This is a genomic window from Kitasatospora sp. NPDC024654, from assembly GCF_055559155.1.
On record NZ_JBVHLF010000050.1, the window covers coordinates 1 to 41,998 of the forward strand.

Annotated in this window: 39 protein-coding genes; 22 read left to right on the plus strand and 17 right to left on the minus strand. The window is 73.7% G+C overall.

Annotated elements, in window-relative coordinates; all coding sequences use genetic code 11:
- Window positions 1-387: 387 nt before the first annotated feature.
- A complete protein-coding gene (locus tag ACZ38L_RS25730; RefSeq protein WP_465697547.1) occupies window positions 388-1,407 on the minus strand; it encodes a PP2C family protein-serine/threonine phosphatase in 1,020 nt (339 codons plus the stop codon).
- Window positions 1,408-1,659: 252 nt separating this feature from the next.
- Between ACZ38L_RS25730 and ACZ38L_RS25735 the strand changes: the two genes are divergently transcribed.
- The 9 genes from ACZ38L_RS25735 to ACZ38L_RS25775 all read left to right on the plus strand — a co-directional run bounded on the left by ACZ38L_RS25735 (window position 1,660) and on the right by ACZ38L_RS25775 (window position 11,887).
- A complete protein-coding gene (locus tag ACZ38L_RS25735) occupies window positions 1,660-2,976 on the plus strand; it encodes an MFS transporter (RefSeq protein ID WP_465697549.1) in 1,317 nt (438 codons plus the stop codon).
- A 31-nt stretch (window positions 2,977-3,007) separates the two neighbouring features.
- Complete coding sequence (locus tag ACZ38L_RS25740; protein WP_465697551.1) at window positions 3,008-3,643, plus strand: TetR/AcrR family transcriptional regulator; 636 nt, start codon at window positions 3,008-3,010, stop codon at window positions 3,641-3,643.
- 38 nt (window positions 3,644-3,681) lie between these two features.
- The gene (locus ACZ38L_RS25745) at window positions 3,682-5,130 is read left to right on the plus strand and encodes a pyridoxal phosphate-dependent decarboxylase family protein (RefSeq protein WP_465697553.1); all 1,449 of its coding nucleotides are present in this window, start codon (window positions 3,682-3,684) and stop codon (window positions 5,128-5,130) included.
- 92 nt (window positions 5,131-5,222) lie between these two features.
- Window positions 5,223-6,599, plus strand: coding sequence for a GNAT family N-acetyltransferase (locus tag ACZ38L_RS25750; protein WP_465697555.1), 1,377 nt, complete (start codon window positions 5,223-5,225; stop codon window positions 6,597-6,599).
- A gap of 255 nt (window positions 6,600-6,854) precedes the next feature.
- Entirely contained in the window at window positions 6,855-8,123 is a 1,269-nt protein-coding gene (locus tag ACZ38L_RS25755) for a MurT ligase domain-containing protein (protein WP_396558583.1), read from the plus strand.
- A gap of 65 nt (window positions 8,124-8,188) precedes the next feature.
- Window positions 8,189-8,917: a type 1 glutamine amidotransferase gene (locus tag ACZ38L_RS25760; protein WP_465697558.1), complete on the plus strand. Its 729-nt coding sequence runs from the start codon at window positions 8,189-8,191 to the stop codon at window positions 8,915-8,917.
- A 372-nt stretch (window positions 8,918-9,289) separates the two neighbouring features.
- Window positions 9,290-10,315 carry a 6-phosphofructokinase gene (locus ACZ38L_RS25765; protein ID WP_465697560.1) on the plus strand — a complete coding sequence of 342 codons (1,026 nt, stop codon included), beginning with the start codon at window positions 9,290-9,292 and terminating at the stop codon, window positions 10,313-10,315.
- Window positions 10,316-10,550: 235 nt separating this feature from the next.
- Window positions 10,551-11,513, plus strand: a complete 963-nt coding sequence (locus ACZ38L_RS25770) for a cytochrome c oxidase assembly protein (RefSeq protein WP_465697640.1) — start codon at window positions 10,551-10,553, stop codon at window positions 11,511-11,513.
- Window positions 11,514-11,626: 113 nt separating this feature from the next.
- On the plus strand, window positions 11,627-11,887 hold the full coding sequence (locus ACZ38L_RS25775; RefSeq protein WP_465697562.1) for a hypothetical protein: 261 nt from the start codon (window positions 11,627-11,629) through the stop codon (window positions 11,885-11,887).
- 9 nt (window positions 11,888-11,896) lie between these two features.
- On the opposite strand, the gene ACZ38L_RS25780 is transcribed toward ACZ38L_RS25775, so the two are convergent.
- From ACZ38L_RS25780 to ACZ38L_RS25810, 7 genes are all read right to left on the minus strand, one after another.
- Window positions 11,897-12,661, minus strand: a complete 765-nt coding sequence (locus tag ACZ38L_RS25780; RefSeq protein WP_465697564.1) for an urease accessory protein UreD — start codon at window positions 12,659-12,661, stop codon at window positions 11,897-11,899.
- Window positions 12,662-12,675: 14 nt separating this feature from the next.
- Window positions 12,676-13,386: an urease accessory protein UreG gene (gene ureG, locus ACZ38L_RS25785; RefSeq protein ID WP_465697566.1), complete on the minus strand. Its 711-nt coding sequence runs from the start codon at window positions 13,384-13,386 to the stop codon at window positions 12,676-12,678.
- On the minus strand, window positions 13,376-14,044 hold the full coding sequence (locus tag ACZ38L_RS25790; RefSeq protein WP_465697568.1) for an urease accessory protein UreF: 669 nt from the start codon (window positions 14,042-14,044) through the stop codon (window positions 13,376-13,378). The genes ureG and ACZ38L_RS25790 overlap by 11 nt, the downstream gene beginning before the upstream one ends.
- Window positions 14,041-15,768 (minus strand): urease subunit alpha, encoded by a 1,728-nt coding sequence (locus ACZ38L_RS25795; protein WP_465697570.1) that lies wholly within the window; start codon window positions 15,766-15,768, stop codon window positions 14,041-14,043. The genes ACZ38L_RS25790 and ACZ38L_RS25795 overlap by 4 nt, the downstream gene beginning before the upstream one ends.
- On the minus strand, window positions 15,761-16,072 hold the full coding sequence (locus tag ACZ38L_RS25800) for an urease subunit beta (protein WP_465697642.1): 312 nt from the start codon (window positions 16,070-16,072) through the stop codon (window positions 15,761-15,763). Before ACZ38L_RS25800 ends, ACZ38L_RS25795 begins: the two co-directional genes overlap by 8 nt.
- A gap of 11 nt (window positions 16,073-16,083) precedes the next feature.
- Complete coding sequence (locus tag ACZ38L_RS25805) at window positions 16,084-16,386, minus strand: urease subunit gamma (RefSeq protein ID WP_465697572.1); 303 nt, start codon at window positions 16,384-16,386, stop codon at window positions 16,084-16,086.
- A gap of 96 nt (window positions 16,387-16,482) precedes the next feature.
- A complete protein-coding gene (locus ACZ38L_RS25810) occupies window positions 16,483-17,709 on the minus strand; it encodes a serine hydrolase domain-containing protein (protein WP_465697574.1) in 1,227 nt (408 codons plus the stop codon).
- A 238-nt stretch (window positions 17,710-17,947) separates the two neighbouring features.
- Between ACZ38L_RS25810 and ACZ38L_RS25815 the strand changes: the two genes are divergently transcribed.
- Window positions 17,948-18,595, plus strand: a complete 648-nt coding sequence (locus ACZ38L_RS25815) for a phosphoribosyltransferase (RefSeq protein WP_465697576.1) — start codon at window positions 17,948-17,950, stop codon at window positions 18,593-18,595.
- A 174-nt stretch (window positions 18,596-18,769) separates the two neighbouring features.
- Window positions 18,770-20,227, plus strand: a complete 1,458-nt coding sequence (locus ACZ38L_RS25820) for a catalase (protein ID WP_465697578.1) — start codon at window positions 18,770-18,772, stop codon at window positions 20,225-20,227.
- Between the two features lie 75 nt (window positions 20,228-20,302).
- Here the strand turns inward: ACZ38L_RS25820 and ACZ38L_RS25825 are convergent, their stop codons facing one another.
- Entirely contained in the window at window positions 20,303-21,040 is a 738-nt protein-coding gene (locus tag ACZ38L_RS25825) for a GNAT family N-acetyltransferase (protein ID WP_465697580.1), read from the minus strand.
- Window positions 21,041-21,220: 180 nt separating this feature from the next.
- On the opposite strand from ACZ38L_RS25825, the gene ACZ38L_RS25830 reads away from it, so the two are divergent.
- Both ACZ38L_RS25830 and ACZ38L_RS25835 read left to right on the plus strand, forming a co-directional pair.
- On the plus strand, window positions 21,221-23,077 hold the full coding sequence (locus tag ACZ38L_RS25830) for a SpoIIE family protein phosphatase (RefSeq protein ID WP_465697582.1): 1,857 nt from the start codon (window positions 21,221-21,223) through the stop codon (window positions 23,075-23,077).
- Window positions 23,078-23,263: 186 nt separating this feature from the next.
- Entirely contained in the window at window positions 23,264-24,166 is a 903-nt protein-coding gene (locus ACZ38L_RS25835; RefSeq protein WP_465697584.1) for a CAP domain-containing protein, read from the plus strand.
- A 10-nt stretch (window positions 24,167-24,176) separates the two neighbouring features.
- Here ACZ38L_RS25835 and ACZ38L_RS25840 read toward each other — a convergent pair whose 3' ends face one another.
- From ACZ38L_RS25840 to ACZ38L_RS25850, 3 genes are all read right to left on the minus strand, one after another.
- The gene (locus ACZ38L_RS25840) at window positions 24,177-24,593 is read right to left on the minus strand and encodes a DUF302 domain-containing protein (RefSeq protein ID WP_465697586.1); all 417 of its coding nucleotides are present in this window, start codon (window positions 24,591-24,593) and stop codon (window positions 24,177-24,179) included.
- 100 nt (window positions 24,594-24,693) lie between these two features.
- Window positions 24,694-26,268: a peptidoglycan-binding protein gene (locus ACZ38L_RS25845; RefSeq protein ID WP_465697588.1), complete on the minus strand. Its 1,575-nt coding sequence runs from the start codon at window positions 26,266-26,268 to the stop codon at window positions 24,694-24,696.
- 171 nt (window positions 26,269-26,439) lie between these two features.
- Window positions 26,440-26,727 carry a hypothetical protein gene (locus tag ACZ38L_RS25850; protein WP_465697590.1) on the minus strand — a complete coding sequence of 96 codons (288 nt, stop codon included), beginning with the start codon at window positions 26,725-26,727 and terminating at the stop codon, window positions 26,440-26,442.
- Between the two features lie 109 nt (window positions 26,728-26,836).
- Between ACZ38L_RS25850 and ACZ38L_RS25855 the strand changes: the two genes are divergently transcribed.
- The 3 genes from ACZ38L_RS25855 to ACZ38L_RS25865 all read left to right on the plus strand — a co-directional run bounded on the left by ACZ38L_RS25855 (window position 26,837) and on the right by ACZ38L_RS25865 (window position 29,606).
- Complete coding sequence (locus ACZ38L_RS25855; protein WP_465697592.1) at window positions 26,837-27,286, plus strand: MarR family winged helix-turn-helix transcriptional regulator; 450 nt, start codon at window positions 26,837-26,839, stop codon at window positions 27,284-27,286.
- 113 nt (window positions 27,287-27,399) lie between these two features.
- Window positions 27,400-29,046, plus strand: a complete 1,647-nt coding sequence (locus ACZ38L_RS25860) for an MFS transporter (RefSeq protein WP_465697644.1) — start codon at window positions 27,400-27,402, stop codon at window positions 29,044-29,046.
- 2 nt (window positions 29,047-29,048) lie between these two features.
- Window positions 29,049-29,606, plus strand: coding sequence for a cysteine hydrolase family protein (locus ACZ38L_RS25865; protein ID WP_465697594.1), 558 nt, complete (start codon window positions 29,049-29,051; stop codon window positions 29,604-29,606).
- Window positions 29,607-29,674: 68 nt separating this feature from the next.
- Here ACZ38L_RS25865 and ACZ38L_RS25870 read toward each other — a convergent pair whose 3' ends face one another.
- The 5 genes from ACZ38L_RS25870 to rpsR all read right to left on the minus strand — a co-directional run bounded on the left by ACZ38L_RS25870 (window position 29,675) and on the right by rpsR (window position 35,060).
- The gene (locus ACZ38L_RS25870) at window positions 29,675-32,311 is read right to left on the minus strand and encodes an ABC transporter permease (RefSeq protein ID WP_465697596.1); all 2,637 of its coding nucleotides are present in this window, start codon (window positions 32,309-32,311) and stop codon (window positions 29,675-29,677) included.
- A gap of 4 nt (window positions 32,312-32,315) precedes the next feature.
- Window positions 32,316-33,092 carry an ABC transporter ATP-binding protein gene (locus ACZ38L_RS25875; RefSeq protein WP_465697598.1) on the minus strand — a complete coding sequence of 259 codons (777 nt, stop codon included), beginning with the start codon at window positions 33,090-33,092 and terminating at the stop codon, window positions 32,316-32,318.
- A 262-nt stretch (window positions 33,093-33,354) separates the two neighbouring features.
- Window positions 33,355-33,519, minus strand: coding sequence for a 50S ribosomal protein L32 (rpmF, locus tag ACZ38L_RS25880; RefSeq protein WP_465697600.1), 165 nt, complete (start codon window positions 33,517-33,519; stop codon window positions 33,355-33,357).
- A 27-nt stretch (window positions 33,520-33,546) separates the two neighbouring features.
- Window positions 33,547-34,770: a GTP-binding protein gene (locus ACZ38L_RS25885; RefSeq protein WP_465697646.1), complete on the minus strand. Its 1,224-nt coding sequence runs from the start codon at window positions 34,768-34,770 to the stop codon at window positions 33,547-33,549.
- A complete protein-coding gene (gene rpsR / locus ACZ38L_RS25890; RefSeq protein ID WP_465697602.1) occupies window positions 34,770-35,060 on the minus strand; it encodes a 30S ribosomal protein S18 in 291 nt (96 codons plus the stop codon). The genes ACZ38L_RS25885 and rpsR overlap by 1 nt, the downstream gene beginning before the upstream one ends.
- Window positions 35,061-35,156: 96 nt before the next feature.
- Between rpsR and ACZ38L_RS25895 the strand changes: the two genes are divergently transcribed.
- The 6 genes from ACZ38L_RS25895 to ACZ38L_RS25920 all read left to right on the plus strand — a co-directional run bounded on the left by ACZ38L_RS25895 (window position 35,157) and on the right by ACZ38L_RS25920 (window position 41,841).
- Complete coding sequence (locus ACZ38L_RS25895; protein WP_465697604.1) at window positions 35,157-36,080, plus strand: NAD(P)-dependent oxidoreductase; 924 nt, start codon at window positions 35,157-35,159, stop codon at window positions 36,078-36,080.
- 40 nt (window positions 36,081-36,120) lie between these two features.
- Complete coding sequence (locus tag ACZ38L_RS25900) at window positions 36,121-37,245, plus strand: low temperature requirement protein A (RefSeq protein ID WP_465697606.1); 1,125 nt, start codon at window positions 36,121-36,123, stop codon at window positions 37,243-37,245.
- Window positions 37,246-37,874: 629 nt separating this feature from the next.
- Window positions 37,875-38,870: a pirin family protein gene (locus ACZ38L_RS25905; protein ID WP_465697610.1), complete on the plus strand. Its 996-nt coding sequence runs from the start codon at window positions 37,875-37,877 to the stop codon at window positions 38,868-38,870.
- A 203-nt stretch (window positions 38,871-39,073) separates the two neighbouring features.
- Window positions 39,074-40,381 (plus strand): S53 family peptidase, encoded by a 1,308-nt coding sequence (locus tag ACZ38L_RS25910; protein WP_465697612.1) that lies wholly within the window; start codon window positions 39,074-39,076, stop codon window positions 40,379-40,381.
- 211 nt (window positions 40,382-40,592) lie between these two features.
- Entirely contained in the window at window positions 40,593-41,384 is a 792-nt protein-coding gene (locus ACZ38L_RS25915) for a putative protein N(5)-glutamine methyltransferase (RefSeq protein ID WP_465697614.1), read from the plus strand.
- 40 nt (window positions 41,385-41,424) lie between these two features.
- Complete coding sequence (locus ACZ38L_RS25920) at window positions 41,425-41,841, plus strand: hypothetical protein (RefSeq protein WP_465697616.1); 417 nt, start codon at window positions 41,425-41,427, stop codon at window positions 41,839-41,841.
- Window positions 41,842-41,998 lie beyond the last annotated feature (157 nt).

Below are 41,998 nucleotides of genomic sequence, written 5' to 3' on the forward strand. Positions count from 1 at the left end.
TCCCGCTGCCGCATCTGGCGACCTGGCCATTGTTAGCGGGCCTCGGGGTGGGCTCCAAGGGGCGCTGAAACGATGGCCGGTCGTAGGTCGCGGGGCGCGGGGGTGGCGAGTGGGCACGCCGGTACCCGGGACAAAACGGGCGAAACCTCCATTTCGGGAAACTCGCCCGAATGCCGATACATGGCCACTGGCCTGCGCAAACACCCAAGGTGGCGGCGCCGGGCGCGAGAGGCGCCGCCCGCGCGGTGCGAGGAGCTGACGGGGTGCCGGGAGAAGTCCACTATCGCCGGTAGTGGACTTGGAACGGCTGTGGGCACCGTCACTGGACATCCCACCCCCGATGTCCGTTTTCTGTTCATTTACGGGTGTTTGCGTGCGGTATTGAGGTCACCGTTCCCGGCGAACCGCGAGCAGGGCCGCGTCGTCCGTCAGCCCGCAGCCGACGTACGCCCGGACGTCCACCAGCAGCTCGTCCAGCAGGGCCTCCGGCTCGGCGTGTGGCAGGACGGCCAGGCGCTGGGCGAGCGGGTAGAACCGGTCGGCCGCGTTCCGGGCCTCGGCCACGCCGTCCGTGTAGAGCAGCAGCAGGTCACCGCGCTCGAAGGCCAGCGACCGGGCGCGGTAGCCCCCGCCGACCAGGCCCAGCAGCGCCAGCGGCGGCGCGTCGACGGGCGGCCGCACCTCGCTGACCTCCCCCGCATGGCAGAGCAGCGGTGGCGGATGCCCGCAGTTGACCACCACCGCCGGACCCGGGGTGTCCGGGATCCCGACCAGCACCGCCGTCACGAACTCCTCGCTCGCCGGACGGCGGGCCAGCGCGGAGTCCAGCCGCCGGGCGACTTCCGTCAGATCCGGTTCGGCCCGCGCGGCCTCCCGGAACACCCCGAGCACGTCGGCGGCGGTCTCCACCGCACCCAGCCCCTTGCCGCACACGTCACCCACGAACAGCCGCACCCCGAACGGGGTCCGCATCACCTCGTAGAGATCCCCGCCGATCCGCGCCTCGGCCTCGGCCGCCACGTAGCGCACCGCGACCACCAGCGGCCCCATGCGTCGCGGCACCAGGCGCAGCAGCGCCCGCTGCGCCGCCTCGGCGACCGTGCGGACCCTGACCAGCTCCCGCTCCTGGGCCGCCACCGCCTCGACGTTGGCACAGGTGAAGAAGGTGACCACGACCACCGTGACCGCCGCGGTCGCCATGACGACCGCGGGCACGCCGACGTCGTACAGCGCCAGCCCGGCGACGACGGCGGTGGCCAGCGCCCCGGCCAGCAACGGGCGGGTGGGCCGGCGGGTCCCCGTGCCCGCCAGCACCGGAAGAGCGGCGAGGACCGGGGCGAACGTGATGCCGGGCCCGGTGCCGAAATCCGCCGCCACGGCCAGCGCGACCAGCACGAAGCCGCCCACCGTGAACCTGCGCGACCACCGGGGCAGAAGCGGGTGTGGACGCCACACTTCCCGACTGAAGACGCCAGCCACCGCGCCGCCCTTCCCACTCGCCCCCACCGAGCTGTTCCCCTTCACAGTCAATCCTCGGCCACCCGCCCGCGACAGCGCTCCCCGGCCGCACCCTTTCTTCGACCCGCTTGACTGATTAGACCTGTCTGTCTAGACTTTCGAGGTAGACAGACAGGTCTAATCAAAGGCTTGGGGAAGTTCATGACTGAGCACGGCGGCGCCATCCAGGGCGCGGCGGGGGCCGGCATCATCCCGATACCCGACGCGGCCCCGACCCACCGCCCGGCGGAACCCGCCGCGACACGACCGCGGCGCGGTCGGCGGCTGACCGGGCGCCCGGCGGTGTACCTGCTGGCGTCACTGATCGTGGGACTGCTGGCGGCGTCCAGCGCTCCGACGCCGCTGTACGCGACCTACCAGGCGCACTGGGGCTTCACCCCGATCACCACCACGGTGGTGTTCGGCGTCTACGCGGTCGCGGTGCTCGCGGCACTGCTGACCCTGGGCAAGCTCTCGGACCACGTCGGGCGCCGGCCGGTGCTGCTGGTCGCCCTCGCGGTGCAGGCCGTCTCGATGGTGGTCTTCGCCACCGCCGGCGGCGTCGGCGCCCTGCTGGCCGCCCGGGTGATGCAGGGCCTGGCCACCGGCGCGGCGCTCGGCGCGATCGGCGCGGCGATGCTGGACGAGGACCGCGAGCTCGGCACCTTCGCGAACGCGCTCGCCCCCGGGATGGGCACCGCGAGCGGCGCCCTGCTCTCGGCACTGACGGTGCGCTACCTGCCCGCCCCCACCCACCTGATCTACCTCGCCCTGCTGGGCGTCTTCGCGGTGCAGGCGGTCGGCGTCGCCCTGCTGCGCGAGACGGTGACCCGGACCCCCGGAGCGCTGTCGACCCTGCTGCCGGAGATCCGGCTGCCGCGTGCGCTGCGCGGCCCGGTGCTGGCCGCCACGCCGGTGCTGTTCGCCGTCTGGGCGCTGGCCGGGCTCTACGGCGCCCTCGGCCCGGCCCTGGTGCACGTCCTGACCGGGTCCGGCAACGTGGTGACGGGCGGGCTGAGCCTGTTCACCCTCGCCGCGGCCGCGGTGGTGTCGGTCGCCGTCCTGCGCGCCGCGCCGGCCCGGTCGGTGATGCTGACCGGCATCCTCGCGCTGATCGTCGGCGTGACCGTCACACTGATCGCCCTGGCCACCAAGTCCCCGGCCGCCTTCTTCGCCGGCACCGCGATCAGCGGGGTCGGCTTCGGCAGCGGCTTCCAGGGCGGCATCCGGACCGTGGTGCCGCGGGCGGCCGCGCACGAGCGCTCCGGCCTGCTGTCGCTGCTCTACGTGGTCTCCTACCTGGGCATGGGCCTGCCCGCGGTGGCCGCCGGGTACCTGGTGGTGCACGGCGGCGGGCTGATCACCACCACCCGCCAGTACGGCCTCGCACTGATCCTGCTCGCCGGGCTGGCTCTGGTCGGCCTGCTGCGCACCCGGACCGGTAGCATCCCCACCCTTCGACCCGAAGGCATAGAATAGACAGGTCTGTCTAAGGAAGGTGGTCCTCGTGATGGTCACGAAGAGCCTGGCCAAGCCCTCGGCGCGGGAGCGCCTGCTGGCCGCCGCCGACGAGCTGTTCTACGACGAGGGCGTGCGCAGCGTGGGCATCGACCGGGTGATCGAGCACGCCGGAGTGGCCAAGGCCTCGCTCTACAACGCCTTCGGCAGCAAGGACGGACTGATCCGCGCCTACCTGGAGGCCCGCCACGCGGCCGCCGTCGAGCGCATCACCCGGGCGCTGGAGCGCTGCGGGACGCCGCGCGAACGCCTGCTGGGGGTGTTCGACGCCCAGGCCGAGCTGTTCGCCCAGCCCGGCTACCACGGCTGCCCGTTCGCCAGCGCCACCGCGGAGGCCCGGCCCGGCGACGTGACCGAGCAGACCGCCGCCGCCCACCGCGGCTGGCTGCGCGGCCTCTTCACCGACCTGGCCGAGCAGGCCGGGGCGGCCGATCCGCGGGCCCTGGGCTGGCAGCTGCACCTGCTCTACGACGGTGCCGGACTGTCCGCCCGGATGGACGGCGATCCGTCCGCCTCCGCCACGGCCCGCGCGGCCGCCGCCGTCCTGGTCGACGCCGCCCTCGCCCGCCCCCTGCCCCGGGGCTCGGACGGCGGTGGCGTCTCCCGGGAGACCGCCGCCCCCGAGTAGTCCCCCCGGCCGGACCGGCCAGCAGTACGATCACCCGCATGTCCGACCAGCCCTTCCGCGCCGCCGCCCACCTCGCCGCCGACCTGGTGGCCGACTACCTGGCCGCGGTGCCCGAGCGTCCGGTCTGGCAGCCGATGGACCCGGCGGCCCGGCGCGCGCTGCTGGACGCCCCGCTGCCCCGCGACGGGCGCGGGCTGGCGGAGCTGGTCGAGGCGATCGGCGCCGAGGTGCTGACCGCGCCGATGGGCAACGGGCACCCGCGGTTCTTCGGCTGGGTCAACTCGGCCCCCGCGCCGGCCGGGGTACTGGCCACCCTGGCGGCCGCCGCGATGAACCCCAGCTCGGCCGGCGGCGACCACGCGGACGTCCACCTGGAGCGGGCGGTGGTGCGCTGGATCGCCGAGCTGGCCGGGTTCCCCCACGTCCCCGGCGGCGGCCTGCTCACCTCCGGCACCTCGATGGCGACCATCGTCTGTCTGGCCGCCGCCCGCGGCCGGGCCGCCGAGCGGGCCGGGGTGGACCCGCGGGCCGACGGCCTGTCCGGGCTGCCCCCGCTGGTCGCGTACGCCACCGGGGAGACCCACTCCTGCGTGCGGAAGGCCGTCGAGCTGCTCGGCCTGGGCAGCCGCCGGCTGCGCACGGTGGCCACCGACGCCGCTGGCCTCCTCGACGTGGCCGCGCTGCGCGCCGCGGTGGCGGCGGACCGGGCGGCCGGACTGCTGCCCTTCCTGGTGGTCGCCTCCGCCGGCACGGTGAACACCGGCGCACTCGACCCGTTCGAGGAGATCGCCGACCTCTGCGTCGAGCAGGACCTCTGGCTGCACGTGGACGGCGCGTACGGCGCCTTCGGTCGGCTCGACCCGGCCATCGCGCACCGCTACGCCGGCCTGGAGCGGGCCGACTCGCTGGCACTGGACCCGCACAAGTGGCTCGGCGTGCCGGTGGACTGCGGCTGCGCGCTGGTCCGGGACGCCGGGCGGCTGCGGGCGACCTTCAGCCTGGTGCCGTCCTACCTGCGCGACGAGGAGGACGAGGCCGGGGACGGCCTCGGCTGGTTCTCCGAGTACGGCGTCGAGCAGACCCGCCCGTTCCGCGCGCTGAAGGTCTGGGCGACCATCGCCCACCGCGGTCGGGACGGGCTGGCCGCCGACGTCGCGCACTGCACCCGGCTGGCCCGCCGGCTGGGCGGGCTGGTCGCGGCCGATCCCGAGCTGGAGCTGCTGGCCCCGGTGGAGACTTCGATCGTGGCCTTCCGGGCCCGCCCGGCGCGGCTGCCCGAGGACCGGCTGGACGCACTCAACGCGGCGCTGCCGCTCGCCGTCCAGCGCCGCGGCCGGGCCTTTGTGACGGGGACATTGCTGGACGGCCGGGAGGCGGTCCGGGCCTGCCTGCTCAACGCCGCCACGAGCGAGGCCGACCTGGACCTGCTGCTGGCCGAAGTACGCGCCGCCGCAGCCGATCTGACAGGCGGTCACCCGACCCCCTGAACAGAACCCGCTGTTCACCCGGCGCGCAGACTTTTACCGCCCGGTCACGGCGGATTCGTGATCGTGAAACACCCGGGCGGCATCGTGGTGGCATGACCGAACTCGTCTCGTCGTCCACCCAGCCCTCCCGTGCCGAGCGTCGCCACCGCAGAGCGGAGCACTGGCGGCGGGCGACCGTCGAGCTCGCCGCGGTCTTCCTCGCCGTCTGCACCGCCGACCTGGTGGCCAACGTGGTGGTGCACGGCCACGACGGCCCGCTGGTGCTGGTCGCCTCGGCCGCCGCCCTGCTGGCCACCGCGCTCGGCCACGCCTGGTGGGCCCAGCGCCACCCGCACGGCCCACCGGACCCGCCGGCCGTCCCCGCCGCGGTGGACGACCCGGACGGGCTGCCCCGGCAGACCCGGCTGTGGCGGTTGCGGGCCACCGTCTCGGACGCCCCGGGCAGCCTGGCCACGGTCTGCGCCGCGCTGGCCGAGCTGCGGGTCAGCATCATCTCCCTGCAGACCCACCCGCTGCCCGACGCCACCGTCGACGAGTTCCTGCTTCGCGCCCCCGGCTCACTGCCCCGCTCACTGCTGGCCGCCGCGGTGGCCGGGGCCGGCGGGCGGGAGATCTGGACCGACCAGGCCGACGCGCACGACCTGGTGGACGTGCCCACCCACGTGCTCGGCCTGGCCACCCGGACCGCCCTGGATGCCGCCGAACTCCCGGTCGCGCTACGCCAGTTGTTCGGCCAGTGCACGATCCGGCAGTCGCCGGGCCGGGGCGGCGAGCGGACGGCGCCGACGCTGGCCGGGCACGTGATGCGGCTGCCCACCCCGGGTGGCGAGCTGATCGAGCTCTCCCGCCCGCAACTGCCTTTCACCCCGACCGAGTTCGCCCGGGCCAAGGCCCTGGTCGGGCTGGACGCGGTGCTCGGCCCGCGGGTGCCCAAGGTCGAGGACCGGCTGCGGCTGCCGGCCGGCACCGACCTGACCGTCCGCCGGGCGGACCCCACCGACCGGGCCGCCGCGCTGGCCATGCACCATCGCTGCTCGCCGGCCACGCTGCGCCGCCGCTACCACGGGCCGGTGGCCGATGCCGACCGCTACCTCGCCCACCTGCTCGACCCCCGGCACGGCCAGACCCTGGCCGTGGAGACCACCGACGGACGGCTGGTCGCGCTCGCGCACCTGATGTGGGACGACGACAGCGCCGAGCTGGCGGTGCTGGTCGAGGACGAGTGGCAGCGCCGGGGCCTCGGGCTCGACCTGCTGCGCCGGACGGCCGCACTGGCCGCCGAGGCCGGTGTGGCCACCGTCTACGCGGTCACCCAGGCCGGCAACACCGCGCTGATCGGCGCGATGCGGCGGCTGGAGATCCCGTTGGACTACCAGGTGGAACACGGCACCCTGGTGATCACCGGGCACCTGGCCGGCGCGGCCACCCAGCTGCCCAACCCGTGGCCGTCGGTGCCGGGACGCTCCTGAGCCATCCGGCCCGAGCCGTCCGTGGCAGGGCCGCGCGGGGCCGTCCGGGGCCGCCGGGGGGCGGTCCGGTACCGTTCCCCGGGCGGCTCCGGGCCTGGTCAAAGCTCCGTCAGAGCACGGACCGCGCAGGCCGCGGAGGGGGCCGTGGCTCGGCCCGGTGCGACGGAGCCGTTAGGCTGACCCCGTCCCTGCCGCCCGACGGCCCGCAGACCTGGCCGGAGGGGGGTCGTCAGCAATGAGGAGGAACTCCTGAGCATGCCAGGCACCGGATCGGAGGCCGCAGCCACCGGCTCGCGCGACTCCTCACTGCCCGCCCGCAGCAAGCTCGCCGTCACCGCGGGCAAGATGGCCGCCGCCGCCTCGCGGACGGTCGGCCGCGGCAGCGGCTCGGTGATCGGCGGCAAGGTCGCCCTCAAGCTCGACCCCGACCTGCTGGCCCGGCTCGCCGACCACCTGGACGTGGTCCTGGTCAGCGCGACCAACGGCAAGACCACCACCACCCGGCTGATCGCCGAGGCGCTGCGCGCCGCCGGCCCGGTGGTCTCCAACGCGCTCGGCGCCAACATGCCGGCCGGCATCACCGCCGCGCTCGCCGGTGGCGGCGAGGCCCGCTACGGCGTGATCGAGGTCGACGAGAAGTACCTGGCCGGCGTGGCCCGCGACACCAGCCCGAAGGCCATAGCGCTGCTGAACCTCTCGCGCGACCAGCTGGACCGGGCCGCCGAGACCCGGATGCTCGCCGAGCGCTGGCGCGAGGGGCTGCAGAACACCGAGGCCGTGATCATCGCCAACGCGGACGACCCGCTGGTGACCTGGGCCGCCTCCTCCTGCCGCCGGGTGGTCTGGGTGGCCGCCGGGCAGGCCTGGAAGGAGGACGCCTGGTCGTGCCCGTCCTGCGGTGGCGTGATGCAGCGCCCCGGCGACGACTGGTACTGCCAGGAGTGCGGCTTCCGCCGCCCGCAGCCCCACTGGGCGCTCCAGGGCACCCACGTGATCGACCCCAACGGCTCCGCCTGGCCGATCCAGCTGCAGTTGCCCGGCCGCGCGAACCTCGCCAACGCCACCAGCTCGGCGGCGGTGGCCGCGGTCTTCGGCGTGCCGCCGCAGGTCGCGCTGGAGCGCATGCAGTCGGTGGCCGCGGTCGCCGGCCGCTACGACGTGGTCAGCTACCAGGGCCGCGACGTCCGGCTGCTGCTGGCCAAGAACCCGGCCGGCTGGTTGGAGACCTTCTCGCTGATCGACGGCCCGCCGGCACCGGTGATCCTCTCGGTCAACGCGCTCGACGCCGACGGCACCGACACCTCCTGGCTCTGGGACGTCGACTACGAGCGTCTCGCCGGGCACCCGGTCTTCGTGATGGGCCAGCGCAAGCTGGACCTCGCGGTCCGCCTGGAGGTCGCGGGCCTCCAGTTCCACGTGGTCGACTCGCTGGAGGAGGCGGTCCGGATGGCACCGCCCGGCCGGATCGAGGCGATCGCCAACTACACGGCGTTCCAGCAGCTGCGAAAGGTGGTGGCGGGCTGATGACCATGCCTCCTCCCCCCGGATACAACCCGCAGCAGCAGCAGCACTACGGAAGGCCTCCGAGGATGAACGACAGCAGCCTGCGGCTGGTCTGGGTCTACCCGGACCTGCTCAGCACCTACGGCGACCGGGGCAACGCCCTGGTGGTCGAGCGGCGGGCTCGTCAGCGCGGGCTGAACGTCCAGCGGATCGACGTCCGCTCCGACCAGCCGGTGCCGAGCAGTGGCGACATCTACCTGATCGGCGGTGGCGAGGACCGCCCGCAGCGGCTGGCCGCCGAGCGGCTGCGGCAGGACTCCGGCCTGCACCGCGCGGTGGACAACGGCGCGATCGTCTTCTCGGTCTGTGCCGGCTACCAGATCCTCGGCCACGAGTTCATCAACGACCTGGGCCAGCGCGAGCCGGGCCTGGGCCTGCTGGACGTCTGGTCCACCCGCGGCGAGGGTGCCCGCAGTGTCGGCGACGTGCTCGCCGAGCCGGACCCCCGGCTCGGCCTGCCGACCCTGACCGGCTTCGAGAACCACCAGGGCGTCACCCACCTCGGCCAGGGCGTCATGCCGCTGGCCCAGGTCACCGCGGGCGGTGGCAACGGCGACGGCAACGGGACCGAGGGCGCCTGGCGGGACACCGTCTTCGGCACCTACCTGCACGGCCCGGTGATGGCCCGCAACCCCGCCTTCGCCGACCTGCTGATCAAGCTGGCGCTGGACGTCAACGCGCTGCCGCCGGCGGACACCACCTGGTACGACGCGCTGCGCGCGGAGCGGATCGCCGCCGCTCGCCAGCCCGCCTGACCCGCCACCCCGTCCCCGCCGCCGGATCTGTCCAGCATCTGGCGGCGGGGGCCGCTCCGGGGCGAAAGTTGGACAATAAGAACCGTCGGATGCACACCCTCCTCGGCAACCGGCTGCATACCCGCGCGGGCGCGCCGACGACGCCGCCCCCGCGCCTGCTCCCGCCCGGCCGGAGGCGGGGGCCGCTATGATCGGGTTCGGACGCCGATGTCCGAGCCCACCCCTTGCCGTCACTCCGCGGTCAGCCGCCCGCCCTCGCGCGGACGCCGTACCGGGGTGCCGGGCAGGTGGTTCGCAGGTGGTAGTCCGGCCGTCCGGTTCTTCCCCCAGCCTGGCGGCTGGGAGGTGCCCCCAGGGGAGTTGCAAAAGACGATGCGTATTGGTGTGCTGACCAGCGGCGGCGACTGCCCCGGCCTGAACGCCGTGATCCGCTCCGTGGTCCACCGGGGTGTGGTCGACCACGGCGACGAGATCATCGGCTTCCAGGACGGCTGGCGCGGCCTCCTCGAAGGCGCCCACCGCCCGCTGACCCTCGACTCGGTCGGCGGCATCCTGGCCCAGGGCGGCACCATCCTGGGCTCGTCCCGGGTCCAGCCCAGCCACCTGCGGGACGGCGTGGAGCGGGCCAAGAAGTACTGCGCCGACCTCGGAATCGACGCGGTGATACCGATCGGCGGCGAGGGCACCCTGAAGGCCGCCAAGCTGATGAGCGACGGCGGCCTGCCGGTGGTCGGCGTGCCGAAGACCATCGACAACGACATCGCGTGCACCGACGTCACCTTCGGCTTCGACACCGCGGTCTCGGTGGCCACCGACGCGCTGGACCGGCTGAAGACCACCGCCGAGTCGCACCAGCGGGTCATGGTGGTCGAGGTGATGGGCCGGCACACCGGCTGGATCGCGCTCAACGCGGGCATGGCCGCCGGCGCCCACGCGATCGTGGTGCCCGAGCGCCCGTTCCACATCGACAGGCTCACCGAGGTGGTCCGGGAGCGCTTCGAGCGGCAGAAGAAGTTCGCCATCGTGGTCTGCGCCGAAGGCGCCAAGCCCGAGCCGGGCACCATGCCCTGGGAAGAGGGCACCAGGGACATCTACGGGCACGAGCGGTTCACCGGGATCGCCACCCAGCTCTCCCGCGAGCTGGAGCACCGGCTGGGCAAGGAGGCCCGCCCGGTGATCCTCGGCCACACCCAGCGCGGCGGCACCCCGACCGCCTACGACCGGGTGCTCGCCACCCGGTTCGGCTGGCACGCCGTCGAGGCCGTGCACAAGGGCGCCTTCGGGCACATCACCGCGCTGCACGGCACCCAGATCAACCTGGTGCCGCTGGGCGAGGCGGTGGCCGACCTGAAGACCGTGCCCGCCGAGCGGTACGTCGAGGCCGAGACGGTCATCTGACACCGCACCGCTTCCGCACCGCCCCGCCGCTCCGGCGGGGCGGTCGCGTTTCCCCGTCGCGTTTCCCCGTCGCGTTTCCCCGGGGAAACGGGTCCGGGAAACCGGGGGGTGGGCGCAGCCGGGCGCCGGCCCGCCCGTAGTGTGGACCCGAAGAAATTCGGACGAACCGGACCAGGGTGCGGTCCGTCCGCCGGCAACAAGGAGAGCGGGGCGGCCAATGGACGGCATGGCGGGGATGCACCACCACGGGGGGGAGGGCCTCGCGCGGTTCACCCTCTCCTCGGTGCTCACCTGGTCACCCGACTGGCCGTTCCTGCTGGGCTGCCTGCTGGCGCTCGGCCTGTACGGCGCGGGCGTGGTCCGGCTGGTGCGCCGCGGCGACCGCTGGCCGGTGGGCCGTTCGGTGGCCTGGGTGGCCGGCGTGGCCAGCATCGTCTTCATCACCTGCTCCGGCCTGAACGAGTACGGCATGGCGCTGTTCAGCGCCCACATGATCCAGCACATGGCGCTCAGCATGCTGGCGCCGATCCTGCTGCTGCTCGGCGCGCCGATCACACTGGCGCTGCGCTCGCTGCGCCCGGCCGGCAAGGGCCGCCCGCGCGGGCCGCGCGAGCTGCTGGTGGCGCTGCTGCACAGCCGCTACGTCAAGGTGATCTCGCATCCGGCGTTCACCATCCCGCTCTTCATCGCCAGCCTCTACGGCCTCTACTTCACCCCGCTCTTCGACTTCCTGATGCGGTCGCAGCTCGGCCACGTCGCGATGATGGTGCACTTCCTGGCGGTCGGCCTGCTCTTCTTCTGGCCGATCATGGGCGTCGACCCCGGCCCGCACCGACCCGGCCACGTGATGCGGATCATCGAGCTCTTCATGGGGATGCCGTTCCACGCCTTCTTCGGGGTGGCCGTGATGATGGCGACCAGCCCGCTGGTCACCACCTTCACCGCGGCCGGCGCACCGCCCGGCACCGATCTGATGGCCGACCAGAAGATGGCCGGCGGGATCACCTGGGCTTTCGGCGAGATCCCGACCGCGGTGGTGCTGATCGCCCTGGTGTTCCAGTGGGCCAAGTCCGAGGAGCGCTCGGCCAAACGGACCGACCGGGCGGCCGATCGGGACGGCGACGCCGAGCTGAACGCCTACAACGCCTACCTGGCCTCGTTGGAGAAGCGCGGCAACCGCCCGGCCCAGGCCGGCTGAGCCGAAGCTCCTCCCCACCGGATCCCGTCCACCACCCGCGGTGGACGGGATCCGGTGCTTCGGGGCCGGAGACCGGGGTGTGCGGCGGCGCCCGGTGGACAAGGTGTGCCGCCATGAAGAAATCCCTCCTCACCATCACCGGCCTGTTCCCACTCGTCTGCGGCGCGCTGGCGGCCCCGGCCACGGCGGCCGCGCCGGCCGGCGGTCCGGGGGCCGGCGCCGTGACCGCGGTCGACGGCCCGGACCTGGCGGTCCCGCTCGGCGGCAGCTACCCGCTCCAGTCCGACGGCACGGGCGACATGGCCGTCAGCTGGTCCTCGGTGGGCGGGACCAGCCCGGCGATGGCGACCGACCAGTACACCCACACCGGCTGAGCCGAGCCGTCAGACAGGCCCCAGCATGGCGCGCAGGGCCAGGGCGTCCGGAGCCAGCGCCACCAGTTGCCGGGCCGCGTGGCCGGGGAGGTCGAGCAGCGCGCACTCCCCCGCAGCGGGACCGGCCCGCTGCTCGGCGGGCGCCAGCGGGAGGCCGACCGAGAGCAGCTGGCCCAGCGCGTGCCGTCCGCCGAGCACCGCGGGACCGTCCCAGCCCGGCGCGCCCGGTCCCAGGTCGGTCTGCTGGTCGAGGACGGTCAGGGCGTCCTGGCAGACCGTCAGCCGCGAGGTGAGCCGCCCGGGCGCGCCGTGCACCGCCCAGTCGTGCTGCCGCCCGAGCACCTGCTCCTCCCGGAAGCGCAGCCGGGCGCCGGCGGCCAGGGTGATCTGGGTGCGCAGCAGCAGCCTGCTGCCGGCCGCCGCGACCACCGGCTCCGGCAGCCAGTCCAGCTCGGCCCCCTCCCCCACCCGCAGGTCGACGTCGTAGTGGGCGGGCTCGGGCCCGGCCCCGGGCAGGCTGACGGTGGCCGCCACGCTGGTCACCCGCAGTCGCGCACCCGGCTCGACCCGCACCGCGACCGCCAGCCGGTCGCCGCCGAGCGGCGCGGCCATCGCGCCGACCAGCGCCACCTCCGCCCGTGGCCCACCGCGCAGCCGGCGGACCGCCAGCGCGCCGCGCCCGGCCAGCACCGGCAGCACGGTGGCGCCGTGCCCGTCCCGGCGGGCCACGATCCGGGCCTGCGCGGTGAGCCCCGGGTCCGGAGGCGGGGTCACCTCGACGTCACGCCTCAGCGCGCCCGCCACGCGACCAGCCGCTCCCGCACCCAGGCCGCGACCGGCGCCACCCCGTCCGGCCGCACCAGCGAACAGAACACCGTGGGCCGCTGACCGCGCTGTGCCTCGGCGTCCCGGGCCATCACCGCGAGGTCGGCGCCGACCAGCGGGGCCAGGTCGGTCTTGTTCACCACCAGCAGGTCGGAGCCGCTCACCCCGGGCCCGCCCTTGCGCGGGATCTTGTCCCCGCCCGCCACGTCGATGACGAAGATCTGCGCGTCCACCAGGCCGCGGCTGAAGGTCGCGGTGAGGTTGTCGCCGCCCGACTCCACCAGCACCAGGTCGAGCGGGCCGACCGCGGCCTCCAGCAGCTCGACCGCCTCCAGGTTGGCCGAGATGTCGTCCCGGATCGCGGTGTGCGGACAGCAGCCGGTCTCCACCGCGGTGATCCGCTCGGCCGGCAGCACCGCGTTGCGCAGCAGGAACTCGGCGTCCTCGGTGGTGTAGATGTCGTTGGTCACCACGGCCAGCGACAGCTCCGCGCGCAGCTCCCGGCAGAGCGCCGCGACGGTCGCGGTCTTGCCCGAGCCGACCGGGCCGCCCAGCCCGATCCGCAGCGCCCGCCGCCTGCCGTCCTCGGCGGACACCCCGGGGGCGGGCAGGGTCAGCGGGGCGGCCAGTGCCACCGGCGCGCCGAACGCGTCCGTGGGTTGGTCACGATGCAAAGAGTCTCACCTTCCAGGTGCGGTGCTGCTCGGCGTAGAGGTCGAGCAGCGGGGCGGAGGCGGCCGGCAGCCGGGCCGGATCGCCGTGTTCGGCGGCTTCCAGTGCGGCGGCGGCCACCGTGTCCACCGCCGGGGCGAGCCGCGCCAGCAGGGCCGCGACCTGGTACGGGTCGAGGCCGAGCAGCCGGACGCAGGCGGTGGCCGGTCCGTTGACGCTCTCCTGGGCGGCCGCGGTGGCCGCCTCGGCCGGTCCCAGACCGGCCGCGCGAGCGGCCAGACCGAGCACCACGCTCTGGTGGGCACCGCCCGGGTGGTCGGCGGCGAGCCGGGCCAGCGCCGGGTCCGGCCAGCAGGCCCGGGCCGCGCGCAACAGCTGCCGTCCGAGCCGGCGGGAGGTGAGGCGCAGCGCGGGCGAGGGGGTCCGGGCGTCGGCGGCGCGGTCCAGCTCGGCCGGGTCCAGGCCGCTCGCGGCCGCGGCCGCGAGCCCGGCGGCGGTCAGGCCGGTGGTGTGCAGCCGTCCGGCGAGGAAGGCCGCCAGGCTGGGCAGGTCGTGCACCAGCCCGGCGCGGACGGCCGCCTCGGCACCGCCCGAGTGCGCGTGCCCGCCGGCCGGGAACCGGCCGTCCGCGAGCAGCAGCAGCGCGGCGGACCCGGTCAAAAGAGGAAGTACCGCTGGGCGAGCGGCAGTTCGGTGGCGGGTGCGGGGGTGACCGGTTCGCCGTCGATGGTCACCGTGAAGCGGTCCGGGTCGACCCGGACCTCCGGCCGCGCGGTGTTGTTCACCATGTCGTCCTTGCTGACCGCCCGGGTGTTCCGGATGGCCCTGAACTCCTTGGCCAGGCCCAGTCGTTCCGGGAGCCGGTCGGAAATCGCCAGCGAGGAGGTGAAGTTGAGCGAGTTCCGGCCGGGCGCCCGCCCCTTCGCCCCGAACATCGGTCTGGGGATGACCGGTTGCGAGGTGGGGATGGAGGCGTTGGCGTCGCCGAGCTGCGCCCAGGCGATCTGGCCACCCTTGAGCACCAGGTCGGGCTTGACCCCGAAGAACACCGGGTTCCAGAGCACCAGGTCGGCCAGCCGGCCCGGCTCGACCGAGCCGATCTCGTGGTCGATCCCGTGCGCGACGGCCGGGTTGACGGTGTACTTGGCGACGTAGCGACGGACCCGCTGGTTGTCGGCCCGCCCGTCACCGGCCAGCGCGCCGCGCCGGGCCTTCATGCAGTGCGCGGTCTGCCAGGTGCGGCTGACCACCTCGCCGATCCGGCCCATCGCCTGCGAGTCGGAGCTGATGATCGAGATGGCACCGAGGTCGTGCAGGATGTCCTCGGCGGCGATCGTGCTGGGCCGGATCCGGGACTCGGCGAAGGCCAGGTCCTCGGGGACGGACGGGCTGAGGTGGTGGCAGACCATCAGCATGTCGAGGTGCTCGTCCACCGTGTTGACCGTGTGCGGCCGGGTCGGATTGGTCGAGCTGGGCAGGATGTTGAGCTCGGAGACCACGCTGATGATGTCCGGCGCGTGGCCGCCGCCGGCACCCTCGGTGTGGTAGGCGTGCACTCCGCGGCCGGCGATGGCGGCCAACGTGTCGGCGACGAAGCCGGCCTCGTTGAGGGTGTCGGTGTGCAGCGCGAGTTGGGCGCCGCTCTCCTCGCAGACCCGTAGGCAGGCGTCGATCACCGCAGGGGTGGCACCCCAGTCCTCGTGGATCTTGAAGCCGATCGCGCCCCCTCTCAACTGGGCGTACAGAGCAGCCCGGTTGACGGTGTTGCCCTTTCCGGTCAGGCCGAGGTTCACCGGCACGTCGTCCAGCGCGGCGAACATCCGGGCCAGGTGCCAGCCACCCGGGGTGACCGTGGTGGCCTTGGTCCCCTCGGCCGGACCGGTGCCGCCGCCGATCAGCGTGGTGATCCCGGCGGAGAGCGCCTCATCGGCCAACTGCGGTGCGGTGAAGTGGACATGGGCGTCGACCGCGCCGGCGGTGAGGATCCGGCCGTTGCCCGAGATCACCTCGGTCTCCGGACCGATCACCAGGTCCGGGTGGACGCCGTCCATGGTCTCCGGATTGCCGGCCTTGCCGAGCGCGGCGATCCGACCGTCCCTGATCCCGACGTCCGCCTTGACGATCCCCCAGTGGTCGAGCACCACCGCCCCGGTGATCACGGTGTCCGGCGCCCCCTCGGCACGGGCGGCCCGGCCCTGGCCCATCGACTCCCGGATCACCTTGCCGCCGCCGAAGACCACCTCGTCGCCGCCGGCGCAGCGGTCCTCCTCGATCTCGATCAGCAGGTTGGTGTCGGCCAGCCGGATCCGGTCACCGACGGTGGGCCCGTAGAGCTCCCCGTAGCGCTCCCGGCTCACCACCAAAGGATTCTGACGATCAGTCATCCAGTGCACCGCCGACCGCTCCGCGCAGCCCGAGCACCTCACGCCGGCCGCCGATCGGGACCAACGTGACCTCCGTCGGAATGCCCGGTTCGAAGCGGACCGCCGTGCCCGCCGGGATGTTGAGCCGTCGGCCGTAGGCGGCCGCACGGTCGAACTCCAGCCCCGGGTTGGCCTCGTAGAAGTGGTAGTGGGAGCCGACCTGCACCGGCCGGTCGGCGGCGTTGCGGACCAGCAGGGTGGTCACCGGCCGGCCGGCGTTGAGGGTCAACTCGCCTTCTCCGTAGAGGATCTGACCCGGGACGATCGAACCGCCCGTCACAGGATCGGCCCGTGCACGGTGACCAGCTTGGTACCGTCCGGGAAGGTCGCCTCCACCTGGACGTCCGGGATCATCTCGGGGATGCCGTCCATCACGTCCTCGCGGGTCAGCACCCGCCGTCCGGATTCCATGAGTTCGGCCACCGAGCGCCCGTCCCGGGCACCTTCCAGCAGGTACGAGGTGATCACGGCGACCGCCTCGGGGTGGTTGAGCCGCAGGCCGCGGGCCCGCCGGGCCCGGGCGACGTCGGCGGCGACGTGGATGAGCAGACGCTCCTGCTCGTGGGGGGTGAGCCTCATCTGCGCGCACCTCGGGGAGAGTTCAGAGGGCGCGGACACAGCGCTGTGCCGCGGGGAGTTCGGATCTGCCGGACACGGTAGCGGACGGACGGCCGTTCAGGGGGCGAACGGGCCGAACGCCGTCACCCCGAGTCGCTCGGCCGGCCCCGCCAGGCCCGGCTCGGTGACGGTCTCGGCCACCGCGTACTCCGCGCTCTCCCGCAGGTCGAGCGTGGCGAACATGCCGGAGGCATAGCCGAGGTCGTGGCCGGTCTTGCCCCACAGCACGGTGCCGTCCCGCAACGGCACGCGCATCAGGCCCTCGCTGTAGCAGGCCAGCCCCTTGTCCGGGCCGAACGGGCAGGCGGTCGGGTCGACCGAGGGGACCAACCGCCCCGCCGGGTCACGCGGCAGCGCGAGCAGGTCGGCCATCCCCGCGGGCGGCAGCAGCTCGCCGCCGAGCAGCGCGCGGAGGAACCGGTCCAGGTCGCCGGTGGTGGAGACCATCGAGTCCGGGTTGCCGCCCGCCTCACTGACGTCGACCGGCTGCCCCGCGCCGTTCGTCCAGTAGCCCGGCAGGTGGGACGGGGGCAGCTCCGGGTCACCGGACGGCACCAGGGTGTGCCGCAGGCCCAGCGGGGCGAGGATCCGCGCGGTCACCTCCTGCCGGTAGGAGTGGCCGGTGACGTGCTCGATCACCGCACCCGCCACCCGGTAGCCGAAGCTGTTGTACTGCTGGGCCGTCCCGGGTGCGAAGACCGGCCCCGGCCACGCGCAGTCGGTGGGACGCAGGGTCTGCTGGATGATCTCGTCGAAGCTCTGGTAGCCGAAACGCCCGGCGATCTGCTCGTCGGGGGTGGCCGGAGGGGCGCAGGCGGTGCCCGTCGGCAGGCCACTGGTGTGGTCGAGCAACTGGCGGATCGTGATCGGCCGGAAGCTGTCGGGGATCGCCCCGGGCAGGTAGTGCTGGACGGTGCCGTCCAGGTCGATCCGGTGTTCGGCGGCCAGCTGGAGCAGGACCACGGCGGTGAAGGTCTTGGAGATGCTGCCGATCCGGAACGCCGCGTCGGGCGACACCGGCTGCCCGGTGACCAGATCGCCGGTGCTGCCACGCCAGGTCCGGCCGTCCTCGGCCACCCGGCCCAGTGCGCCGGCCACCGGCTCGCCGGGGCGGGCGGCCAGCGCGGCCCGCAGGGCCGGTGCGTCCGGGCCGGGCGCCGGCGCGGAGGCGGCGCTGCTGTGCACCGCGGTACCGGGGCCGTCGGCGGCCCAGGCGGTGTCGGGCAGGACGGCGGCCGGCAGCAGCACCAGGGCCGCGGCGGCGAGCAGAGACGGCTTGGTCATCGGGTCCCCCAGGAGTCGGACGGGCGTGCTGGTCCGATGCTTCACGAACGACCTTCGCCGGCGCGCTCCGGAATCCCCCTGAGCCACCCCTGGATCGTCCCTGACCCCCCGTCGGGGCTCCGGCCCGGCCCGCGGGCGATGCCCACCGCCCGGCCGCCCGCCGGCTCCGGGTCCCGGCTGGTCGGACCGGCGAAACCGGTGGCAGGCTGGAGGAGGTATCAGGCGGGCGGTGAGGACGATGACCGTGTTCCGCGATCGGACGGATGCCGGGCGCCGGCTCGGCGTGCGGGTGGCCGACTGGGCGGTCGACGACCCGATCGTGGTCGGCCTGCCCCGCGGCGGCGTCCCGGTGGCCGCCGAGGTGGCCAAGGCGCTCGGCGCGTCGCTGGACATCCTGGTGGTGTGCAAGATCGGCGCGCCCGGCCAGCCCGAGCTGGCCATGGGCGCGGTCGGCGAGGGCGGGATCCGGCTCTACAACCACGACATCATCGCGGCCCTCGGCGTGTCGTCCGCCGAGCTCGAGCGGCTCGCCGACGCCACCGCCACCGAGGTGGCCGAGCGCACGGTCCGGCTGCGCGGGTCGCTGCCTCCGCTCGATCCGGCCGGGCGCGCGGTGGTGCTGGTGGACGACGGCATCGCGACCGGCGCGACCGTCCGGGCCGCGATGGCCGTGCTGCGGCGACGGCAGGTGGGCGAGCTGCTGCTGGCGGTGCCGGTCACCGCGCCCGAGGCGCTGCGGGTGCTGGGACCGCTCGCCGACGACCTGGTCTGCCTGGCCGCCCCGCCCGGCTTCTACGCGGTCGGGCAGTTCTACGAGGACTTCGACCAGACCAGCGACGAGGAGGTACGGAGCCTGCTCAGCACGGCCCGCGCCGCCGCCGGGTAGCGGGCCCGACGAGTGGGACAGCAGAGGCTGGTCGGGCGACGTAGCGGTTGTGATACCACCCGGCCGGTGCTTCAGTCGTAAGGAGAGCCGCAAAGGTGCGGCTCGGCCCCGGCGTGTCTGTGCCCGGGCGCAGGCTCCGCTGGTACGTCCGTACCGCAAGGAGGCTTTTCGTTCATGTCCGAAACAGCGGTCCCGTACACGACCAACAACGCGGGCGTCCCGGTCGAGAGCGACGCCGACTCGCTCACCGCGGGCCCGGTCGGCCCGATCCTGCTGCACGACCACTACCTGATCGAGAAGATGGCCCAGTTCAACCGCGAACGGGTCCCCGAGCGAGTCGTGCACGCCAAGGGCGGCGGCGCGTACGGGTTCTTCCAGGTGACCAACGACGTCAGTCAGTTCACCAAGGCGGACCTCTTCCAGCCCGGCAAGAAGACCGAGCTGCTGATCCGCTTCTCCACGGTGGCCGGCGAGCTCGGAACGCCGGACACCTGGCGCGACCCGCGCGGTTTCGCCATCAAGTTCTACACCGAGCAGGGCAACTACGACCTGGTCGGCAACAACACCCCGATCTTCTTCGTCCGTGACCCGATCAAGTTCCAGGACTTCATCCGGTCGCAGAAGCGCCGCCCGGACACCCACCTGCGCGACAACAACATGCAGTGGGACTTCTGGACCCTCAGCCCCGAGTCCGCGCACATGGTGACCTGGCTGATGGGCGACCGCGGCATCCCGAAGACCTGGCGCAACATGAACGGCTACGGTTCGCACACCTTCCTGTGGGCGAACGCGGGCGGCGAGAAGTTCTGGATCAAGTACCACTTCAAGACCGACCAGGGGATCGACTTCCTCACCCAGGCGGAGGCTGACCGGATCGCCGGCGCGGACCCGGACGCGCACCTGCGCGACCTGTACCGGTCGATCGAGCGCGGCGACCACCCGTCCTGGACGCTGTACGTCCAGGTGATGCCGTTCGACGAGGCCTGGGACTACCGGTTCAACCCGTTCGACCTGACCAAGGTGTGGCCGCACGGCGACTACCCGCTGATCGAGGTCGGCCGGATGACGCTCAACCGCAACCCCGAGAACTATCACGTCCACATCGAGCAGGCCGCGTTCGAGCCCGCGAACATGGTGCCGGGCATCGGTGTGTCGCCCGACAAGATGCTGCTCGGGCGGATCTTCTCCTACCCCGACACCCACCGTTACCGGATCGGCCCGAACTACGCCCAGCTGCCGCCCAACCGGCCGCACGTGCCGGTGCACTCGTACGCCAAGGACGGCCCGATGCGCTTCGACGCGGCCCGGACCGGCGCGGTGTACGCGCCGAACTCCTACGGCGGTCCGGCGGCGGACACCGAGCGCTTCGGTGACCCGCTGGGCTGGGACGTCGCGGGCTCGATGGTCCGCGAGGCCTACCCGCTGCACCGGGAGGACGACGACTGGGGGCAGGCCGGCACGATGGTCCGGCAGGTGCTGGACGACGACGCCCGCGACCGGCTGGTCTCCAACGTGGCCGGCCACCTGTCGAACGGCGTCTCGCAGCCGGTGCTGGAGCGCGCGTACCAGTACTGGCGGAACATCGACAAGAAGGTCGGCGACCGGATCGCGGCGGCGGTCAAGCCGCAGTAGCCGCGGCGACCGAGGGAGGTCACGAGGGGCTGCCCGCGAGGAGCGGGTGGCCCCTCGCGACGCGCGCCGGGCCGCTCAGGGCAGCCGCAGGCCGAGCTGGGCGCCGAGTTCGCGGAATCCGAGCGCGCGGGCCAGCTGACGTGCCTCCGCCGTCCGGGCCCGCCACTGCGGCAGCAGTCCGGCAGCCAGCGCGTGCGCCACCGCGGCCGAGGCCGCCTGCCGGGCCAGCCCGCGCGAGCGGTGCGCCGGGCCGGTCAGCACCGAGAGGTGCGCGGCCCCGCCGGGCCAGGTCCGGTATCCGGCCGCCGCCAGCACCCGCGATCCGGCGCCGGCCACGGCGAACACGGGCGAGGTGACCCCGGCCAGACCGCTCTCGTCCACGTCGGTCGGATCGCAGCCGTCCAGCAGCAGCCGCACGGCCGGATCGTCCGGCGCGAGTTCCACGACGGCGCCCGCCGGGCCGGCCCGGAACTCGTCCGCCACCAGGTAGCCCAGCGTCGCGGGGCCCAGCACCTCGACCGGGTGCAGTGCCACCTCGAAGACCGCCGGATCGGCGAGCGCCGCCGCCGGCAGCTCCACCACGGCCTGCCGCAGCTGCACCGCCACCGCCTCGTTCGGGGCCGTCAGCAGCGCCACTCCCCCGAGCACCACCACTCCCGCCCAGCCGCGCGGGCAGAGCCCCGACTCGGGTGCCACCACGATCGTGCTCCGGCCGAGCGCCTCGGGGAAGACCGCCGGGACGCCCGCCAGCTCGGCCCACAGCCGCTTGGCCCGGGCCAGGACCTGCTCCACCGTGCCGGGTTGATCGCTCATACCGGCATCCTGACACGGCCCGGCGCGCGCGTCCGCCGGACTCCGGCCGGACCGACCGGCCGCTCACCGCACCGACCGGTGTCTTGCGGCGGAACGCCGAACAGCTGAACCAGCCGATACCGAAGAGATCCGCTTCCCCCGAAAGGCCGAGCGGCGCGGGCGGATTCCGGTAGCGTGATCATGAGCAGGCGTGGTCGGACGGTCTTCGAGGAGGCAGCGGTGCACCCCGACGCTCCGGGCCCGAGCGCCGCCGACGCCTCCGTCGACGCGGCGACGGCCGCCGTACTGGGCGGTAGCGGCGCCCTGTTGCGGGCCGCCGTCGATCAGCTCCCGCTCGGGGTCGCGGTGCTCGACCAGCGGCTGTACTGGCGGGGGCTGAACCCGGCGTTCACCGTGGCCACCGGCCTGCCGCCGGCCGAGCTGCTGGGCCGGTCGGCTGCCGCGACGCCGCTCGCCGGGGTCGTCGACACCCTCTACCAGGTCCTCGCGGACGGGTTGTCGCGCCCGGTCACCGTCGGCCCGGCCCGCCCTCGCGACCCCGCGGGCCGGACCGCCCGGACCGGCCGGACCGGCTGGACCGCGCAGTGCCGGCGGCTGGAGCCGGCCGGGCAGGTGGCTGGCCTGCTGCTGACCGTGCTCACCCCGCCCGCGACGGCGGAGACGGCGACGGCTTCGACGGCCGCGCTGCCGAGCGTGGCCGAGGCGTCCGCCGCCCAGCAGCTGCACGAGCTGGGCCAGGCCCGGGCCCGGCTGGCGCTGCTCGACGCGGCGGCCGACCGGATCGGCACCACCCTGGACATCGACGCCACCTGCGCCGAGCTGGCCGACTTCACCGTCGCGCGGATGGCCGACCTCGCCACCGTGGAGATCGTGCCCCACGACACCGCGGAGCACGGCGGCACGGCCTCCGCCGGCGGCACCCGGCTGCACCGGACCGCCGTCTCCTGCAAGCGGCTGCTGCGCCCGTACGTGCGGGAACTGGCCCGGCCCGGCGAGTCGGTGCGCCGCCCGGACGGCTCCGCCGCCGCGCGCAGCCTGGAGAGCGGCCGGCCGGTGCTCGCGAGCCTGCGCCAGGAGGAGCCGCCGGGAAGCGCGCCGACCGACCCCGAGACGTTGGCGGCCTACCGGGCAGCCGGTCTCGGCTGGCTGCTGGCGGTCCCGCTCGCGGCGCGCGGGCACGTGATCGGCGTGCTGTCGCTGGCCCGGACCGTGGCCCACGACGACGGCGCGGGCTTCACCACGGACGAGATCGAGCTGGTCCAGGACCTGGCCGGCCGGGCCGCGATCAGCATCGACAACGCCCGTCGCTACACCCGCTCGCAGGGCATCGCGCTGGAGCTGCAGCGCGCGCTGCTGGCCGAGCCCGGCAACCCGCACCCCAACCTGGAGCTCGCCTCCCGCTACCTCCCCTCCGGCACCAGCTCGGTGGTGGGCGGTGACTGGTACGAGACCGTCCGGCTGCCGTTCGGGCGCACCCTGCTGGTGATGGGCGACGTGATGGGCCACGGTGTCGAGGCGGCCGTGGACATGAGCAACTACCGCTCGATGCTGCGCTACGTGGCCAGCACGGATCTGCCGCCGCACCGGATCCTGCGCCAACTGGACACCCTGATCTGCGAGAACGAGTCGGCCCGGCCGGCCACCTGCCTGCTCGCGCTGGCCGACCCGGCCCGCAACCGGTGGACCCTCTCCAGCGCCGGCCACCTGCCACCCGCACTGCTCACGCCGGGCCGGCCCAACGAGTTCGTCGACGTCCCGACCGGCCCGCCGCTGGGCACCGGGCTCGGCGGCTACGAGCAGGCCACCCGCGAACTCCTGCCGGACCAGGTGCTGTTGCTCTACACCGACGGCCTGGTCGAGCGCCGCGAGGAGGACATCGACGCCTCGCTCGCCCGGCTGGGAGCACTGACACTGCCGGCCGCCGGCGACCTCGACGACGTGCTCGACGCCGTCCTGCACGGCCTCACCCCGCACCCGGCCGAGGACGACATCGCGCTGCTCGCCGCCCGGGTCCGCCCCCGCCCCGGCCCGCGGTAGCCCCGGGGCCACAGCGCCCGGTGACGCGGTGAAGCAGCAGGTGAGGGGTTCCTTAAGAACCACTGAAGGCAGGCCCCCAGGGCGGTTCGGAGCGCGGAAACCGCCTAGGTTCGTACTCGCTGTTCGAAGCCGCCCGCCGAGCGGGGATCCGGCTCCACTCACCAACTCCCCGAGGTGAAAGCCCAGATGAGCTCCCACCGCCGTGTCGACATACCGCCGCAGGCCACTCGCAGACACCGCAGCCCACGTCCGCCACGGCTGCGGCTGGTCGTGACGAGTGCCGCCGCCGTCGCCGTGATCGGCGGCGGCACGGCCTTCGCGTGCGTCGGCGGCGCGGGTGGCCGGCCGGCGCCGGTGGCGGCCGGATCGACCGACCGGCAGAGCCCCCCGGTGGCGGCGGCCCTGAGCGGGCAGCCGGTGCCGTCCGCGCGCCCGTCGCAGTCGCCGATACCCCAGGGGTCGGGCGGGGCGGCCAGCCAGCCCCCCACCCACCCGGCCCCGACCGCCCCGACCGCCCCGACCAGCGCGCCCTCCGCCACGCCGAGCACCGCGGTCTCCCCCACCGCCGCGGCCGCCGTGCCCACCCGGGCGTCGTCCGCCACCCCCTCCCCCGCCTCCTCGGCACCCGCCGCGCCCGTTCCGGCCGTCACCCCCTCGGCGACCGACAGCGATGCCGTGCAGCAGGTGCTGAACCTGATCAACCAGGCCCGCGCCGCCCAGGGCCTGCCCGCGTACACCCTCGACGACGGCCTCAACCGCAGCGCGGCGGCCCACAACCAGGTGATGGCGGGCGGCTGCGGTCTCTCCCACCAGTGCCCCGGTGAGCCGGCGTTCGGGCAGCGCGAGCAGGACCAGGGTGTGCAGTGGAGTTCCGCCGGCGAGAACATCGGCGAGGGCGGCCCGGTCAGCGCGACGGACTCGTCGATCGCCTCGATGGCGGTCGGCCTGACCCAGTCCATGCTCGACGAGAAGCCGCCGAACGACGGCCACCGGCAGAACATCCTCAGCTCGTCCTTCACCCGGGTCGGCATCGCGATCATGCGCGACTCCAGCGGCACGATCTGGCTCACCCAGGACTTCGCCGGCTGAGGCCCCAGGCCTAGGACAGGGCGGCGGACACCAGCCGCGCGACGCCCGACAGGGGCGCCACCAGCTCGTCGGTGAGCTGGAAGCGGCGGGCCAGGTCGGCGGGGTCCTGGTAGCTCACCCAGCAGCGCCCGTCGTCGTCGGCCCAGACCAGCGCCCGCAGCGGCAGCTCCAGACCGAGCAGCGGGGCGGCGACCATGGCCGGCGTGCCGCCGCGGGGGTGACCGAAGATCAGCAGGCGGGCGTCGTTCATCGCGAGCCCCACCTCGTGGGCGCCGCCGCCGTGGTCCACCTCCGCGAACAGGATCAGGCCCCGCTGCCGGATCGCGGCCGCGAGGCGGTCCGCGGTCGCGTCGACCGGGAACGGGCTGGGCACCGTCACCGTCCCGGTGGCGCTGGGCGCCCGGCCGGCCTGCGCGTCATCCGCCATGCGTGCTGCTCCTTCTCGCCGCGGCACCCGGAGTCCGGGCGTTTCCGATCCTGAGTACCACGTCGGGACCGGAAGCGCCCGGACGCGTCGCCGGGGAGCGCTACCTCCCGGCAGGCCCACCGGCGAGGCGCTCGCGGAGCTGCTCGTCGTGGAGGCTGGGCGGTCCGACGTTGCCGCCCGCCGACTGCAACCCGCCGTCGGTGCCCTTCAGCACCGAACCGGTGCAGCCGATCGCCCAGTTGTGGCCGGTGGGCGGGTTCTGGATCTCGTAACCCGCGGTGGTGTCGCAGTTCCAGGCCGTGCTGTTGGCGTCCGACCAGCCGTGGCCGGTGCCCCGGGTGCCGTTGTTCACCAGGTCCAGGGTGCCCTGGATGCTGACGTCGTCGTACAACGTGCCGCTGCCCCAACGCTCGTGACCGCCGGCGTCGTAGCTGACGTCAGTGGTGGTCGCGGTGCGGTGGGAGAACACGTTCGGGCCGGACTGGCGGCCGTCGGTGACGAAGGCGTGGATCTTCGCGGCGGTGAGGGTGCAGTCCTGGATCAGGTTCTGCTGTCCCTGGATGAGGTAACCGAAGGACCTGGCCGAGGTGTTGAGGTTGGTCACCATGTCCAGGGCGGAGGTGTGCACCTCGGAGATCCGGCGGCTCTGCTCGCTCGGCAGGGCCACGCCGTAGTCGCCGAAGTGATGGGTCGTCACATCGCTGGCCCAGGAGTCCTGGACGGCGTTGAACACACCGAAGGCCGAGTTGTAGAAGTCCGTGGCGTAGTCGGGGTCGGCGGCCATCGCCTGACCGTCGGCGCTCAGGTTCTCGATGCCGACGTGGTCGATCCGCGGGAAGCTGTAGTGGTAGCCGGTCGCCTGGGTGTACTGCTTCTCCAGCGCGGTGGTGAGCGGCGCGTCGAAGGTGATCCGGTTCCCCTGGATGCCCGTGATGGTGCGCCCCGAGCGCAGGCTCCAGTTGGGCGACCAGACGCCGTTCATGCCGAGCGCGTCGATCCAGGACTGGGTGGTGGGGCGTTCGATCACCACCTGGTCGCCGACCGCGAACCCGGCCGTGCCCCCCATGGTGAGCGAGGTCGCGCCCACCGGGACGTAGCCGTCGGTGACCGGCTGCGCGGTGCCCCGCATCTGGTAGCTGGACCTGCCGCCGATGTCCAGCAGCGTGCGCGCGTTCGCGCCCCGTGCCACCAGGGTGGTGTCGGCGGCGTTGCCGTCGGCCCCGCGCAGCACCACGCCGGAGGCGTTGACGGTCAGGCTACCGGCGATCTGATAGCTCCCGGCGGCGAGTTGGACCGCCCCGCGGAAGCCGTTGGCGTCCAGCGGGAGCGCGGAGACCCTGTCGATCGCCGCCTGGACGGCGCCGGTGTCGTCCCCGCCGCCGGGCGGCGGGACGGTCACCTTGGTGGCCACGGTGGGCAGCGGGACACCGCCTCCGTCGTAGCCGGCGAACGAGTAGTCGGGTATCCGGTTGCCCTGCGCGTCGTGACCGTAGCTCAGGTGGTTGTCGGCGAAGGTGATCCACTGGCGGGTCGCGCCGGCGGCGGGCTTCGGGCGGGTGGTCGTGCCGGCCTCGGCGCCGGTCTCGACGACGACGGCCGCCGATCCGGCCAACGTGCAGGCGGCCAGGGTCAGGACGGCCCGGCGCCGGAGTGATCGCCTTCGGGCGTGCGTCATCAGGTACTCCACGGGAGGGCGCTGCGGCTGGGGACGCAAATGATCATTGCCGTGACAGTCAGTCAACGGCAATTCGCGGCGGCCGACTTCATCGAATACCCCCGAGTCCGCCCGCGGGCCGCAACCCCGTTCAGCCGGAGTTCGGGTACCCGTCAGCCGCGTCGGCGCCGGTCAGAACGGAACCGGGCCGCTCCCCGTGACGTGCAGCAGCGCCCGCTCCTCCCCCTGGACGACGCGCCTGACGACGAACTCCCGGGTCTCGCCGTCCCGGAACTGCAGGCGCCCGGTGCGGGAGCCGAGCAGCGCGGCGAAGTCCTCCTCCGGCGCGACCGCCCAGAGGTCGCCATTCCAGCTCTCCGGCCCCTGCGCCGGCCGCTCCCCGGTGAGCTCGGCGTGCACCGGGATCGCGCCGCCCGGGCCGAAGACCGTCGCCGGGCCGTCGAAGGTCGAGGTCGTCATACCTGCAGTCTGCGGCCGGCGGCACGGCCTCGCTCGTCGGCGGCCGCCGGGCCGGAGATCGCCACCCAGAAGTAGTAACAATCAATTGATTAAGCTACTGTTACTATCTATGGACGAGATGAGATCACCCGCGGCCGACGCGGCCGAGGTCGGAGCGGCGCTCCGGCTGATCGTGGGCCGGATCGCCCGCCGAGCGCGGCAGGCCCACACCGTGGGCGACGTGACCCACTCCGAGGCGTCCGTGCTGACCCGGCTGGACCAGGACGGCGCGGCCTCCCCGGGGGCGCTGGCCCAGTTGGAGCGGGTGCGCCCGCAGGCCATGGCGACCACCCTGGCCGGGCTGGAGGAACGCGGTCTGGTGAGCCGCCGGCCGGACCCGGCCGACGGCCGGCGCTCGGTCATGACGATCACCGAGGCGGGCCGGCGGACGGTGACCGACCGGCGCTCGGAGACCGTGCGGCTCCTGGCCACCGCCGTCGAGGAGGAGTTCACCCCCGCCGAGCGCCAGCAGCTGGTCGCGGCGCTGCCGCTGCTCGACCGCCTCGCGGAGCGGTTGTGACGACCGGGACCGGGCCGAAGAGCTCGGCCACCGCGGACACCGACGTCGACCACGGCGACGTCGGGCGCGGCAGGAGCGAACGCTACAAGTGGGTCGCACTCTCCAACACGACCATGGGCGTGCTGATCGCGACCATAGACAGCTCGATCGTGATCATCTCGCTGCCGGCGATCTTCCGTGGCATCGGGCTGGATCCGCTCGCCCCCGGCAACATCGGCTACCTGCTCTGGATGATCCTGGGCTACACGCTGGTCTCCGCGGTGCTGGTGGTCGCCCTGGGCCGGCTCGGCGACATGTTCGGCCGGGTCCGGATGTACAACCTGGGCTTCGCCGTCTTCGCCTGCGCCTCGCTCGCCCTCTCGCTCGATCCGCTGAAGGGCGGTGGTGGCGCGCTCTGGCTGATCGGCTTCCGGATCGTACAGGCCGTGGGCGGAGCGATGCTGACCGCGAACTCGGCGGCGATCCTCACCGACGCCTTCCCCGCCCGGCAGCGCGGCATGGCGCTGGGCATCAACCAGATCACCGGCCTGGCGGGCATGTTCCTCGGCCTGCTCGCCGGTGGGGTGCTGGCCACCGTCGACTGGCGGGCGGTGTTCTGGGTCAGCGTCCCGTTCGGGGTGGTCGGCACCTTCTGGTCGTACCGCAGCCTGCGCGAGACCGGCACCCGCCGGCCGGGCCGGATCGACTGGGTCGGCAACCTCACCTTCACCGCGGGGGCCGGCGCCCTGCTCGCCTCCATCACGTACGGCATCCAGCCCTACGGCGGCCACTCCACCGGCTGGACCAACCCGTGGGTGCTGGGCGGGCTGAGCACCGGCGTCCTGCTGCTCGCGGTGTTCTGCGTCGCGGAGACCCGGATCGCCGAGCCGATGTTCCAGCTCCGGCTGTTCCGGATCCGCGCGTTCGCCGCCGGGAACCTGGCGGCGCTGCTGATCGCCATCGCCCGCGGCGGCATGCAGTTCATGCTGATCATCTGGCTGCAGGGCATCTGGCTGCCGCTGCACGGCTACGACTTCGAGCGCACCCCGCTGTGGGCCGGCATCTTCATGCTGCCGCTGACCGTCGGGTTCCTGATCGGCGGTCCGGCCTCCGGCTACCTCTCGGACCGGTTCGGCTCGCGGCTGTTCGCCACCACCGGCCTGCTGCTGGTGGCCGTCTCCTTCGTCGGCCTGGTCGCGCTGCCGGTCGACTTCCCCTACCCGGCGTTCGCGGCCCTGCTGCTGCTCAGCGGGCTCGGCCAGGGGATGTTCTCCGCCCCCAACACCTCGGCGATCATGGGGAGCGTGCCACCGGAGCAGCGCGGGGTGGCCTCCGGCATGCGCTCGACGTTCCAGAACTCGGGCACCGCGCTGTCGATCGGGCTGTTCTTCTCGCTGATGGTCGCCGGGCTGGCCGGATCGCTGCCGCACACGATGGCCAGCGGTCTGCAGGCCCAGGGCGTACCCGCCGCGACGGCCGACCAGTTGGCCGGGCTGCCGCCGGTGAGCACGCTGTTCGCCACCTTCCTCGGCAACAACCCGGTCGGCCACCTGCTCGGGCCCAGCGGCGTGCTGAACACCCTGCCCGCGCCCAACGTACAGGCCCTGACCGGGAACCGGTTCTTCCCCGAGCTGGTCTCCGGGCCCTTCCACCACGGGCTCGTCACCGTCTTCGGCGCGGCCGCGGCGATGGCCCTGGTCGGCGCGCTCGCCTCGGCGCTGCGCGGCCGCCCCACCCCCGCCGGCTCGGACCGCCCGGCCGGCTCGAAGAAAGGACAGTGAGCATGTCGCGAAGCGCCCTCCTCGTGATGGACGTCCAGCAGGGCATCGTGGACCGCGTGCCGGACGACGGCTACCTGCCGCGGCTGGGCCGGGCGATCGACGCCGCCCGGGCCGCCGGTCTCCCGGTGATCCACGTGGTCATCGGGTTCCGCGCCGGCCACCCGGAGGTCAGCCCGCGCAACAAGGGCTTCGGCGGCCTCGCCCAGGGCGGCGCCTTCGCCGAGGGTGACCGCAACGCGCGGATCCACCCGGACGTCACGCCCGCTCCCGGCGAGCTCGTGGTCACCAAGAAGCGGGTCAGCGCGTTCGCCGGCAGCGACCTGGACATGGTGCTGCGGGCCGGTGGCATCGACAGCCTGGTCCTCACCGGCATCGCCACCAGCGGGGTCGTGCTCTCCACCCTGCGCCAGGCCGCCGACCTGGACTTCGGCCTCACCGTCCTGGCGGACGGCTGCCTGGACGCCGACCCCGAGGTGCACCGGGTGCTCACCGAGAAGGTGTTCCCCCGACAGGCGGAGGTCGTCACCATCGACGAGTGGATCACGGCCGTCGGCAAGTAACGCCCGAGAACGCCGCGACGGCGGTGACCAGCGGGTGTTGGTCACCGCCGTCGGCGGTATCCGGGGTCTCAGCCGGCCAGGGCGGAGACGATCGAGGTCCGGGCCGCCCGTCGCGCCGGCAGCAGCGAGGCGACGACGCCGGCCACCGCCGCGATCACCACGTACAGCACGAGCTGCCCCGCCGGGTAGACGGTGACGCCGGTGCCACCGCTGCCCTTGATGAAGGCGCCCATGATGGCCCAGCCGAACAGCCCGCCCAGCAGCACGCCGACCACCGCGCCGACCAGCGACATCTGCACGGCCTCCAGCACCAGCATCCCGCGCAGCTGCCCCTTGCCCAGGCCGATCGCCCGCAGCATCGCGGACTCCCGGGTGCGCTCGATGACCGAGAGCGAGAGCGTGTTGGCGATGCCGAACAGCGCGATCAGGATGGCCAGGCCGACCAGCGCGCTGAAGAAGGTCAGCACCCTGCTGATCCCACCGCCGAGGCTGGCCTTGTACTGGGTCGCGCTCTGCACGGTCAGCAGCGCGTCGCTGGCAGTGGCGGCGTTCACGGCGGCCAGCGAGTCGTCGGTGGAGACGCCGTGCTTGGCGGTGATGGAGACACTGCTCGCGCCGCTCGGCCGGAAGTCGCGCTGGAAGTCGGCGACCGGCATCAGCACCTCGGGGATCGCGTCACCGCTGGTCATCACGGTGACCACCGTGGCGTTGACGGTGCCGCCGTCCGGGGTCTGCACGCTCACCGTGCCGCCGGCCTGGGCACCGGTGCGGGCCAGGGTGGCGCTGTCCAGGCCGATGGTGCCGGGCTGGAGGTCGGCGAGCGAGCCGCTGGTGAGGGTGGGCAGGAAGACCGTGCCGTAGGCGTCCGGGTCCATCGCGGTCACCCGTGCGTCGTGGCCGTTGACGGTGAGTGAGCCGGCGTACTCGGCGGCGACCACGTTCAGCTCCGGCCGGGCGTGCAGCGCGGCGACCACCGACTGCGGCACGGTCCGGGCGTTCGGTCCGCCGTGGCCGACCGGTCCGCCGTCGCCTCCCGGGCCCCGGCCGCCGCCGTCGGTGAGCGGCGCGACCTGGTAGTCGAACGGGTAGTGCTTGGTGATGGTCGCGGCCGCCGAGGCGGTGACCGAGGCCGAGATGATGGTGAACAGGGTGACCAGGGTGACGCCGATGGTCAGCGCCGCCGTGGTGGACGCGGCCCGGAACGGGTTGCGGGTGGCGTTGGCGGTGGCCAGCTTGGCGGGCGCGCCGAGGAAGAGCGACGGGATCACGCCGAAGACCCGGGTCAGCGGACCGACGAAGAGCGGGCCGGCCGCCAGCACGCCGACGAAGAGCACGCAGCCGCCGCCCACGATCTTGAACAGGCCGTCGGGGCCGGAGCTGTCGCCGTGGCCGAGCACCGCCAGGCCGAGGCCGGCCGAGCCGAACACCACGATGATCGCGAGCCGCAGCCAGCCGACCTTCCTGGCCTCGGCCGGCGGCTCGTACTGGTCGCCGAGCGCCGCGACCGGCGGCACCCGGGTGGACCGCAGCGCCGGCACCAGGGCCGATCCGACCGTGACCACGGTACCCACCAGCATCGAGGCCAGCGCCGTCTGCGGAGTGACCACCAGCGAGGTGCTCGGGAAGCTCGCGCCGAAGGCGCTGAGCACGGCCATCATGCCGAGCGCCAGCAGCACGCCGACCGCGATGCCGAGCAGCGAGGCCAGCAGACCGACGATCGCCGCCTCCAGCAGCGTGCTGCCGAAGACCTGCCTGCGCGAGGCGCCGACGCAGCGCAGCAGCGCGAGTTCGCGCATCCGCTGGGCGATCAGGATGGTGAACGTGTTGTAGATGACGAGCGAGGCCACGAAGAGCGCGACCACCGCGAAGATCAGCAACGCGTCGGTGAAGACCGAGGCGAAGTGGACGACCTTGTCGGCCTCCTGGGTGGCCAGCGCGCTGCCGGTGAGCACCTGGTCGCCGTGGACCTGGCTCAGCGCGGAGATCCGGGAGACCAGGGTGGCCGGCGAAGTTCCGCTCGCGGCACGGACGTTGATCTGGCTGTAACCGGTGACGCCGGTGATCCGCTCGGCGACGGGGGTGGTGAGGCCGACCACGCTGCCGTTGCTGAAGGCCTTGTTGGAGCCGGTGTCGATGGTGCCGACCAGGGTGAAGTGCTCGACCGTGGAGTTCAGGTCGACCACGCCGACCTGCTGGCCGAGCGTGAAGTGCTGCGCGGTGGCGGTGGCCTGGTCAACCACCACCTCGCTGTCGGCGGTCGGGACGCGGCCGGAGTCGAGGGTGAAGCCGCGCAGCGCGGCGTCCTGGGCGACGGCCATGCCGGCGCCGGGGCGGTCACCGTTGGTGATCACCTTGCCGTTGGCGCCGAGCAGCGGCGCGGAGCCGCTGAGCCGGCCCTCGGCGGCGGCGACGCCGGGGACGGCGCGGATCGCGTCCAGCGCGGCGGCGGGCAGCAGGTCGCTGTTGTCGCCGCCCTGCCCGCCGTGGCCGCCTGGACCGCCGAACCCGCCGGCGCCCTGGTCGGTGAGCACGGCCGCGTCGACGCCCTTGGCGTCACGGGCGAAGCTGTCCATGAAGGACTGCTGCATCGAGCCGCTCAGCACCAGGGTGCCGGCCACGAAGCCGACGCCGAGGAAGATGGCGACCGAGGAGAGCAGCAGCCGGACTTTGTTGGCCAGCAGCCCGGCCAGAGTCGTGCGGAACATCAGGTCACCGCCCCGCGCGCATCAGGTGGTCCAGCACCGACTCGGCGGTCGGGTCGGCCAGCTCGCCGGCCGGGCGGCCGTCGGCGAGGAAGACCACGCGGTCCGCGTAGGAGGCGGCGGCCGGGTCGTGGGTGACCATGATCACGGTCTGGTCGAGCTCGCGCACCGACTTCTGCAGGAAGCCGAGCACCTCGGCGCCGGAGCGCGAGTCCAGGTTGCCGGTGGGCTCGTCGGCGAAGACCACCTCGGGCTTGCCGACCAACGCCCGGGCACAGGCGACGCGCTGCTGCTGGCCGCCGGAGAGCTGGGAGGGGCGGTGGCCCAGGCGGTCCTTGAGGCCGACCACCTCGATGAGCCGGGCGTACCACTCCGGGTCGGGTTTGCGGCCGGCCAGGCTCAGCGGGAGCAGGATGTTCTGCTCGGCGGTGAGCGTGGGGAGCAGGTTGAACGCCTGGAAGATGAAGCCGATCCGGTCCCGCCGCAGCTGAGTGAGCTTGCGGTCCTTCATGCCGGTGATGATGGTGCCGCCGATGGTGACGGTACCGCCGTCCAGCGTGTCCAGGCCGGCCAGACAGTGCATGAAGGTGGACTTGCCGGAGCCGGACGGGCCCATGATCGCGGTGAACTCGCCGGCCGCGAACTCGGCCGACACCCCGTCCAGGGCGCGGACCTGGGCGTCACCGCTGCCGTAGGTCTTGACCAGGCCGGTCGCCTGGACCGCGATCCGAACGTCGCCGCGGCTCGCGGCCGGCTCGGGTACCGCTGTGGTGGGCAGGGACATGGGCTGCTGACCTCCGGTGCAGTCAAGGAGCCTCCGCTCGGCTCCGGACACGATCGGCGACCCTAGTCATCGGCAGCTGAAGCGCTCCTGAAGGGACGTTCAGCCGCCGTGCAGGAAGGCGCTGGCCAGGCTCCCATCCCAGGCGCTTCCCCCCTGCGTGGCCGGCTCCTCACTCGGCGCGGTCAGCGCGGCGCGGCCGTCCGCGGCCGCCGCACGCCGAGGCGGTGCCGGCGGCGCTGCGGGCGGAGGTGCCGGCCGGGCCCTAAGGGGTGATCAGCCCGCGCTGGTAGGCGCGGACCAGGCGGCGGGGGACGAGGTGTTCGCGGCCGTCGACGGTGATCGGCACCAGGTCGGGCCGGGTCGCCTTCCACTGGGCCCGGCGGTGGCGGGTGTTGCTGCGGGACGTCTTGCGCTTGGGTACGGCCATGTCGGGTGCTCCTTCGCGGGGGTGGGGTCAGTGGTCGGTGTCGTGGTGGTCGTGTGGGTCCCAGGCCGGGAACGGGTCGTCGAGCCGCGCCCAGGCCCGCGGGCCGGCCGCGTGCTCGGCCTCGTCCAGCAGGCAGCCGGTGAGTGCGGTGCGCAGCGCGTCCGCGGCCAGCTCGGTTCCGATGAAGACGAGTTCCTGGCCCGACGGCCGCCCCGGATCGGGCCTGCCCGGGTCGTCGTCCGCCGACCGGGTCCCGACGGGTTCGAAGCGGGCGACCGAACCCGCCTGCGACCACAGGCCGGTGACGCCCGGGCGGGTGGCCAGCCAGAAGAAGCCCTTGGAGCGCAGCACCGTGCCGAACTCGCCGGTGTCGAGCCGCTCGCCCACCAACTCCCAGAGCCGGCCGGGGTGGAAGGGGCGCGCGGCACGGAAGACCAGGCTGCTGATCCCGTACTCCTCGGTCTCCGGAACGTGGTCGCCGTTGAGTTCGGCCACCCAGCCGGGCGCCTCCTGGGCCTTCGCCAGGTCGAACAGGCCGGTACCGAGGAGTTCGGCGGGCGGGACCCGGCCGGCCGTGGCCCGCACGATCCGGGCGGCGGGGTTGAGTCGGGCGAGCGCCGCGGCGAGCCGGTCGGTCTGGCCCGGGGTGACCAGGTCGGTCTTGTTGAGGACGATGACGTCGGCGAACTCCACCTGGTCCATCAGCAGGTCGCTGACGGTACGCTCGTCGTCCTCGTACTGGTCGAGCCCGCGCGCGGTCAGCTCGTCGCCACCGCGCAGCTCGGGCAGGAAGTTGGCGGCGTCGACCACGGTGACCATGGTGTCGAGGCGGGCGATGTCGCCGAGGGTCGCGCCGTCGTCGCGGGCGAAGGCGAAGGTGGCCGCGACCGGCATCGGTTCGGAGATGCCACTGGACTCGATCAGCAGGTAGTCGAAGCGGCCGGCCCGGGCGAGCCGGTCGACCTCCTCCAGCAGGTCGTCGCGCAGGGTGCAGCAGATGCAGCCGTTGGTCATCTCGACCAACCGCTCCTCGGTCCGGGAGAGGGCTCCCCCACCGTCGCGGACCAGGGCGGCGTCGATGTTGACCTCGCTCATGTCGTTGACGATGACGGCGACCCGCAGGCCCTCGCGGTTGTGCAGGAGGTGGTTGAGCAGGGTGGTCTTGCCCGCGCCCAGGAAGCCCGAGAGGACGGTGACCGGGAGGCGGGTGCCGGCGGGCTGGGTGACGACGGGCTGGGCGGCGGTCAGCATCACCGGCCGGCCGCCGGGGAGGCGTACGGCAGCAGGGCCATCTCGCGGGCGTTCTTGATCGCCCGGGCCATCTGGCGCTGCTGCTGTGCGGTGAGCCGGGTGACGCGACGGCTGCGGATCTTGCCCCGGTCGGAGATGAACTTCCGCAGCAGGGTGGTGTCCTTGTAGTCGATGTAGCTGATGCCGGCCGCGTAGAGCGGGTTGGGGCGCGGGGTCCGGTTCCGGCGCGCCTGGGCGGGCTTGGCCACGATGGGAGTCCCTTCGGCTGGTGGGCGGGTCGGACTGACCATACACCAGATGAAAACGAAAACCATTATGCTGGATTTGCCGTGCTGCCTGCGGTGGACCGGAGATCCTCCGCCCCTTGCCGTGCAAGACTGTTGACCATGCGCGCACCGAACGTGGGATTCCTCGGGCTCGGCGTCATGGGCGAGCCGATGGCCCTCAATCTGGTCCGGGCGGGGATCCCGCTGCTGGTCTGGAACCGCACCCCGGCGAAGACCAGCGTGCTGCGGGCGGCCGGGGCGGAGGTGGCACCCGACGCGGCCACCGTCTTCGCGCGGTCGGACGTGGTCCTCGTCATGCTGGTCGACGGCGACGCCGTCGACGCCGTCCTCGGGCGGGGCACGCCGGCCTTCGCCGAGCGGGTGGCCGGCCGCACCGTCGTCCACATGGGCACCACCGCGCCGGCCCACTCGCAACAGCTCGAAGCCGACATCCGGGCCGCCGGCGGCCACTACGTCGAGGCCCCGGTCTCCGGTTCGCGCACCCCGGCCGAGGCGGGCGAACTGGTCGCGATGCTGGCCGGCGAGCCGGCGGCGGTCGAGCTGGTGCGTCCGTTGCTGGAACCGATGTGCCGCGAGACGGCGTTGTGCGGCCCGGTGCCGGGCGGCCTGCTCATGAAACTGTCGGTGAACGTCTTCCTGATCACCGTGGTGACCGGGCTGGCCGAGGCGGTCCACTTCGCCGGCCAGCACGGACTCGATCTCGACCGGTTCGTCGAGGTGCTCGGCGCGGGCCCGATGGCGAGCCCGGTCATGCGGATCAAGGCGCCCAAACTGGTCGCCGAGGACTTCTCCGTACAGGCCGCCATCACCGACGTCTGGCAGAACACCAAGCTGATCACCGCCGCCGCCCGGGCCGCCGGCATCTCCTCCCCGCTGCTCGACGTCTGCCGCGCGCTCTACGCCGAGACCGCCCAACTCGGCTTCGCCGGCGCCGACATGGCGGCCGTCCTGAAGGCGATCCAGGCGCGGAGCGAGCAGCCGTCCGACGACGGCGGCGGCGACCGCAGGCCGGTGATCGAGTAACGGCGCGTGCTGCTCGCGGCGCACTGCGACAATCGCCTCCGTGACACACGGGACGACCAAAGCCGCTGCCGCGGAGGCCGTACGGCCGCTTGAGCTCTTCTTCGACCTGGTCTTCGTCTTCACCATCACGCAGATCGCGTCGGTGCTCGCCGCCGCGCCCTCCACCGCCGGACTGGCGCGGACCGGGATGCTGCTGACCATCACCTGGTGGATGTACGGGGGTTACGCCTGGCTCACCAACGCACTCGACCTCGACCGGACCGGACCGCGGCTGCTGCTGTTGACCGGGACGGCGGGGTTCTTCGTGATGTCCCTGGCGGTGCCCAGGGCGGACGGGCCGGGCCCGTGGGGAGTGGTGTTCGGAGCGGCCTACCTGTTGGTGGTGGCGGTGCACACGGTCGGCTTCATCGGTACCTCGGGCCATCGCGGCATCAAGGGGATCGGACCGTTCAACGTGGCCAGCGCGCTGATCGTGCTGGCGGCCGGCCTCGCTCCCGCACACCTGAGGGTGTGGGTGTGGGCACTGGCCTGCCTGCTGGAATGGCTGACGCCCCTGCTCAGTGGGCCGACCGGATTCACCGTCGGGGTGGGGCACTTCGTGGAGCGGCACGGGCTGGCCGTGATCATCGTGCTCGGGGAGTCGATCACCGAGGTCGGCGCCGCGGCCACCCGGCTGGACGACCTGGTGACGGTGGTCCTCGGCGCGCTGCTGGCGCTCGTGCTGAGCGCCGCCATGTGGTGGCTCTACTTCGACCGCGAGGAACACGACAGCGCGCGGCTGCTGGAGCGGGTACCGATGGCGCGCCGCCCGCGGGTGGCGGTCTACGCCTTCGGCTACTCGTACCTGGTCATGATCTTCGGCATCGCCGTCGCGGCGGTCGGGATGCAGGAGGCGATCCGCCACTTCGAACGGCCGCTGCACGGAACGTCCGCGCTGCTGCTGCCGGTCGGCACGGTGCTCTTCCTGCTCGGCCTCGGGCTCTTCCACCGCTCGCTGTCCGGGGTGTGGCAGCCGGCCCGGCTGTCGGCCGCCGCCGGGGTCGCGGTGCTGGGGCTGCCCGCCGCGTGGTGGGTCGGCGGTGCGGCCGCACTGACCGCGACGGCGGTGCCACTGCTCGCACTGGTCCTCTGGGAACGCGACGGAACCGGGCCCGCGACCGCCTGAACCGACCCGGGAAGGTCGGCCCCGGCACGAATACCTTGGTCAGGGGCTCGACGCGGCCCGCTTCTTCCAGCAAACTGAACCTCACGGCTCTTGCCGTGATCGCCGCGCCGCTCGGCCGAAGCGCGGGGTCCGGCGAGGGCCGTCCAATGCCGCGGCCCGGGTGGCCGTCGCGCTACGAGGCTGGCAGCGCCCGACTGACCACGTCCTGGATCCGGCGCTCGCCCAACTCATCGCGGCCCCCTCGCACTTGTCCGCCGAGGAGAACCGCACGGTGCGGGACTGACAGCCTGCGGTGCGGACTTGAACCCGCCGCCGGCAGCCGCTGGGCGCCACGCCGTCACGGTGCGCCGAACTGGGCCAGGTGGTGGCCGGGGGCGAGCGGCCCGCCCGACGACCGGGACGCGACATGCCGCAGGGCCTGTTCGTGGGGAGTACGGGGCGTGGCCGGCTGCGGCGGAGGGTCGGCGGCCATGCGGGGAGTCCGCCCGAGCGGGCCGGCCGGGCGCAGCCGGTTCTCCCCGGTCCCGCTCCCCCCCGCGCGGCCCGTCCACGCTGGCTAGGCTGAGGGCACCGCCCGGCACGGCGCGGGGGCCGAGCGCGTCCGAACATCGCCGGCGAAGGAGCCCACCATGCCTGCCGTCACGGTCGAGAACATCCTGGCCCTGCCGCGAGTCCCCCGCCCGGAGCCCACGGCCGCCGTCCAGCGGCCGGTGCGGTCGGTGACCAGCGCGCCCAGCGGTCTGGAGGGCGAGGGCTTCCCGGTCCGGCGCGCCTTCGCCGGGGTGAGCCTGCAGGACATCGACCCGTTCGTGCACATGGACCAGATGGGCGAGGTGGAGTACGCGCCCGGCGAGGCCAAGGGGACTCCGTGGCACCCGCACCGCGGCTTCGAGACCGTCACGTACATGATCGACGGCATCTTCGAGCACACAGACTCCAACGGCGGGGGCGGGGTGATCACCGACGGCGACACCCAGTGGATGACGGCCGGCAGCGGGATCCTGCACATCGAGAAGCCGCCCGTGCACCTGGTCGCCTCCGGCGGGCTGTTCCACGGGATCCAGCTCTGGGTGAACCTGCCGAAGGCCGACAAGTGGAACCCGCCGCGCTACCAGGACATCCGCGGCCGGGAGGCCGCCCTGCTGGCCTCGCCCGACGGCGGCGCGCTGCTGCGGGTGATCGCCGGCGAGGTCGGCGGACACACCGGCCCCGGCTCCACCTTCACCCCGATCACGCTGCTGCACGCCACCCTCAGCCCGGGGGCGGAACTGGTGCTGCCGTGGCGTCCGGACTTCAACGCGCTGGCCTACGTGCTGGCCGGCCGGGGCAACGTGGGGGCCGAGGCGCGCCCGGTGCGGCTCGGGCAGTTGGCCGTCTTCGGACCGGGTGACGCGCTCACCGTGGCCGCCGCGCCGCGGCAGGAGAGCCGGGCGCCGCAGCTGGAGGTGCTGCTGCTCGGCGGCCGGCCGATCCGGGAGCCGGTGGCGCTCTACGGGCCGTTCGTGATGAACACCCGGGAGGAGCTGGTCCGGGCGATGGAGGACTACCGGGCCGGGCGGCTCGGGTCGGTCCCGGCCGGGCACCTGCCGTACACCACCGGTGAGGCTCCACCCGGTCAGGGGTGACCCCGGCCGGCGTCACGGATGTCCGACCGGTCATCACCTCACCTGTCACTGGCTTGATCTGTCTCTCGCCAGCGGATCACTCCGGCTTCTAGGCTGGCGCCGTGTTCTGACCCTGTCATACACGGCTCCGGTGGCGTCTCCGCTCGTCCGCGGATCGGAGCGGTGCCCGGACCACCGACTCCGAAAGGGGACACCACGTGTCCATGCCCGCACGTCTGCGTCTCGCCGCCGCCGCGGCGGGCGCGTTCGCGCTCGCCCTGGTCCCGACCGTGAGCAGCGCCGGCACGGCCGGTCCCGCCGCGCCGGCCGTCAGCCCACTGCTGGCCGGCGGCCCGCTGCGGCACGCCGGCGACCCCGGCGACCCGGTGCTGGCCGCACCGATCTCCACCAGCGCCTGCCTGGCCCGGCTGCACCGCGCCTGCTACTCCCCGTTGCAGTACCGCACGGCGTACGACGTCGACCCGCTCTACCGGGCGGGCATCACCGGCCGGGGCCGGACCATCGTCATCGTGGACTCCTACGGCTCGCCGACCATCCAGCACGACCTCGACGTCTACGACGCGAGGTTCGGCCTGCCGAAGGGCCAGGTCGACGTGGTGAAGTGGGGTCAGGTGCCGCCCTTCGACCCGAAGAACGCGGACATGACCGGCTGGGCCGGTGAGACCACGCTGGACGTCGAGGCCGCCCACGCCATCGCGCCGGGCGCCCGGATCGTGCTGCTGGAGACCGGCGTCTCGGAGACCGAGGGCCCGGTCGGCGTCCCCGAGATGATGAGCGGCATCAACCACCTGGTGAACGCGGGCCAGGCGGACGTGGTCTCGATGAGCTGGGCGACCAGCGAGGGCGAGTTCCCCGGCTTCGACGTGGGCGACTACACCAGCCTCACCACGCTGCGCTACGCCTTCGTCAACGCGGCGAAGCACGGGGTCACGCTGACCGCGAGCTCCGGCGACGGCGGCGGCGACTCGACCAAGCTGGACGCGGCCTGGCCGGCCGGCGACCCGCTGGTCACCGCCGTCGGCGGCACCCAGCTGTCGCTGAACGACCAGGGTGCCCGGACCGCGCCGGACGCCGCCTGGTCGGGCAGCGGCGGCGAGCTGTCCAAGGTCTTCGCCCGGCCCGGCTACCAGGACCCGGTGCGTTCGGTGGTCGGCGGCCACCGCGGCACCCCGGACGTCAGCATGGCCGGCTCGCCGAACGGCGCGCTCTGGCTGTACTCCAGCTTCGACCCGGCCAACACCGGCTGGACCGCGGACGGAGCCGGCACCAGCGAGTCCTCGCCGCTGTTCGCCGCCGTGGTCGCGCTGGCCGACCAGGCGGCCGGGCACCGGCTCGGCGTGATCGACAACGACCTCTACCGGCTCTACGCGCAGCACTCGGCCGGGATCGTCGACGTCACCACCGGGTCCACCGGCCCGCACGGCTACCAGGCGGGCCCCGGCTACGACCAGGCGACCGGGGTCGGCACCCCGGACGTCGCCAAGCTGGTCCGGGCGCTCGCCCACCGGTAGCACCGGGCGTCGAAGCCGCCCTGCCCGATCCGGGCACCGGCCACGCCCCGGATCGGGTAGGGTGAGCGGTCCCACGCAGTGCGCGACCGAGGAGGTGAGACCCATTACCGCTGTGCCAGCAGTGTCAGCTCGGGTGCTCACCTCCCGCCGCCCCGCCGTCGAACCGGCCTAGGCGGCCGAGCGGGCACCGACGGTTTCCCGAAGGGTTCCTGTGTCGGTCTTCTCCTCCGCCCCGCTCCGCTCCACCCTCGTCACCAGGCTCCGCGCCGCCGGCTGCGTCTTCGCCGAGGACGAGGCACGGCTGCTGCTCGCCACCGCCCGGACCCCGGCCGAACTCGCCGCCATGGTCGAGCGCCGGGTCGGCGGACTCCCGCTCGAACACGTCCTCGGCTGGGCCGAGTTCTGCGGCCTGCGGGTGGCCGTGGACCCGGGGGTCTTCGTACCCCGCCGCCGCAGCGAGTTCCTGGCCCGGCAGGCCGGCGCGCTGGCCCGGCCGGGCGCCGTCGTGCTCGAGCTGTGCTGCGGCACGGGCGCGGCCGGCGCCGCGCTGGCCGCGGCGGTCGGGCCGGTGGAACTGCACGCCGCCGACCTCGACCCCGCCGCGGTGCGGTGCGCCCGCCGCAACGTCGCCGCGGCCGGCGGCCGGGTGTACCAGGGCGACCTCTACCAGCCACTGCCCGCCGGGCTGCGCGGCCGGGTGGACGTCCTGATCGCCAACGCGCCGTACGTCCCCAGCGGGGAGATCGACCTGCTGCCCGCGGAGGCCCGGCTGCACGAGCCGCTGGTCGCGCTGGACGGCGGCGCGGACGGCGTGCACATCCAGCGGCGGGTGGCCGCCGCCGCCCCGGCCTGGCTGGCCCCGGGCGGCCACCTGCTGATCGAGACCAGTGAGCGGCAGGCGCCGGCCACCGTCGCGGCCGTCGCGGCTGGTGGGCTCCTCCCGCGGGTGGTCGAGTGCGAGGAGCTGGACGCCACCGTGGTCATCGGCGCCCGGCCCGCCTGAGGGCTGTTGGATCTTCCCTGGAAGGGGCAGGATGATCCGCATGGACGACGACGCAGAACTCTCGCGGGCCGACCAGATCCGTCTCTACCTCGCCACCCTGCAGGCCAGGATGGATGCCGACCAGTTCCGCGTCCTGGGCATGCTACTCAAGGACTCCGTCACCCTGCTCACCTCCGAGGCCGACGAGGTGGGCATCGACATCCCCGCCGAGGACGAGCGTTTCCTCACCCCCGAAGTCAGGGAGGAGTTCCTCGCCGTGCTGGGCATCCTCACCACCGGCCGGATGGACCAGCAGGTCATCGATCTCGGCGACGGCACGGCCACCGTGCTGGACCCGGCCGCCGCGGCCGACCCGGAACGGGTCCGCGAGCTGCGGGACTGGGCCGCCGAGCAGCGGCGGAGGCGCGAGCACACCGCCTCGGTGCTGCGCGGCATCGCCGACGCCTCGCAGACCTGACCGACGCCGGCCCGCCGCCGGCCCGACCAACACCGGCCCGATCAGAGCCGCCGTCCCGGGGGGGGGGGGGGGGGGGGGGGGGGGGGGGGGGGGGGGGGGGGAAAAGGGGGGGGGGGGGGGGGGGGGGGAGGGGGGGGGGGGGGGGGGAAGAGGAAGA

What these genes read in the sequence shown, in the direction of transcription:
- ACZ38L_RS25735 (WP_465697549.1), top strand. Translation starts at nt 1,660, where the DNA reads ATGACTGAGCACGGCGGCGCCATCCAGGGCGCGGCGGGGGCCGGCATC.
- ACZ38L_RS25740 (WP_465697551.1), top strand. Translation starts at nt 3,008, where the DNA reads ATGGTCACGAAGAGCCTGGCCAAGCCCTCGGCGCGGGAGCGCCTGCTG.
- ACZ38L_RS25745 (WP_465697553.1), top strand. Translation starts at nt 3,682, where the DNA reads ATGTCCGACCAGCCCTTCCGCGCCGCCGCCCACCTCGCCGCCGACCTG.
- ACZ38L_RS25750 (WP_465697555.1), top strand. Translation starts at nt 5,223, where the DNA reads ATGACCGAACTCGTCTCGTCGTCCACCCAGCCCTCCCGTGCCGAGCGT.
- ACZ38L_RS25755 (WP_396558583.1), top strand. Translation starts at nt 6,855, where the DNA reads ATGCCAGGCACCGGATCGGAGGCCGCAGCCACCGGCTCGCGCGACTCC.
- ACZ38L_RS25760 (WP_465697558.1), top strand. Translation starts at nt 8,189, where the DNA reads ATGAACGACAGCAGCCTGCGGCTGGTCTGGGTCTACCCGGACCTGCTC.
- ACZ38L_RS25765 (WP_465697560.1), top strand. Translation starts at nt 9,290, where the DNA reads ATGCGTATTGGTGTGCTGACCAGCGGCGGCGACTGCCCCGGCCTGAAC.
- ACZ38L_RS25770 (WP_465697640.1), top strand. Translation starts at nt 10,551, where the DNA reads ATGCACCACCACGGGGGGGAGGGCCTCGCGCGGTTCACCCTCTCCTCG.
- ACZ38L_RS25775 (WP_465697562.1), top strand. Translation starts at nt 11,627, where the DNA reads ATGAAGAAATCCCTCCTCACCATCACCGGCCTGTTCCCACTCGTCTGC.
- ACZ38L_RS25795 (WP_465697570.1), bottom strand. Translation starts at nt 15,768, where the DNA reads ATGACTGATCGTCAGAATCCTTTGGTGGTGAGCCGGGAGCGCTACGGG.
- ACZ38L_RS25805 (WP_465697572.1), bottom strand. Translation starts at nt 16,386, where the DNA reads ATGAGGCTCACCCCCCACGAGCAGGAGCGTCTGCTCATCCACGTCGCC.
- ACZ38L_RS25810 (WP_465697574.1), bottom strand. Translation starts at nt 17,709, where the DNA reads ATGACCAAGCCGTCTCTGCTCGCCGCCGCGGCCCTGGTGCTGCTGCCG.
- ACZ38L_RS25815 (WP_465697576.1), top strand. Translation starts at nt 17,948, where the DNA reads ATGACCGTGTTCCGCGATCGGACGGATGCCGGGCGCCGGCTCGGCGTG.
- ACZ38L_RS25820 (WP_465697578.1), top strand. Translation starts at nt 18,770, where the DNA reads ATGTCCGAAACAGCGGTCCCGTACACGACCAACAACGCGGGCGTCCCG.
- ACZ38L_RS25825 (WP_465697580.1), bottom strand. Translation starts at nt 21,040, where the DNA reads ATGAGCGATCAACCCGGCACGGTGGAGCAGGTCCTGGCCCGGGCCAAG.
- ACZ38L_RS25830 (WP_465697582.1), top strand. Translation starts at nt 21,221, where the DNA reads ATGAGCAGGCGTGGTCGGACGGTCTTCGAGGAGGCAGCGGTGCACCCC.
- ACZ38L_RS25835 (WP_465697584.1), top strand. Translation starts at nt 23,264, where the DNA reads ATGAGCTCCCACCGCCGTGTCGACATACCGCCGCAGGCCACTCGCAGA.
- ACZ38L_RS25840 (WP_465697586.1), bottom strand. Translation starts at nt 24,593, where the DNA reads ATGGCGGATGACGCGCAGGCCGGCCGGGCGCCCAGCGCCACCGGGACG.
- ACZ38L_RS25845 (WP_465697588.1), bottom strand. Translation starts at nt 26,268, where the DNA reads ATGACGCACGCCCGAAGGCGATCACTCCGGCGCCGGGCCGTCCTGACC.
- ACZ38L_RS25850 (WP_465697590.1), bottom strand. Translation starts at nt 26,727, where the DNA reads ATGACGACCTCGACCTTCGACGGCCCGGCGACGGTCTTCGGCCCGGGC.
- ACZ38L_RS25855 (WP_465697592.1), top strand. Translation starts at nt 26,837, where the DNA reads ATGGACGAGATGAGATCACCCGCGGCCGACGCGGCCGAGGTCGGAGCG.
- ACZ38L_RS25860 (WP_465697644.1), top strand. Translation starts at nt 27,400, where the DNA reads ATGGGCGTGCTGATCGCGACCATAGACAGCTCGATCGTGATCATCTCG.
- ACZ38L_RS25865 (WP_465697594.1), top strand. Translation starts at nt 29,049, where the DNA reads ATGTCGCGAAGCGCCCTCCTCGTGATGGACGTCCAGCAGGGCATCGTG.
- ACZ38L_RS25870 (WP_465697596.1), bottom strand. Translation starts at nt 32,311, where the DNA reads ATGTTCCGCACGACTCTGGCCGGGCTGCTGGCCAACAAAGTCCGGCTG.
- ACZ38L_RS25875 (WP_465697598.1), bottom strand. Translation starts at nt 33,092, where the DNA reads ATGTCCCTGCCCACCACAGCGGTACCCGAGCCGGCCGCGAGCCGCGGC.
- rpmF (WP_465697600.1), bottom strand. Translation starts at nt 33,519, where the DNA reads ATGGCCGTACCCAAGCGCAAGACGTCCCGCAGCAACACCCGCCACCGC.
- ACZ38L_RS25885 (WP_465697646.1), bottom strand. Translation starts at nt 34,770, where the DNA reads ATGCTGACCGCCGCCCAGCCCGTCGTCACCCAGCCCGCCGGCACCCGC.
- rpsR (WP_465697602.1), bottom strand. Translation starts at nt 35,060, where the DNA reads ATGGTCAGTCCGACCCGCCCACCAGCCGAAGGGACTCCCATCGTGGCC.
- ACZ38L_RS25895 (WP_465697604.1), top strand. Translation starts at nt 35,157, where the DNA reads ATGCGCGCACCGAACGTGGGATTCCTCGGGCTCGGCGTCATGGGCGAG.
- ACZ38L_RS25905 (WP_465697610.1), top strand. Translation starts at nt 37,875, where the DNA reads ATGCCTGCCGTCACGGTCGAGAACATCCTGGCCCTGCCGCGAGTCCCC.
- ACZ38L_RS25910 (WP_465697612.1), top strand. Translation starts at nt 39,074, where the DNA reads ATGCCCGCACGTCTGCGTCTCGCCGCCGCCGCGGCGGGCGCGTTCGCG.
- ACZ38L_RS25920 (WP_465697616.1), top strand. Translation starts at nt 41,425, where the DNA reads ATGGACGACGACGCAGAACTCTCGCGGGCCGACCAGATCCGTCTCTAC.